Consider the following 56191-nt stretch of genomic DNA (forward strand, 5'->3'; position numbering starts at 1 on the left):
TTATGAGTATTAGCCCGGATATTGCATGATAGAAATGAACCAATTGTGCTAGCCCTTGTCTCATGAGGGCTACAGGCTAAAATATATAAAATTTTAAATATACAATTTGTATTTTTGTGCAATTCTTCCAAACTCCTTATATTACAAGGGGTTCAGAGATAAATATTGATACCTTCATGCAATATCCGGGCTAGCCTAGGTTAAAACGATACTCTCAACTTCAGCGAACCTTGATGACTGGAATATTTATTACTAGAAGCTAAATAATCATATACTGCCATAATTTCTGTCATTCCACGTTTTAGAGTAATAGTTCCGCCAATTTTGTAGTTGTATTTAGCCGGTTTTTCAAGTAGCAATATTTCCTCTCTTCTGTTGGAATCTGACACTATCTGCATACGAAGCTTCTGTTGCTTATTATGCAAAAATCTCTCACACTCTATATGCAATCCAGGAATCACTTGGGTAGTATCACTAATCTTCATTGGTATAATTGTTTCAAACCCTATAATCCCAGAAGCTCTTTTGTCATTAGTAGCAGCAACCGATAGACTTTGTGTTTCAAAGCTTTCATTGTATCCAGCAATATTATATCCTCCATACTTTAGCCCAATATTTGGCGTAATTAATATTTTACCAATCTGTGACTTATGAGCTACTACTATCTTAGTACTATACGAAGTATTAGCAAATTTAGTCTTAGCCAACTGGTTTTGTACTGGTATTTTTGCTGAAACATTACCAAGAGCAAGGGAAAGAACACCTTGTAGTATTAATTTATCCGACAAATTAGTTTGACCATATATAGATATTACGTGGGCGTGGGCAGCAACTTTATCAGCACGATCCTTGTATTTAAAGTTAGAGAGAACATAGTTATAAGCTCCTCCTATAATGCTACCACCTTGCAACTCTATATCACCTCCAATAGTTAAAGCACTAGTTCTGCCGGTATATCTACTTAACACTTTGCGACCATTATACTTAGATGTCCCAATCGTGCCACTAACCCAGACATTTTTAGACACAACATTATCTTCATCACCAGAAGCAAGCACTGCAAGATCAAGTTGATGGAATCTTGATTGAACAGACTGTTCTATAAAATCAAAAACTGACGCTACTGAATTTATTGTTGCTGAAGTTACTTGTTTTTGTACTTCTATTGTTTGTTGCTCTAATGCTTTTACTTGTTCTTGCAATATTAATTCATCATTGTTGTTACAGGAAGTAATATCATTGTCATCTGATATGTTTGACTTTAATGTTGGACTTGGTGGCAGTTCTGATTTTGAATCTAAGTCTGAGCTTTCTGATTTTGAATCTGACTGTACTGATTGTTTTGGTTGTGCCTGTACTACTTGTTCTGATTGTTTTGGTTGTGCCTGTACTACTTGTTCTGATTGTTCTGGTTGTGCCTGTACTTCTTGTTCTGATTGTTTTGGTTGTGCCTGTACTACTTGTTCTGATTGTTCTGGTTGTGCCTGTACTTCTTGTTCTGATTGTTTTGGTTGTGCCTGTACTTCTTGTTCTGATTGTTCTAGTTGTGCCTGTACTTCTTGTTCTGATTGTTTTGGTTGTGCCTGTACTACTTGTTCTGATTGTTCTGGTTGTGCCTGTACTTCTTGTTCTGATTGTTCTGGTTGTGCCTGTACTTCTTGTTCTAGTTGTGTCTGTACTGCTTGTTTTGGGTGTGTCTGTACTTCTTGTTCTGCAATACTCCTCTTGTTGCGTTTTTTCCGCTTTTTACGTACCATTTCCTGTTGCTCACCTTGAACTGGCACTATGCTTTCGACTACTAATTTTTCCTGTAATTTTGTTTGTTTGGCAATATCTTTCCTAAATCTTTTCTGGGATTTACTTTCTGCTTTAATCCAGCCCTCTTCATCTGACACTATACTTGATTCCATATTGTTTTGAGTAAATGTAACATCAGGAATTTTATTAGTTGCAGGAGTTAATAGTTGTTGAGCTGTCGGCTGAGCAGCGGGTTGTTGATTAATTACTCCATGATTCTGTTCCACTACTAACTTTTCTTGTAATTTTGTTTGTTCTGCACTATTCCTCTTGTTGCGTTTTTCCCGCTTTTTATGTACCATGTCCTGTTGCTCACCTTGAACTGGCGCTATGCTTTCGACTACTAATTTTTCCTGTAATTTTGCTTGTTTGGCAATATTCTTATTGACCCTCTTCTGCTGTCTACTGAATACTTCATTCCAGTCCTCTTTATCTGACACTATGTTTGGTTCAACATTGTTCTGAGCAAATGCAACATTTGGAGTTTTATTAGTTGTAGGAGCTAATAGTTGTTGATCTGTCGGCTGAGCAGCGGGTTGTTGATTAATTGCTCCATGATTCTGTTCCACTACTAACTTCTCTTGTAATTTTGCTTGTTCTGCAATACTCCTCTTGTTGCGTTTTTTCCGCTTTTTATGTACCATTTCCTGTTGTTCACCTTGAACTGACACTATGCTTGATCTCGTATTATTTTGAACAAATGTAGTATCAGGAGCATTAATGATGGGAGCTAATAGTTGTTGAATAACTAGCTTAGAAACAATAGGCTGCTGCTCAATTGCTCCATGATTCTGTTCTACTACTAACTTTTCCTGTACTTTCCTAGCTCTTCTTTGGGCTTTATTTTCTACTTTACTCCACCCCCCCTCATCCAACACTGTACTTGATTCAATATTGTTTTTAGCCAATGCAACATCTGGAGTTTTATTAGTTGCAGGAGCTAATAGTTGCTGAGCAACAATAGGGTGCTGCTCAATTGCTCTATTATTCTGCTCAGCTTGTGTTCGCTGTCTCTGCTTCTTATTCACTTGTTCTTGTCTTTTTACTGCCTGTGTTAACTCATTATCTTTACGCTTTTGTTTTAATTCTTTCAATTGACCCCGGTGATGGATGATGGTATTAGACGTCGTTGATGTTGTTGGCAATATCAGCGGTTCTGCTCCGCTGCTTGATGTTTCTAAGTCAGGAGAATCAGTAATACTAGAACCCTCAAGTTTAGAAACCAAATATTGTACTTCATTACCTTGAGAATTTGCTCCTGAAAGTTGAGAATCTGTATTCCATAAAGTTCTAATATTGAATATTGGGCTAAATGCTTTACGAAATACTCTACTTAATGTTCCCATTATATTATATGAATTATTTTCTTTATGAGGAATACTCATTATCTCCTTAATAGGAGAGATAGGATCGCAACTATCTCTGAACATATCTGATTGGGAATTATTAGTAGGCGATAATACAAGATTTGATGAAATCTTAGTGGGTGTTGATGTAGTGGGTTTAGTAGGGATGGTAGTTGGAGAACCAGCAAGAGTAGCGCCACTATTTTGGCATGATAGTGTATATATTGATTGCATATTTTCTAATTTTGCTAATAGGTTTTCCAATGTTATTTTTTGATCTAATTGAGGGATTTGCTTTTTCGTCTTATAGTAAAGATGGTAATACAAATCTTTATTCAGTGTTTGTTGATTAGAACTATTATTAATAGAGGATGGCGATAATTGATTCGATTCTTGAAGTGGAAGCTTTGCTTTATGTGCTTGTTGAACAACTACAGGCAATTTTAGCGTTGATAATGATGGTTTTCTATTTTCATCTTCCCCAAAATATGAAGCATTACTAGATTGATTTTGACTAAAAGTATCCAGTGGAATGTTTTCTGAGTCAATTGCTCTATCAGACAATGTATTACTACTAGTAGGAACTTTCGGTGATAATCTAGATTCACCAAGTTTGGCACGTGGTGAGCTGCTACTCTCAGCTTTACATGCACTGATTAATACTAGTTGCGCTAACCCAATATTGAATAACATGCTTATTTTTGAATTCATATGTAACCCCTGTATTGTTCTGACTTTGTTTGGAATGGTATAATTTGCCCTAATTTTGACTGAATTACTCTATTTGCATAAAAACACCCTCCAAATGAATGACACTGATTAATAATATTTTAAATAATTACAGTGAAACCTATTATATTAGGTGGCAAAAAGATAGGAATAGAGCCGGGTAATTTGCTAGTTTTTGTCACCTAATTTAATGTGTTTCACGATATCTTTTCTCATTTTTAAGGTTTATTTTTTACGTAAAAAGAGCAGAATTGACGCATTTTTTAACTGCAATTTCATATTAAAAAACATATATAGGTTGATTGCACGGTGCTGACTAGCATTAACATACAGTTTATAGTAATTACCCAATTCTGGTTTACTATATATTTTACGCACAGCAATCTAGTTAATTTATATAAAACCTTTAAGTTATTATTAAGACTATAACAGTAATTTATAATTGTCTATATTAATTTTTTAATAAATTAATATATTTTTTATTATTTGAATTTAAAGCTTAGCAAGATTCTATGACAATTAACATTAAGCACTTCTGCGACTTTTCAGGTTAATCGGGTATATATCTCAAGAAAATTAGTGTCTAAACTGATGAGTAAAGAATTGGTTGATAAAGCCTACCATAATCTACATGAAGTAGAATCGAATTTTAGCAGTATGAAGACGGGATTGCTGGAAGTAAGGCCGATTTTTTTAAGGAAAAGCAATAGAACAAAGGGACATGTATTTGTCTGTATGTTGGCATTAAAAATATGACACTATATGAAAAATAAGTTGAAATATGGTTGTGGAGTAACTAGGTTCTGTGAAGTTTTGTAAAAAAATAAATTAAAAAGAAGGAGAGGTAGTGTATTTTCTATTTTAGACAATCAAAAACACTACCGGAATGAATTATCATATAAAAATCAGAGAATGGCAACAAATTATTGAAATATTAAGAAAAAGAAAAGATATAAAAACAAGAAATGAGGATAAGCTTAGACGATTTATTGAAGCAATATGGTACATAACACGTTCAGGATGCCAATGGCGGTTGTTACCGAGTGTTTATGGTTCATGGCGAGCAGTGCATATGAGGTTTAAAACTTGGTCTAATAAAGGAATATGGACCGATTTGTTTGAGCAAGTACAAGCTAATCCTGACATGGAATCAACAATGATTGACGCTACTATAGTTCGTGCCCATGCATGCTCAGCAGGTTATAAAAAAGATAGCCAAGATCAAGAAGCTTTAGGGCGTAGTAAAGGAGGTTTTACTACTAAAATCCATGCCTTAGTTGACGCTCTTGGTAATCCTTTAAAGTTTATTTTAACTGCAGGTCAAAGACATGACATTACACAAGCCAACTCATTGGTTAAAGATATTAAAAATACTATGCTCCTTGCCGATAAGGCATATGATAGCAATGCTTTTATTGAGCAGCTTGAAGAGCAAAATTGTATAGCTGTTATTCCATCAAAAAAGAACCGAAAACAGCAAAGGGAGTACGATAAACATATCTATAAAGAACGTCATTCGATCGAATGTTTTTTTGGTAAAATTAAACATTTTAGACGAATTTTTTCGAGATTTGATAAAACTGCTACTGATTTCTTGTCTTTTTTGCAATTTGTTGGAGCTTTTATATGGCTTCGTTAGAAAACTTCACAGAACCTAAGGATGGTAAATATAATGTGACCATTGAGGAAGCATTAAGAGAGTTGGATAAAATATGTTTTTTGTATTATACTATCAAAGGTTGTAAAGTAGCAAGATTATCAAAATTAAGCGAGTTTCAACAAAATTTGTTGAATTTATTTGATTTAACTATGCCCCAAATGATAAAATCTGTAAAATGATAATGTATAGCCAGTAACTAAAATGTAAACTTTTGTCCTACACACCGCATAGCAACCCTACTTTGAAGCATAATCCTTGCTCATATTTATCTCGAAGACAAGTCGCGATGACGGTTGTTTGTTCTTATAACCCTAGGCTGTGTGAACATTTCTCACCTCAACCAAATAAGAGTTGAAACGAAGTGAAGAAATGCTAAAAAAGAGTTGGCAGTTTTATCAAGTCTCGAGAAGATTCGTCTAAAATGTTTGATTTTGCCAAAAAAACATTCGATCAAATGACGTTCTTTATAGATATGTTTATCATATTCCCTTTGCTGCTTTCGGTTCTGTTTTAATGTAATAATTCATCTGTGATAGTGCTTTTTTTGTTCATAAATTACACTATCACATTTTTCAATTTTTCTCTCCTACTTAGAAATGTTCACACAGCCTAGCACTACTACACAGCCTAGCACTACTACAGTTGTAGACTGAATAAATTATGGAAAATTTGAGAGCTTTCTTTATAATATGGTTTCTAGTTTTTGAAATCTACAACTGTAGTGTTAGGTATTTCTCGCAATAATTCTTAGAGTTCAGTTTTTTTCCTTAAATCAACACATATACCAAATTACACTTTCACGATAGAATAAAAAATGTATGGTTGCTGCTATGGGCTGTTTTCCTTATAACTTTTAAAGGCGATGTGTAAGGAGGTGAGTAACTAAAAATAGACAACTTACTTTTTGACAAATAGAGGTACTTATAGTACCTCTATTGTAGAGTTATAACATAAATAAGCTACACGTTCTGTGTTACTCCAACTCAAAGAACCCCCGAGAGATCAATAGAATGATACATTTTGATTGGTCAATGAATGATGCGTTTTTCTTTATGTAATATTTTCGGTAGCACATGTTGCATCACCTCCAGCACTACTAGCTACAATCTTTATAATATCAGGAGCCTTAAACAATATTATAATACCAGTCACAATAACCAATGCAATTTCCCATTTTAATTGTCCCCTGAGAGTTTGAATCCCTAGAACAATTATACTAACAATAGCTATACCGCGAGCCGTATTGCCACTAAATACTAGAATTACGTTACACAACACTTTACCTACTGGATCAGAAGCAGTGGCATAAGCATCCGATGTAATGATTAGAGCAATGCTGCAAATAGTAAACAACAAACGCCAAATAAAGTTACTATCAAATTTCTCAGAATAGGGTCTATAAATATTCATGTTTTACCTCATTAACGAATTATTAGACATGCAGCTGATTCTATATGGTAGCTTTTTATAATTCAAGAATATAATCTAAGAGTGGTAGCAATATAGTTAAATAATTGACGAGTAGTAAAGGCCTGCGTGGTGTTTTAGTCACAATTTTTACAAACCAGTTAATTTCTAGAACTTATTTTCCAAGAACATATATGAACGTGAATAAAAACAACCATACTACATCGACAAAATGCCAGTACCAAGCAGCAAATTCAAAACCTAAATGACCATTGCCTTTAACAAAATCACCTCTCCGTACTCTATAATAACAAACGGTTAAAAATATAGTACCAATTATCACGTGAACACCGTGAAAACCGGTTGCTAAATAAAAATTAGAAGAATAGATACCATCTTTAAATTTAAAAGTTGCATGATGATATTCGTAAGCTTGCATTAAACTAAAAAACACCCCCAATATTATGGTAAAGCCAAGAGCGGTTACACAATCTTTCTGGTTATTTTCCTCAAGAGCATAATGTGCCCATGTTACTGTTGTACCGGACAATAAAAGAATCAACGTATTAATGAAAGGAATATCAAATGGATCAAATGTTTGAATAGATGGTGGAGGCCATATACCAGGTTTTACCACCCATACACCATCTAACATTCCGACAGGAAAAAGACTTGCTTTAAAAAACGAGCCAAAAAATGCAGCAAAAAACATTATCTCTGATAAGATAAATAGTGCCATACCTATTCTCAAACCAATTTTTACTGGCTCAGTATGGCACTTTTCAATTAGCCCCTCTTTAATTACATCACTCCACCATGAATATAAACAAAAAATCACCGAAAAAATACCAGCCCCAAAAACATACGCACCAAACCGATATTTATGCATAAACATTATGCCACCACTGGCTAATAGCAATAAGGCAAATGAAGTTAGAATTGGCCAAGGACTTGGATCAACAAGATGAAACGGATGTTGCTTTTCTCCTAAAGAAGCAAATTTGTTATTTTTAATGGTTTCATGTAACATAATAAACTCATAAACAATTTATTGTTTGATTATTCTATGCTATCTTCTGTAAATATCAAGAACAGTCTTCTAACTACCCAACTCTTGAAATCATAGCAGTGTAATAGTATAGTTTGGCTATCATGGCTATATTAACACTCTTTGCTGTGAATCAAACTGAGGTTAGATAACATATCCCTTATCATATCTGGTAATTTTTCTACTTTACTTACATCCGTGCCACCAGCCTGGGCTATATTAGCCTGGCCACCACCGCCACTACCGCCAAGGAATATAGAAATTTCTTTAGCCAAATTACCAGCATGAACCTTATTACTGATTTTTTTACTAACCGCAACTGTAATCGATAATTTGCTAGAATTATGCCCTGCACTACCGCCAACCTCTTTAGATTTTTCCGGTATAGCTATATATATAATCACAAGACTATCAGATTTATCAGCTATTCGTTCAGCAGATAAGCGTAATATTTTACTGTCCAAATTATGTACTACCTTACAGATGAATTGTATATCAGAGATACTGACTGATTCTTTGGCAATCTGCTCAATATTCAAGTCAAGCATCGAAACCTGAAGGTCTACTAACTTATCTTCTAATTGTTTTTTACTAGCAATTAGACTATTAACTTTATCAATAATTTCATTCTTACCTATTTTTAAGGTTGAAGATATGTTTTCAATTACCGTATCATTCTGCCTGATTAATTTTAAGACAAATTCACCGCAAACAGCTTCTATTCTTCGAACGCCAGCTGCAATAGCGTTTTCGCTGGTAATTTTAAACATACCAATGTCGCCAGTTCTAGTAACGTGGGTACCACCACAGAGTTCAAGCGAATTTAGCTCAAGCGGATTTCCCATTGCTACCACCCTTACTTCAGAATCATACTTTTCGCCAAATAAAGCCATAGCCCCTGCCTTAATAGCTTCATCTGTTGACATTAATGTTGTGGTAACTTTCGAATTGTCCGTAATAATCTGATTTACTTTATCTTCTATCAAAATAATTTCTTCTGTCGTCAATGCTGCCATATGGCTAATATCAAAACGTAGACGATCATATGCTACGAGCGATCCTTTCTGCGTTACGTGTTTACCCAGTACTTGATGTAATACTGCATGTAATATATGAGTTGCAGAATGATGAATTCTTAAATTATTACGATATTTGACATCAATAGCAAAATCGGCACTATCTCCAACCTTGATGCTAGTTCCTTCCTGCAAAATGCATATATGAGCAATTATTGAACCAAGATATTTTACAGTATCTACTACTCTAATTTTACTGTTGGTAGATTTGATATAACCTATATCCCCCATCTGTCCACCAGACTCTCCATAAAAAGGAGTTTGATTACTAATTACAATAAATTTTTCTTCACTAGTTTCTATAATATCAACTAATTTATTATCTTTAATTAGAGCTAATATCTTACCTTCCGCCTCATTCAAATAATAACCCAAAAATTCGGTACTACCAAATTCTGCTTTAAGATCAAACCATATCTTATCTGTTTTAGACTCATTCGAACCTAACCAAGATTTTCTTGCCCTTTCTTTCTGCTCTCGCATCTTATCATTAAAGCCATCAAGATCAATGGAGATTTGTTTAGCTTTTAATATATCTTCAGTTAAATCAACAGGAAAACCATATGTATCATATAATTTAAATACTATTTCTCCTGATAGTTCTGAGTGTTTACTAAGATGCTGTGTTTCATCATCCAGCAGTTTCAGACCTCGTTCAAGCGTTGCTTTAAATCTTATTTCCTCCTGTTCTAGAATATTACTGGTAAAATCCTCAGCCCTCCTTAATTCAGGATAAGTTGTTCCCATAAGTTCTACTAATTTGGGAAGTAATCTATACATCAAAGGTTCACTACTACCAAGTATATGGGCATGCCTCATACTCCGACGCATAATACGCCTAAGTACATAGCCTCTGCCTTCATTTGATGGCATGATACCATCGCTAATTAAAAAAGCACAAGCACGTAAATGATCGGCAATAACTCGGTAAGAAAACTTAGCCTCTCCTTCAACTTTAACTTTTACTATATTCTTGGTATAGGCGATTATTTCCTTAAATAAATCTGTATCGTAATTATTATACACGTTTTGCATCACAGCACTAATACGCTCTAACCCCATTCCTGTATCAATAGATTTTTTAGGCAATTCAATCCTAGTATCATTATCCAATTGTTCAAATTGCATAAAGACCATGTTCCAAATCTCAATGAAGCGATCCCCATCTTGATCCTTCGTTCCTGGCAACCCACCTTTTATCTGCTCTCCATGATCATAAAAAACTTCTGAACATGGTCCACAAGGTCCAGTATCTCCCATTGACCAAAAATTATCAGTGGTTTTTATTTTAATAATTCGGTCATCGTTTAAATTAGCAATTTTTTTCCAATATGCAGCTGCTTCTTGATCAGTATGGTAAACTGTGACATATAGTTTTTCTTTAGCTATAGCAAATTCCTTGGTTAAAAGATTCCAAGCATGATATATTGCTTCTTCCTTAAAATAATCACCAAAAGAAAAATTGCCCAACATTTCAAAGAATGTATGATGTCTTGCGGTATAGCCAACATTCTCAAGATCATTATGCTTACCACCAGCCCGTAGTGATTTCTGGCTAGTAACCGCTCTTTGATAATCTCTATTTTCCTGACCAGTAAAAACATTTTTAAATTGTACCATCCCGGAATTAACAAACATTAAACTAGGATCATTATGAGGAATAAGAGAGCTAGCTGGAACATGCAGATGATTATTGGCAACAAAATAACTTATAAATTTATTTCTAATTTCTTCAGTGGTAAGTTTAGTCATAAGTAAATAATCCTTGGAAAAATATTCTGTTTTATTTTATATCACATTAATATATCTACACTAAGTGTATTAACTCATTTAATTTGCAATAAGTGTATTTTTTTTATTTTGCGTATATAGTTAACCTGATTAGCCCGGATATTGCATGATAGAAATGAACCAATTGTGCTAGCCCTTGTCTCATGAGGGCTACAGACTAAAATATATAAAATTTTAAATATACAATTTGTATTTTTGTGCAATTCTTCCAAACTCCTTATATTACAAGGGGTTCAGAGATAAATATTGATACCTTCATGCAATATCCGGGTTAGTATTAAACTAATCTATTAGACACTTATATCATAATTTAAAGATATTAAGTGTCTAATATGCCTATCGTAATTACTTAATATCACTCCTCTTTAACTTGCACACTGCGTTATTTTATATAATAATAGCATTTTTTTACTTAGTGGCAGAAATAATTTGATGTATACTTAATTTAGGTTAAATTGGATGCCCCCTGTAGATATAAGGTGTCAGCTTAAAGACAAAATGGTGTGAAAAGATGAGGAATTTAGTCGTGGTAAAGTTATGAGTAATATAGCTGAAACAGCAATGAGATTTGAAAAATTTCTAAGCAATATAAGAGAAGGTTCTAATATTAAAGAATTATTAACAAAGCATAATGATAATCTTTTAGAATTTATTGAACGACCCGATTCTATTGAGAAGATAAGTGAACTTTCTTTGGTTAAGTCTGTTATTGACGGTAAACATACCGAGCATATACAAAAAATTAATCGAATATTAGAAAGCAAAGATAAATCATTTCGAGTAAGGTCTAATGGTCAAATTATTGGTTTTGGTAAATATGAAGTACTTGATATTGGATGGGCAGAATCCCTAATTACTTTTCTAGAGAATATGAGTGATCCCGTTCCTTTTAGAGAGTCGACGACAATAATACCAATGTCAGAAAAAGCTAGAATAAGCATTTTTGGTGATTTTGGTACAGGAGATTGGGATGGTAGTATGGTCGCTTCAACTATTTCTAAAAATATTAAAAATCTTGAACCATGTTACTCTATCCATTTAGGAGATGTTTATTACACAGGAGATGCTATAGAATCAAGAAACAAATTACTATCACTATGGCCAACTGCCACGAAAGGTAATTTCACACTTAATTCTAATCATGAAATGTTTGATGGAGCAAGAGGATATTTTAATACTACTTTGGCTGATAAAATTTTTGCACAACAACAAAGTAGTTATTTTGCTTTAGAAAATAACTATTGGGTTATTGTTGGCCTTGATTCTGCATATTTCTCTGACGTAAAGGATTTGTATATGGATGGAAGATTAAATGACAGTCAAATATCATTTTTAAAGCAGATTGCTCTCAAAAATAAGAAGACCATCGTTTTAACTCATCACTGTGTTTTTGATTATGTCAATAATAATAAAATGCCTATTTGGGATCAAGTTAAGGGTGCTTTAGGTAACAATCTAAAATATTGGTATTATGGTAATCTGCATTGTGCTGCAGTTTATCAAGATATTGACAATGTAAAAGTACGCCTGTCAGGGCATGCGGCAATCCCCTATGGTAATGCTTCAGCTTTTGCTGGTAATAGTGAAGTAATTTGGCATGAAAATACTCCGGCACAGAATGATGATATAAGAGTACAAAATGGCTTTTGTCTTTTGACGTTAGATAATGAAAATATTATTGAAGAATTTTATGGAGAGGATGGAAAAGTTCATTATTCATCAATAGAGTGAATACAGGATAGCTTTAGTTATCCTGTCGTGTATTAAACTTAAAAATTTGAGAAATTGATGTATCCAACAGTAAGATTACGAAGAAATAGAAAAACTCGGTGGCTACGAGAATTAGTGGCAGAGAATAGTCTTAGCGTCAACGATTTGGTGTTAGCATTATTTGTTGTTGAAGGTGAGAATCAGCGTCAGGAGATTGCCACCATGCCTGGTATATATAGGCTGTCTATTGACCAAGTGGTATTGAAGGCTAGGCAGGCTTATGAAAATGGTATAAATGCAATAATACTATTTCCGTGTATAGACGCAAAATTAAAAAGTGAAAATGCGGATGAAGCATATAATCTAGATAATTTAATATGTAGGACTATACGAAGTATAAAAAAGGCTAACATCGATATTGGTATAATATGTGATGTTGCACTGGATCCTTATACTACGCATGCACATGATGGTATTTTACATAATGGTGATGTAGATAATGATAAAACGGTTAAAGCTTTGTGTGACCAAGCTTTAGTTTTAGCAAAAGCTGGAGTTGATATTGTAGCCCCATCTGATATGATGGATGGTAGGATTATGGCAATACGTCAAATGCTAGATTCAGAAGGATTTATTAACGTTAATATCCTATCTTATGCCGCAAAATATGCTTCAAATTTTTATTCGCCATTCAGAGATGCGGTAAGTAGTAACAAGGCCGGTTATTTAGATAAAGCGACCTATCAGATGGATGTACGAAATGCCAGAGAGGCTATGTTAGAGATAGAACATGATCTAGCTGAAGGGGCAGATATGATTATGATTAAACCTGGTATGATGTTTTTGGACATCATAGCACAGGCGGCAAGTAGCTTTAATACTAATATATTTGCCTATCAGGTAAGTGGTGAATATGCTATGTTAAGACTTGCGGCAGATGCTAATGCATTAAATTGGCAGGCGGCTTTGATAGAATCATTATTATGTTTTAAGCGTGCTGGGGCTAGTAGCATTGTTACTTATGCGGCACTGGAAGTAGCTCAGATACTAAATAAACAGTCTATCGATATTGTAAAATAAATAACTTAAAGAAGAATACAATGCAAGAGAAACGTCAAGCTAATATTATAGTGGGGATTATTATAGCAGTGGGGCTATTGATAACTATTACGTCACTTTATCTTTGGTTATCCTTTGACACACCACAAAAACCTCTTGCCGGTAAGGGGGGAGGATATAATGATGATGTGCAAATTGGTGGAAAGTTTGAGCTAACTGATCAAGATGATAAGATTTTCAATAGCGATAATTTAAAAGGAAAGTTGAGTTTAATTTATTTTGGTTTCACTTATTGCCCTGATATTTGTCCTACTTCTTTGCAAAAAATAACGGAGGTCATTAACACTCTTGATAAATATAAAATTGATGTTGAATTTGTTTTTGTTACTGTCGATCCCAAACGTGATAGTTCGGATATTCTTAAGGAATATTTAAAGCATTTTAACCCTAAATTTATTGGTTTAACAGGTAGTGAGCAACAGATTAAAGAAGTAGCTGATAAGTTTAAAGTATATTATGCCAAAATAGACAATAATAGTGAAGATTATATGTTAGATCACTCTTCTTTTGTTTATTTAATGGATAGACAGGGAAAGTACGTAAAGCATTTCTACTTAGATAATTCAGCTCAAGAGATTGTAGAATTTATTAGAATAATGGAACAAAACCCAAAAAAATATTAAGATGAATTATTTATTAGTTGTGTATCTATTTGCCTTTTTAGCTCTTGGTTTATTATTGGCAACAAGTTGGTTAGGTTATAATAAGGTTAAAGTTAGGTTAATTAATGCAAAAAAGGGTAAGAAATAGATTAAAAATTATATTATTTTACCTATTATGCAGTACCGGGGGAATATATATGATATTATATAATCTTGAGGATAATATAGTATTTTTTTATCCTCCATCAAAAATTAACGAGTTAAAACTTGGCAAAGAATTTAGGGTAGGGGGGTTAGTTAAAATAGGTTCAATTAAAAAAATTACTGCCGATAAGGTGAATTTTGTCATTACTGATGATATTAAAGACCTGGAGATATCTTACCAAGGAGTTTTACCGGCTTTGTTTCGTGAGAAGCAAGGAATAGTAGCGGTGGGGAAGATATCAGGTAGCCTATTCATAGCTCGTGAGTTATTGACTAAACATGATGAGAATTATTCTCCAGCTAACTAGTCTTTCCGTCAAAAAAGCTAAGAATTAATAATAAATTAACAAAAATTTCTGTATAAAATTTAGCAGTTTAGGATTTTTGATGTAAATTTTTGGTATAAAAAGATGATTTTTAGAGAATTTTCGCATAAAGATTTGTTAACGATTTTGTAATCGTTTTGTCAACTATCTTTATTTGCTAGCCTGAATATTGCATGAGAAGAGATTTAAGGTATGGTTGTATGAATTTTTAATTTTCAAAATTCATACAACCATACCTTAAATCTCTTCTCATGCAATATTCAGGCTAGAGGGGTTTTGGGCTTAATGAGGTCAAATAAAACAATATTGCAGCAGTATTTGAAACATTTAGGCTTTCTACCTTACTGGAAATTGGTATTTTAACTAGGTAATCGCATGTTTCTTTAACTAGTCGTCTGATTCCTTTATCTTCAGAGCCAAGTATTATTGCCATTTTATCTGAAAATATTTTGGTATTTAAGGATTGCGTTGCGTTACCATCAAGACCTATAATCCAAAATCCATGTTTTTTTAGATATTCTATTGACCATCTTAAATTAGTGACCTTAACCATTTGTACTAGTTCTAAAGCTCCAGAAGCTGTTTTTGCTATAGTAGCATTTTCATCTGGGGCATTATCAGTAGGTAATATTATGGCTGTGATACCAAAAGAAGCCGCGCTACGAATAATAGCACCAATATTTTGTGGATCGGTTACTTGATCTAAAATAGCAACTTTACAATTAGCAGTAGTTATGTCAATATCTTCAATACGATTAGAGAAAATGTTTTTAACGTTAGCGGCTATTCCTTGATGATTATGACTTGAGCCAAGAAGACGTGTTAAGGAGTCTGTATTGGTAATCTCATATGGATAATTAGATATTAAATTTTTGTTCAAATTAAAAATATCTTTTGTACATAAAACTCTTTGAATATGACGTTTGGGGTTACTTAGTGCTGCAAATACTGGATGTTTGCCATATATGTAGTAGAAATCTTTGGAAATCTTAGATTTATTTCTCATCTTATTAGAACCTATAGTAATTTATTCTTGACACAAACTACTATTTATTATAGAAAGTTACAACTAGATAAACGTTCTAAATTGTTGTAAATATTTAATAGAAATTATTTGTATAGTGTTTAGCTATACTTTTGTTATTTATTGATTTGCGTCAAGTATATATAAGTTTAAGTATTAGCTTATTTAGAGCACTCAAGGAAAGAGCGAAGAAGATTTATTGGCACTTACACTAATTTATATTGCGTTTTACGTTTGATTAGATTATTTAATACTTGCGTAAATTCTTTGGAGGAGTGGCCGAGTGGTCAATGGCAGCAGACTGTAAATCTGCCCGCGTGAGCGTACGAAGGTTCGAATCCTTCTTCCTCCACCACAAATTGGTTAGGCGAAATACGCGGGTGTAGCTCAATGGTAGAGCTCCAGCCTTCCAAGCTGGCCACGTGGGTTCGATTCCCATCACCCGCTCCAAAACTATTGGTGATAATTGGAAATGGGATAAATTTGTTATTTTTATTGTTAAATTTGTATTAAATCTTAAATTGTGGAGAATGAATTATGGCAAAGGTAAAATTTGAGAGAGATCTGCCCCATTGTAATGTGGGTACCATAGGACACGTAGATCATGGAAAAACTTCTTTAACAGCTGCGATAACTTTAGTATTGTCAAAAGAAGGTGGTGCGAAGGCTACTAACTATGATGAAATTGATGCTGCTCCTGAGGAAAAGGAAAGGGGTATAACTATTGCTACTGCTCACGTTGAATATAGAACTAAAAGAAGGCATTATGCTCACATTGATTGTCCTGGTCACGCAGATTATATAAAGAATATGATAAGTGGTGCAGCTCAAATGGATGCTGGAATATTGGTAGTATCTGCTTGTGATGGTCCAATGCCTCAAACAAGGGAGCATATACTGTTGGCTAAGCAAGTTGGTGTGCCAACAATGGTTGTCTTTTTGAACAAAGTTGATATGGTTGATGATCCAGAGTTAGTCGACTTAGTGGAAATGGAAGTCAGAGAGCTTCTTTCAATGTACGGTTTTCCTGGAGATGAGATACCAGTGATTAGGGGTTCTGCTTTGCAGGCTTTAGAAGGAAAGCCTGAAGGAGAAGCTGCAGTTAGAAAATTAATGGATGCTATTGATGAATATGTACCGCAACCTGAGAGACATACAGATAAACCATTCTTAATGTCAATAGAAGATGTATTTTCTATTTCTGGAAGAGGTACGGTTGTTACTGGTAAGATTGAGAAAGGGATAATAAAAGTTGGTGAAGAGGTGGAAATTGTCGGTATAAGAGATACCCAAAAAACTACTTGTACTGGTGTAGAAATGTTTAAGAAGCTATTGGATCAAGGTGAAGCTGGTGACAATGTCGGTATATTGCTACGTGGAACTAAAAGAGAAGATGTGTGCAGAGGGCAAGTATTAGCTAAGCCTGGGAGTATAACTCCGCATACTGAATTTGAAGCTGAGGTTTACGTGCGTACCACCAAAGAAGGGGGGCGTCATACAGCGTTTACAGATAAATATCGTCCACAGTTTTATTTTAGAACTACTGACGTGACTGGAGAAATTACTTTGAAAGATGGTAAAACAATGATTATGCCTGGTGATAATGCGAATCTGAATATTGCATTGATTTCTCCGATAGCTATGGAAGAAGGTATGCGTTTTGCTATACGTGAGGGTGGTAAAACAGTAGGGGCTGGTGTAGTATCAAAGATTATAAAATAACATAGAAATAATCATCCTGAAATAGTTTAGGATGATTATGGCTAGGCAAAGTACTTTTAATTAGGATTATTCAAATTGTTCTTATAAAGAATCTAAGTAAATCTGTTAAAAGTGTTTTGGGTAGTCGGGCTGTTTATAAAAAGGTTTAGTTAATGAAAAATAATCAAAAAATTAAAATTCGTCTAAAGTCATTTGATCACCGTTCTCTTGAACAAGGTACTAGAGAGATAGTGGGTGCTGTTAAAAGAACTGGTGCCGATATAATTGGTCCAATTCCGCTTCCAAGGACAATTGAAAGATTTACTGTTAATAGGTCTCCACATGTCAATAAAAAATCAAGGGAGCAATTTGAGATTAGAATTCAGAAAAGGCTTTTAATAATAAGTTATCCAACTCCTCAGACTGTCGATGCTTTAAAGAAAGTTGATTTGCCTGCTGGTGTTGATGTTGAGATTAAGTTAGAGAGTATTGAGTGATGAGAACCGGTTTAATCGCTAAAAAAATTGGTATGAGTTCGATTTTTAATGAAAAGGGAGAGAGAACTACCGTTACTTTTCTACAAGTTGAAGATTGTCAAGTAGTTGGACAAAAGACCCAAGAAAAGGATGGTTATAATGCTTTGGTTGTTGGGGTGAAGGATAAGAAATTATCTAAAGTAACAAAGCCAATGAGGCAAGTATTTGCTAATGCTAATGTTGCACCAAAGGAGAAATTGAAGGAATTTAGAATTTCGGTTTCTTCTTTCCTTGATGTAGGTTATGCGTTACATGTCGATCATTTTATTGTTGGGCAGTTTATAGATGTTGTAGGTACTACTATTGGTAAAGGTTTTGCTGGTAGTATGAAGAGGCATAATTTTAGAGGGCTTGAGGCTTCGCATGGTGTGTCTGTGTCGCACCGTTCGCATGGTTCTACTGGTGGTAGACAAGATCCTGGTAAAGTATTTAAGAATAAGAAAATGGCTGGTCATATGGGGAGTACAAGAGTTACTATTCAGAACTTGAAAATAGTCGATACTGATATAGAAAAAGGTATAATCATGGTTAGTGGTAATGTTCCAGGCTCGAAAGGAGCTTATGTCTATATTAAAGATGCCATTAAGAAAACCATTACAGCTGCAGGATGAACTATATGAAAGCTAAACTATTAAATCTTGAAAATGAAGTTGTTGGTGAGGTTGATTTAGATAATGAAATATTTGCCATAGACTTTGTTAGACAAGATATTATCAAGCTTGTTGTTGATTGGCAAAGAGCAAAAGCTATGGCTGGTACACATCAAACGAAGACAGTGTCGCAAGTATCTGGTACTACAAAGAAACCTTTTAAGCAAAAAGGTACTGGTAATGCAAGGCAAGGGTCCTTAAGGTCTGTCCAAATGAGGGGGGGTGGGGTTTCTCACGGTCCAGTACCAAGGAGTCATGCTACGAAATTACCAAAAAAAGTTAGAAAACTTGGTTTAAAACATGCATTGTCAGAAAAATTGATTGAAGGAAAATTGTTAATAGTAGATTCTTTAAAATTAGATGAGTCAAAAACTTCTAATCTTGCAAAATTATTAAATAATTTTCATGGTAAGAGTTATTTTATTGTTAGTGGTAATGAAGTTGATACTAATTTTTCTTTGGCAGTACAAAATATTCCTAACACTATTTCGATGCCGCAAATTGGTACAAATGTTTATGATATAATACGCCATGATTATGTTTTGTTATCAAGAGAAGCTGTAGATGCTTTAGAAAAGAGGTTGAAGTGAAATCTTATAAACATTATGATCTTATTAGGAATCCTGTGATTACTGAGAAGAGCAATATTTTATCCGAACAAAATAAGTTTACTTTTCATGTTGCTGATGGTGCTGAGAAAAATTCTATCAAGATGGCTATTGAGAAAATTTTTGAGATTAAGGTTAAGAAAGTTAACATTATGAATGTAAAAGGTAAGAAAAAAAGATTTAAGGGTATCAATGGTAGGCAATCAGATAAAAAGAAAGCTATTGTGACGCTAGAGAAAGATTATACTATTGATTTTACTGGGGGGATAAAATAAGATGGCTTTAAAAAAGTTTAATCCAGTTACTCCGTCTCTTAGAGAATTAATACAGGTTGATAAATCTGATCTTTGGAAGGGCAAACCTCATAAACCTTTAACTAAAGGTTTATGTAAGACTGGTGGTAGAAATAATCTTGGTAGAACCACTTCTTGGCATAGAGGAGGGGGACATAAAAGGCTTTATCGTATAATTGATTTTAAAAGAAGTAAACAGGAGATATTTGCTACTGTTGAAAGAATAGAGTATGATCCTAATAGAACTTCCTTCATTGCTTTGATTAAGTTTGATGATGGTGAGTACTCTTATATTATAGCACCACAAAAGCTTGTTGTGGGAGATAGAATAGTGTCAAGTGATAGTGCTGACATAAAAGTTGGAAATTGTTTATCTTTGAAGTCCATCCCTATTGGTACTAATTTGCATAATGTAGAAATGAAAATTGGCAAAGGTGGTCAGATTGCAAGATCTGCTGGGACTTCGGTTAATTTAGTAGGTAAGGATTCGGGGTATGCACAAATCAAGCTTCGATCTGGAGAATTTAGGCTGGTGCCGTTAGATTGTAAAGCTACGGTAGGTGTTGTCTCAAATCCTGATCAAAAAAATACAAATTTAGGTAAGGCGGGAAGAAATAGATGGTTAGGTTGGAGACCGCATGTTCGTGGTGTTGCAATGAACCCAGTTGATCACCCACATGGTGGTGGAGAAGGTAAAACTTCTGGTGGTCGTCATCCTGTGACTCCATGGGGCTTCCCAACTAAGGGTAAGAAAACCCGTAAGAATAAGTCTACATCAAAGTTTATTATTAAGAGAAGAAAATAATTAGGTAGTAATTATGGCACGTTCAGTTTGGAAAGGACCTTTTGTAGATGGTTATCTGATAAAAAAAGTACAAAAATTGATTGAGTCAGGTAAATCAGAAATGATCCAGACTTGGTCTAGAAGGTCAACAATTTTACCATTTTTTGTTGGAGTAACATTTGCTGTACATAATGGAAATAAATTTATACCTGTTACTGTGAGTGAAGAAATGGTTGGTAAAAAATTAGGTGAATTTTCTCCGACTAGAACTTTCCATGGTCATGGTGCAGATAAAAAAGTTAAGAGAAAATAAATATGGTAAAGGTGAATAAAGGTTCGACTACAGCAATTGCTAAGTCTCTTAGAGTGAGTCCAAGGAAATTGAATTTGGTCGCAACTTCTATTAGGAATATGAAAGTATCGGAGGCTATGGTTCAGCTTACCTTTTCCCCGAAAAGAATTGCTGAAGATGTAAAAAAATGTTTACAGTCTGCTGTTGCTAATGCTGAGAACAACTTTGGTTTAGATATTGATACGTTGTTTGTTACTTCTGCAACGGTAGGTAAGGCATTGGTGATGAAAAGAATTATGCCAAGAGCTAAAGGAAGAGCAACAAGGATTAACAAATTTTTTAGTAATTTATATATTACAGTTACTGAAGTTGAGGGGAAGTAAAATATGGGGCAAAAAGTTAATCCGCATGGCTTTAGAGTTGGACCAACATTAATTAAAGGTTGGGACTCGGTGTTATATGCTGAAAAACACTATAAAGTTCTTTTTATCCAAGATTTAGAGGTTAGAAATCTGATTAATAGAAACTATGTGCAAGCACAAGTTAGTAGAGTGTTAATAGAGAGACCTTCTAATAAAAATGTTATAATTAATATTTTTGCTAAAAAGCCTGGAGTTATTATAGGTAAAAGTGGTAACGACATTGATAAATTAAAAAAACATGTCCAGAAAATTACCGGCTTAGAAGAAATATATATTAACATACATGAAGTAAAGAAACCTAATATAGACGCTACTATTATTGCTCAAACGATTGCCGTACAGCTTGAAAAAAGAGTATCTTTTAGAAAAGCCATGAAAACTGCTATCCAAGCTTGCTTTAAGCAAGGAGGTTTAGGTATAAAAGTGGCTTGTTCTGGACGTTTGGCTGGAGCTGAAATAGCAAGAACAGAGTGGTATAGAGAAGGTAGAGTGCCTTTGCATACTTTAAGGGCTAATATTGACTATGCGACTGCTGAAGCTATGACAACTTATGGAGTTATAGGTATAAAGATTTGGGTCTATAGGGGTGATCATGTGGAAAATAGAAAGAAACATAATTAATTTTGAAGTAAGATAATGTTAGCTCCAAAAAAACAAAAATTTAGAAAAGCACATAAGGGGCGAGTCTCCTCAAAGGCGAAATCTGGTACTATGCTGGCTTTTGGTTCCTTTGGCTTGAAATCGTTAGATGGTTTAAGGGTTACTGCAAGGCAAATAGAGGCAGCAAGAAAGGCGGCTGTTCGTTGTATGAAAAGGCAGGGTAGACTATGGATTAAGATTTTTCCTGATTTGCCTGTATCAAAAAAGCCTGCGGAAGTTAGAATGGGTAAGGGGAAAGGATCTACTGAATTTTTTGCAGTAAGGGTATCACCTGGCAGAATTATGTTTGAAATTGAAGGGGTTACAGATGATGTAGCTACTAGGGCTCTTGAACTTGCTAGTGCAAAGTTGCCTGTAAGAACAAAGATAGTGAGGCGTTATGAATAATTTGAGGTTATCTACAAAGGAATTAGTTGGACAGACTGTGGAAGAACTTCACAAAAAGAGAATTTTGTTTAAAAAAGAACTTTTTAATTTAAGATTTCAAAGAACGTTAGGTGAATTAGAAAATACTAGTAGGTTTTCTTTTGTAAAAAAAACAATAGCTCGTATTAATACAGAGTTAACCATAAGATCAAAAACTGGAGAATAGAGAAATGCCGAGAAGAGTGTTACAGGGCGTTGTTGTAAGTTCAAAAACTGATAAGACTATTACAGTTAAAGTAGAACGTAGGTTTAAGCACCCTATGTATAAAAAAATTGTGAAAGTTTCTAAAAAATACGCCGCTCATGATCCAGAGAATACATATAAAGATGGTGATAAGGTTAGTATAGTTGAAAGTCGTCCTATATCTAAGACTAAGTCGTGGGTAGTATTAGGGAATATGAAGGTATCGATTCAATGATAGATTTACCGTGCAGCTTTTTTGTGTGTTTCGGTTCTTTCTTAGTGGAAATGTTGCATTTACTTATTAAAAAAGTATACTCAAGTATAAGCTGGAGAATAGTGAGTTTTATTCTTTGACTTTGTTGTTTAGATTGTTTATTTTGTTGCGTTATTAAATTCTTAAGTGGAAGTATAGTTATGATTCAGATGCAGAGCATCTTAAATGTTGCAGATAATTCTGGTGCTAAAAAGGTTATGTGTATTAAAGTGCTTGGTGGTTCCCATCACATGATAGCAAATCTTGCGGATGTAATTGTGGTATCTATAAAAGAAGCGTTGCCAAATGGTAAAGTAAAAAAGGGTGATGTGCATAGAGCTCTACTTGTCAGAACAAAAAAAGGTGTTAGAAGAGCGGATGGTAGTACAATTAAGTTTGATTCCAATGCGGTGGTACTTTTAAACAAGCAGGGAGAGCCAATAGGTACAAGGGTTTTTGGTCCTGTAACTAGAGAATTAAGGACAAAAAGATTCGTTAAGATTATGTCGCTGGCAGAAGAGGTATTGTAATGATTAAGTTAAAGATCAAGAAAGGTGATGAAGTTATTGTTATTACCGGAAAAAATAAGGGAAAAAGGGGTAAAGTATTAAAAGTTTTCCCAGAGCAGAATAGAGCTATTGTCTCAGGTGTGAATATTGCTCGCAAGCATGTTAAGCCAAGTAAAACAAGTGAAGGTGGCATAGTGTCAAAGGAATTATCAATAGATATTTCCAATGTTGCTCATATAGATCCTAAGACAGGTAACCCTACAAAAATTGCTTTTAAATTTTTAGAAGATGGTTCTAAAGTAAGAGTAGCTAAAAAATCTGGTGAAATTATCAGTAAGGAAGGTAAATAATGTTGTTCAGGTTTAAAGATTTATATGGTAAAGAGATTGTACCAAGTTTACAGAAAAAGTTTGCCTATGATAATAAACATCAGATACCTAAGGTTATAAAAATTGTTGTTAATATGGGAGTTGGTGAAACGGTTGCTGATTCTAAGATAATTAATAATGCTGTCAATGATCTAACTTTAATTTCAGGGCAAAAGCCTTTAATAACTGAGGCCAAGAAGTCTATTGCTACTTTTAAACTTCGTGAAGGTATGAAAGTTGGTTGTAAAGTTACTTTGCGTAAAGATAGAATGTATGATTTTCTTGAGAGGTTAGTGCTTGTTGCTCTACCGCGTATAAAAGAGTTTAGAGGTTTCTCAAGTAAAAGTTTTGATGGTAGGGGTAATTTTACTTTTGGTGTAAAAGAACAGATTGTTTTCCCAGAAATTAATTACGACAAGATAGATGTAATTCGTGGTATGGATATCACGATTGTTACAAGTGCTACAAATAATGAAGAAGGTAAATTACTACTTTCAGGCTTTAATTTGCCTTTTTATAATTAATTTTAGAAGAAAAAAGATGGCTAAAGTAAGTTCTATAAAAAAGAATAATAGAAGAAGAAAGATGGCACAAAGTTTGTATAATAAGCGTGCTAAGTTAAGAGATAAGATTTATGATAAAACTTTATCTTTAGAAGAGAGGTTTTCGCTAGTTATGGTTCTAGCTAAGTTACCTAGGAATTCGGCTATGAATAGAGTTCGAAATAGGTGTGAACTGACTGGACGTTCAAGAGGGGTGTACAGTAAATTTGGTTTATCAAGAAATAAGTTGAGAGAGCTTGGTAGTAAGGGATTGGTTCCTGGTTTAATTAAAGCAAGTTGGTAAAAAGTAGGTTTATCGTATGTCAATGACAGATAATATAGCAGATATGCTGACTAGAATTAGAAATGGTCAAAATAGTAAATTGATGAGTATATCTTTACCTTCTTCAAAAATAAAATGTGCCATTTTGGATGTTTTAAAAAAGGAAGGTTATATTAAAGAATATACAGTTGTTAAGAATGGTAATATAAGTCACATTGAGGTAGATTTAAAATATTCCGTTAATGGGAAACCTGCTATATGCGAAATAAATAGGGTTTCAAAACCAGGTAAGAGGATTTATTCTTCCATTGATAAACTAAAAGGATATTATAACAATATGGGGATTTATATTCTTTCTACTTCTAGAGGAGTGTTATCTGATAGAGAAGCACATAGCCAAAAGATTGGCGGTGAAGTAATTTGTAAAGTGTTTTAAGGTATAAAAATGTCACGTGTTGGAAAATTGCCAGTCCCTGTACCTGAAGGGGTAAAAGTTGAGCTTGATGGTTTGAAAGTTAATGTTGTCGGTCCTAAGGGAGAAATGACAAAGACTTTTGCAGGGAGTATAGCAATTTCATTGCAAGATAATCAGCTTTTTGTCAAGCCATTAGCAGAGACTAAAGGTGCTAGATCCATGTGGGGTACAGCACGGAGTATAATAAATGGTATGATAAAAGGTGTTAATGAAGGTTTTACAGAAGAGCTGGAAGTTAATGGTGTTGGTTATAAGGCTTTGGTGAAAGATAAATACTTAAACTTGATGCTTGCTAAAAGTCATAATACTAAAATAGAAATACCTCAAAATATAAAAGTTACCGCTCCTAAACAAAATCAGATTATATTGCAAAGTGTTGACAAAGAAAAATTAGGTCAGTTTATATCAATTATTATAAAACAGAGACCACCTGAGCCATATAATGGCAAAGGTATTAAACGCAAAGGTCAATATGTTCAAAGAAAAGAAGGGAAGAAAAACTAAAATTTAAGAGTTAAATATGCGTAGTTCAAAGTTAAAATTTGAGACAAGAAAGGTTAGAGTAAGGTCTAAGATATCAAAGGTATCAAACAGAATAAGATTATCTGTTTTTAAGTCTGGAAAGCATATATATGCACAAGTTATAGATGATAAACAATCAATAACTATTGCTTCTGCTTCAACCTTGGATAAAGAAATTAGACAGTTAAAAAAATCCAACTGTAATGTTGGTACAGCCACAAAAGTAGGCGAGTTAATAGGGGAGAGAGCCTCGCTTAAAGGAGTACAAGAAGTTGTATTCGATAAGGGGGGGTATAAATATCATGGTGTTGTTAAGGCATTGGCTGATGCAGCAAGAAAGAAAATGAATTTTTAATCTTAGGTTTAAGAAATGGCTAAAGCTAAAAAAAATATGGGTGAAGCATTAACCGAAACTTTGGTGGATGTAAACAGAGTTACTAAAGTAGTAAAAGGTGGCAGAAAATTCTCTTTTTCTGCTTGTATTGTGGCGGGTGATAAAGCTGGTAAGGTTGGCTATGGTCATGGTAAAGCGAAAGAGGTAACAGAAGCTAGAGCTAAGGCTACCCAAGAAGCAAGGAAAGATATGATTAGAGTCCCTCTTTATCAGAGTAGGACCATTCACCATGACGTTATTGGTAAAAGCGGAGCAGCAAAAGTCATTTTGAGAAGAGCTAAGGCGGGTACTGGGGTTATTGCTGGTGGTGCTATGAGGGCTATTTTTGATTCTTTAGGAGTTCATGATATTGTGGCTAAATCTTTAGGTTCTAGTAATGTATATGCAATGATTGCTGCGACTTTTGATGCGTTATCTCAGCTTTCTTCTCCAAAGAATATTGCTGAAAGGAGAGGAAAGAACATAAATGAGATATCGACTCAATCTATAAAAGGGCAACAAGAAGTAATATCAGAATAATTTGAGTATATTCTTAGTGGTGTGATAAAAAGATGTTATAATTGTGAAAGCTTATTAGTGTTTGGAATTAGGGGTATCACACAACGTCATTGCGAGAAACCATTTTAGTAATGACGAAACAATCCAAGAGGTTAGGTGTAGGCGTCAGCAATGTTTTGGATTGATGTTGTCGCCTTTGGTTTCTCGCAATGACATTGGCTATTTTCCTGTGACTTTTAAATTGACCTGTTGTGTGGGAATGACATTGATGGTTGTAGAAGGGTTTTTTGTTAAAGTAATGTTATAAGTAATAATTGGGTTGGTAAAAATCTATGAATAGTGATAAAGAAAAAATGAATGATGCAAAGGTTAAAGTTACCCAAATTGGTAGTACTATAGGCCGTAAATATGATCAGGAAGAAACCTTGATAGGCTTAGGTTTAAATAAGATGCATAAATCTGTTATTTTAAAAGATACCAGCTCTATTAGAGGGATGATCAAGAAGGTACAACATTTGTTAAAAGTAGAAAATATAAATTAGAGTTTAGAAAATGAAGTTAAATGAGTTATCTAACAATTTTGGTGCCAAGAGAGATAAAAAAAGGGTAGGGCGCGGTATTGGTAGCGGTAAAGGTAAAACATGTGGTAGAGGTGTTAAGGGGCAAAAATCTAGATCTGGTGTAGCTATCAAAGGTTTTGAAGGTGGGCAGATGCCAATGATTAAAAGGTTACCAAAGAGAGGGTTTAATTGTCCTAATTCTAAGAAATATAATGTAGTGAATATTGCTGATATAGAGTTTTTAATATCAGAAAGTCGTTTGAGTTCAACGGAAGTTATAACAAAAGAGAAATTAGTTGAAGTAGGGTTAATTAAGAATAGTAATTTATTGGTTAAGTTATTATCTGTTAGCAGCGGTGAATTTAATAGTCCCTTATCGTTTCAGTTAGATGCTTATTCGGCATCTGCTAAAAAGATAATTGAACAGGTTGGTGGTCAAATATTGTAATTTATGAGCTTAAATTCCACACAAAAATCTAATAAAGACCTAGCTAATAGAGTTATTTTTACTATCCTAGTTCTTATAGTATGTAGATTTGGTTCATTTATCCCTATAGCGGGCATTGATTCGGTTGCGTTAAGCAGTGTAGCTGAACAAAATCAGTCTGGTATACTTGGTATGTTTAACATGTTATCTGGAGGGTCTCTAGGTAGGATGTCTATTTTTGCTTTAGCAATTATGCCATACATAACTGCATCAATTATTATTCAATTGATGTCAATAGCCTATAAACCCTTAGAAAATTTAAAAAAAGAAGGTGAGATTGGTAAAAGAAAAATCAATCAATTATCTAGGTATTTAACTGTTTTATTAGCTTCTTTTCAGGCGTATGGTGTTGCAATAAGTTTGGAACATGTTGTAACTAATGTAGGGCCTGTAGTGATTATACCTGGGATTTTTTTCAAGGTTACTACAGTTATCACTTTAGTTGTAGGTACTATGTTCTTGATGTGGCTTGGTGAGCAGATCACTGGTAGAGGTATTGGCAATGGTTCCTCATTGATTATATTTATAGGTATAGTATCTGGAGTACCAAGTGCTATTATAAGTATGTTTGAGTTATCAAGAAATGGAGGTTTGTCTCCCATAGTGGTGATGGCTATTTGTTTAGGAGTTATTTTAATTATAGCCATGATAATTTTCTTTGAGAAAGCACAAAGGAAAGTTTTGGTGCAATACCCAAAGAGGCAGGTTGGTAATAAAATTTATGGTGGTGATTCAACTCATATGCCCCTTAAACTCAATACTTCTGGGGTAATACCACCAATATTTGCTAGTTCAATTTTATTGTTTCCTGTAACAATAGCTAATTTTTCTGGCAATAATTCGGAAATTATGAGTTTATTAACTTTCCATTTAGGGCATGGAAAACCTCTGTATATTTTGTTGTATGTTGCGTTAATAATGTTTTTCAGCTTTTTTTATACAGCAATAGTCTTTAATTCAGAAGAAACAGCAAATAACTTAAGAAAATATGGGGCATATATTCCTGGAAAAAGACCTGGTAAAAATACCTCGGAATATTTTGATTATTTGTTAACTAGATTAACTGTCATAGGTGGTATATATCTTAGTTTTATATGTGTAGTTCCTGAAATGTTAATGAATAAATATGCCGTATCTTTTGCTCTAGGGGGAACAAGTTTTTTAATTGTTGTCAATGTTGTTCTAGATACATTTGCACAAATTCAAACTCATTTATTTAGTAGTAGATATGAGGGGCTAATAAAAAAAATGAAGTTAAAAAACTAGTTTGCTGTTATTAGTTGACACAAATAGGTTATTGATGTTGTTATAAGTTCCTAAATGTTATTGCGAGGAGGGTGTAATCCGATGAAGCAATTGTAAGTTATCATTTCTGTGTAAGGCGGAAATCTGATATCCTCTACGTATCACAGGGATGATACAAAACAGGATTGCTTCGTTGCTACTACAGTAGCTCCTCGCAATGACAGAGAGAGGCTATCTAGAACCTTAACGGGTTAGCATATTAGCTATAAATGATTGAGTGGGGTAATAAATAAGGGGAGAACAATGTTATATTTAGGTGAGTAGATGAATATCCTGAAATATTTTGCAGCTAATTTTAAAATAATGTATTTTATAGCTTAGTGGAAAGTATATATTATGTTATATATCTAAAGATGGGTTTAAAGTGATTATAGTGCTTATAGGAACTCCTGGCTCAGGTAAGGGAACTCAAGGGCAGTTATTGGCAAAAAAGTTAAAATTACCTCATGTGTCTACTGGTGATATATTTAGACAAATGGTAAAGGTCAATAACGAAGAGGGGTTGTTAATTCAAGAATATATGGCACAAGGAAAGCTTGTACCTTATAAATTGGTAAATAATGTAGTTAAAAAGTTTTTAACTCAAGATATGTATAAAAATGGTTATGTTCTAGATGGTTACCCCCGTAATTTAGAGCAAGCTAGTTTTCTTAGAGAATTTGCTAACCAAAAGATTAAAGTGGTATTTTTTGACATAGATGATCAAGTAATTATCAAGAGGGTTTTAGGTAGATTTAGTTGTGCAGATTGTAAACAAATTTATAATAGTTACTTTATTAAACCTAAGATTGATAATATCTGTGATGTTTGTGGATCAGATAGGTTCATTCATCGACAAGATGATGATGAACAGACTATTAGACATAGAATAGAAGAATATAAGATAGAAACTTATCCGTTGCTTAGCTATTATAGGGATAATAGTGAGTTCTATGTTGTTGATGCAAATAAGGGTAAGCAAGAAGTAGAATGTGTTTTAGATAAAATGTTAGAAATTATTTGACTTTAAGGGATATTTTTATATTATTCCCTTTTGGTTGTTATCAAAATTTTGGAGATTATTTGTGGCAAGAATAGCGAGTGTTAACATTCCAGCAAACAAAAGATTAGTAGTGAGTTTAACATATATTTATGGACTTGGTTCTTCTGCTGCAGGAAAGATTTGTCAGAAAAGTGGAATATCTGAGAGTAAAAGGGTTAAAGACTTAAATGATCAAGAACTTATTGTTTTACGTAATATTATTGAAAAAGAATATAAAGTAGAAGGTGATTTAAGAAGAGAAGTAACTCTTAACATCAAGAAGAAAAAGGATATTAGAAGTTACCAAGGTCTTAGACATATAAGAAAATTGCCTGTGCGAGGACAAAATACTCATTCTAATGCTAGAACAAGAAAAGGCAAAGCTGTTGCGATTGCCGGTAAGAAAAAAGTTACAAAGTAATATGGTATAATGATGAGTCAGACTAATACTAAGATCAAGAAAAAAAGAAAAAATATAACTCTTGGTGTTGTTCATATAAAAACAACTTTTAATAATACTATTGTTACTTTTACAGACGTGCAAGGTAATGCTATAGCGTTCTCAACAGCCGGTACACATGGTTTTAAGGGGGCTAGAAAAGCTACTCCTTATGCTGCTCAAATAACTGTTGATAAAGCTTCAGAAGCAGCAAAAGAGCATGGTCTTAAAACTGTTTCAATTAGAGTGCAAGGGGCAGGGGTACAAAGGGAATCGGCTATGCGTGCAGTGTTTAGTCAAAATTTTATCGTTACATCAATTTTGGATGTTTCAGCTGTTGCCCATAACGGTGTTAGGGCACCAAAGAGAAGAAGAGTATAGAGACATAGGTAGTAAATAATGTTATCATTAAATAAAAACTGGAACTCGTTGATCAAGCCTTCTAAGATAGTTTATGACAGTCCTGATAAAAATACTAATATAGTAAAAATTGTAGTTGAACCTTTAGAGAGGGGCTTTGGTTTAACGTTGGGTAATGCTATGAGGAGAATTCTACTTTCATCTCTTCAGGGTGCTGCTATAACCTCGATAAAGATACCAGGGGTAGTGCATGAATTTTCTGCTATAACTGGTGTTAAGGAAGATTTAGTTGATGTAGTTTTAAATCTTAAGTCTGTAGTCATTAAGATGCATTCTTCAGAAAGAAAGGTTGTAAGATTGAGTGCTACTGGTCCTTGCGTTGTAACTGCCGGTATGATTGGCACAGGTCATGACGTGGAGATACTAACTCCTAATCATGTAATTTGTACCTTGGCAAAAGGAGCGCAGCTTGAAATGGAATTAGTGTGTGAGGTAGGAAAAGGTTATGTTTCTGCGGTGAGTAATGTTGAGTCGGAATCAGCTATTGGAGTAATCCCAATAGACGCATTATTCAGTCCTGTAAGGAAGGTTACCTATAAAGTTGATAATACACGTGTTGGTCAGGTTACAGATTATGACAAATTAGTTATGACTGTTGAAACTAATGGTAGTCTCTCACCTGAGATGTCTATAGCACTTGCTGCTAGGATATTGCAAGATCAGTTACAATTATTTATTACATTTGAAGATCAAGTAGAAGATAAGCAGGATAAATTGGAAGAATTATCATTTAATCCGGCATTATTGAAGAAGGTTGAGGAATTAGAGCTATCTGTTAGGTCTCAAAATTGTTTGAAAAATGATAATATAATTTATATAGGAGATCTTGTCATCAAGACAGAAGGGGAAATGCTGAGAACTCAGAATTTTGGTAGAAAATCTCTTAATGAGATTAAGGATATATTAGCCAGTTTTGGCTTGAAATTTGGTATGGACGTAGCAGGGTGGCCTCCTGAGAATATTCAGGATCTATCTAAGCGTTACGAAGATCCATATTAATTTAAGGTAAAATAATATGCGACATAAAATTAAGGGTAGAAAACTCAATAGGACGAGTAGTCATAGACAAGCAATGTTTGCTAATATGGCTGTGGCGCTTGTAATGAATGAGCAAATAAAAACTACTTTACCTAAAGCTAAAGAGCTTAGACCTTATATTGAGGTGTTAGTAACTAAAGCTAAGAAATCTGATTTAGCGGCTAGAAGAATGGTGCTTGCTAAAATTAAAGATAAAGTGGCAACTGAAAAACTTATTAGCGTTTTAGGCAAAAGATATAGTGAGCGTTCAGGTGGATATACTAGAATAATAAAGGCTGGATATCGTCATGGGGATATGGCATCAGTGGCTTATATTGAGTTCGTTGATAGAGATGTAAATAGTAAGGGCTGTATGACCCCAAAAGTAGAAAGTCATGAGCATGAAGAACAAAATTAATGAATCTGTAGGAAAATAATAAATATGGCTAATCATTCATCAGCAAAAAAGGCAATAAGACAAACAGTCAAAAAAACTTTAATAAATAAGAATAGATCGAGTAGAATTAAAACATATTTAAAAAAAGTTTTGGAAGAAGTTACTAGTGGTTCAAAAGAATCAGCCAGATTAGCTTTGATTGTTGCACAATCTGAAATAATGAAAGGTGTAACAAAAAATATTATCAAATTAAATACAGCCTCACGTAAGATCAGTAGATTATCTCAGAAAATTAAAAACATGAATTAGTCTCTCCGTCAGAAGTCTTACTTTTACCCACAAATATAAAATTAAGTACAAAATAATATTGAATTATATAGTCGCGACTTGTCTTCGAGATAAATATGAGCAAGGATTATGCTTCAAAGTAGGGTTGCTATGCGGTGTGTAGGACAAAAGTTTACATTTTAGTTACTGGCTATACATTATCATTTTACAGATTTTATCATTTGGGGCATAGTTAAATCAAATAAATTCAACAAATTTTGTTGAAACTCGCTTAATTTTGATAATCTTGCTACTTTACAACCTTTGATAGTATAATACAAAAAACATATTTTATCCAACTCTCTTAATGCTTCCTCAATGGTCACATTATATTTACCATCCTTAGTTACTCCACAACCATGTTTCAACTTATTTTTCATATAGTGTCATATTTTTAATGCCAACATACAGACAAATACATGTCCCTTTGTTCTATTGCTTTTCCTTAAAAAAATCGGCCTTACTTCCAGCAATCCCGTCTTCATACTGCTAAAATTCGATTCTACTTCATGTAGATTATGGTAGGCTTTATCAACCAATTCTTTACTCATCAGTTTAGACACTGTTAACAAAGCTTATTCAATTGGTGAATAAGCTTTGTTAACAGTGTCGCAGGTGGTATGGATATTGGCTTTGAGCTGGGTTCAAGACAATTTGGGCAAACGAATATGACAAAACAATTGCTCCTTCTTATCAAAACTACTTTCCTGAATCAAAGTTTGATGGGCGTTCTATTCTGGATATTCCAGATAAAGATATTCCATTTGCGCAACAGGTGTTGTAGTACCTGCCTTATTCAATCAATTCTACTATAGAATCTTTTTATTCTGTAGAGCTTTACTGGCTACATCGAAGTCACTAAATGGTAGTTTTGCATTACCGATTATCTGATAATTTTCGTGACCTTTGCCGGCAATCAGCAAAATATCATCTTTTTGTAAATTATTTATCGTCTTGGTAATTGCTATTTTTCTATTTTTTATTTCTATAAAACTATTAGTGATCGCTATAATAGCTTGTATAATGTGCTGCCGTATTGATTTTGGATCTTCGTTTCTCGGATTATCATCAGTGATAATAAACTCATCGGCAATTTTCGCTGCAATTTCTCCCATTAACGGTCTTTTACTACTATCTCTATTCCCGCCACAACCAAAAACTACTTTCAATAACCCTTTATCTGATTTTATTTTTCTCAGCTCTAGTAAACTTTTTTCTAAGGCATCTGGGGTATGAGCATAGTCAATAAAAATATTACTATTACCCACTCTCTCTAAACGTCCTTTAACCGCTTTAACTTGTGGTAATTTTAGTATCACTTGTTCCAAAGGAAAGCCAGTCAAATGCACCATCATAACGGCAATCAGCAAGTTGGTTGCTTGAAAACTACCAACTATATCGGTAGTAAAATTATATTTCTGCCCGTTATAAGTACAAATTGTACTGTCGATAACTTTCAGATCACCATTCATACCAACAGTTAAAAATTTTATATTACGTTCCTGTAAATAACTTTTGATATAATCTAATTGTTCTATTTCCGAGTTTAGTACAGCAACTCCTGTTTGCGATAAATTATCTGTAAATAATTTTAGTTTGGCTAAAAGATAATTATCCATATTTTGATGATAGTCAAGATGATCTTGACTAAAGCTAGTAAAGCAGGCAGCATTTACTTTTATACCACATAATCTTTGTTGATCTAGACCATGGCTAGAAGCCTCAAAAGCTACATATCTTGTGTTAATCTCCGCTAACTTATGTAAAATATGCCTAAAAGTTACAGGGTCAAGAGTAGTAAGAGCCGGGGATTTGTCTAAAATTTCTTGGATGTTTGTTAAATCCAAACCACCCGAACATTCTACGCCAATGGTCCCGATAGAACAGCTGGGTACTCCTAGTAATGTGTATAGTTGCCTACAATAGGATACTACCGAGGTTTTACCGTTAGTACCAGTAGCAGCTACCATATATTGTGGTAATAAAGGGTAGAGAATATCAGCAGCTTGGCTCAATGCCAGCCGTGCATCACTCACAAGAGTTACATGTATATCATTGGCAATAATGCTAGGGTTGCTTAAACTCTTAGCATCATCTGTAATAATGAATTTCACTCCTTTATTTATTGCATCATCAATAAATTTATTACCATCAAAATCTACTCCTTTAATCGCAAAGAATATGTCACCAGCTTTAGCTAATCTAGAGTCAAAACATAAACTACGAGAATTCATTTGAGAGATAATTTTGTTATCAAATAATTTTTGCATACATGTATACAATTTAAATATATAGCTAATCCGTTAGAGTTCTAGATAATCTCCGTCATTGCAAGACCACGTGAGTGTAGTGGCAATCCATTTCTACTCACTTTTTGGATTGCTTCATCGCTACTAGTAAGTAGCTTCTTGCAATGACCAAGGAATTATCTAAAACTTATTCTGGTTAGCTATAACAAACAAGTAAAGAATTTACTTGTAAAACTCTTACTAGTCAATCAATCAGTGCATTAGGAATCAATAAATTTTTTACAAGCCACTCCTGTTAATAATGATTGACTCGCTGGCAAGTTGGTATAATATAAATTAAAACTTATAAAGGATATTGTTATGTTAAAAAATTACTCCTGCTTAAGAGGCATTGTATCAGAGGATTTAGAAGATCGGACAAAATACACAAGGACTCATCACAACCTTATAGTACAAGCTGATGGAGACTATCAAGTAAATATAGATACCCAGTCCGCTCCTACAGCTAATGTTAAAATATATTATGTCGAACAATTGAGCAACAATGAATTATTAACTAACTTAGATAAATTAGGAAGTGATGGATTATTCTGCTTAGACAAGCTAACTCACGCCTGTAGGCTTGATTATCTTCGTGGTGGAATCTTTCAAATAGATTATTTAAGGAACGCACCAGCAAAACCATGGCAAGAGATTTCATCTTTGTTAGACACACATATTACACGTGGTACAAAAATATGTATCTTAGGTGAGTCTTATAATAATAATGAAACAAGGTCAGTAATGCCTTATGGTTTACAACTAAGACAAAAACATAGCAATTTACCTCCTAAAGGTATACATAATATACATCTGAATCAGGGAGATGCTCCACCATACAGTCAAGATAATGGTATTTATCAAGATGGGGCTATATTTATAGAAACCCCTAATAATATAATCAAAGCTTTTTTCTTCATGTTTGCTGAACAAACCTTGCTCACTGATGATTCAGGTAATTCTATTGATAAAGATTAAGTGAACTAATATAGCTAGCCTGATTAGTCATAGCAAATTTACGTCATTGCGAAGAGGCGTAAGCCTGCGGCAATCCATTTCTGATCGCTTTTCTGGGTTGCTTTGTCGCTACCAAAGTGGCTCTTTACAATGACAATATTAGTCAAGTTATCTATATAAATACAACAAAGTTGAAAAAGAAAAACTTATATGAGTAATTATAGAATTGAAACCGATTCATTTGGAGAAATCAAAGTAGATGATCATTTTTACTGGGGAGCAGGAACTCAAAGGTCTATTGAGAATTTTAAGATAGGCAATCAAAAAATGCCTATTCAGTTGATTAAGGCACTAGCGATTTTAAAAAAATGTGCAGCAAAAGTTAATAAAGAGTTAGGTGATCTTAAGCCTGAAATAGCAGAAGCAATAGACCAAGCCACTACTAGAATATTAAATGGGGAATTTGATGATCAATTTCCTTTAGTAGTGTGGCAGACTGGTTCTGGTACTCAAACTAATATGAATATCAATGAGATAATAGCTTCTATTGGTAATGAGCAATTAGTAGGCAAGAAGGGTGGTAAGTCACCAATTCACCCAAATGACCATGTAAATATGGCTCAATCATCCAACGACTCATTCCCAACTGCTATGCATATAGCAACTGTGCTGGCTAGTAAACAACAATTAATTCCAGCATTAACCAGTCTGCATTCAGCATTAAATACCAAAGCTACAGCTTGGAATAACATAGTTAAGATAGGGCGTACTCATTTGCAGGATGCTACACCAATAACGCTCGGGCAAGAATTCTCTGGTTATGTAACGCAAATAGCATATGCCATAGAACGAGTTGAAGAATCACTCAAAAGAGTATATTTTTTGGCACAAGGTGGAACTGCAGTAGGTACTGGTATTAATTGCCGTAAGGAATTTGCGGTAAAATTCTCTGATCAAGTTGCTGCATATACTAATCATCCTTTCAAAAGTGCTACTAATAAATTTGAGGCATTAGCTACTCATGATGCATTAGTAGAATTTTCTGGTACCCTAAATACTATAGCAGGGAGTTTAATGAAAATTGCCAATGACATTAGATTGTTGGGATCAGGACCAAGATGTGGTTTTGGTGAATTACATCTACCGGAAAACGAGCCTGGTTCTTCAATTATGCCAGGTAAGGTCAATCCAACACAAATTGAGGCATTGACTATGGTTTGTGTACAGGTTATGGGAAATAATCTTACAGTAACTATAGCCGGATCAAATGGTCATCTTGAACTCAATACCTTTAAGCCAGTGATAATCTATAATATTTTGCAGTCAATAGAGTTAATTTCTTCTAGCATCAATAGTTTTGTTACGCATTGTATAGAAGGGTTAGAGCCAAATATAGAGCGTATTAATAAGCTGAGAGAGCAATCATTGATGTTAGTAACGGCATTAAATCCACATATAGGTTATGATAATGCGGCAAAAGTTGCAAAAAAAGCTTATCGAGAGGGAATAACTTTAAGAGAAGCAGCTATAAAATTAAATTTTTTATCAGGCGATGAGTTTGATAGCTTAGTGGTAGCAAAAAATATGGTATAATTAGACTGATGTCCTTTATGAAATCTATTTTATGGTAGAAATTTCTAGATTCTTCATTATACTAAAAACATATTTATATTTAACAGGTAAAATATTATTATGGCTTTACATCTCAAAGCACCAGAAAATATAATTCTTAAACCAATTATCACAGTATTTGGTGTCGGAGGAGCTGGTGGTAATGCAATAAATAATATGCTACTTGCCAAACTACAAGGAGCAAACTTCGTTGTTGCCAACACCGATGCACAATCACTCGAGCATTCTTTATGTGACAATAAAATACAGCTAGGGGAAAATACTGCCCAAGGTCTTGGGGCTGGTGCAGCTCCGGAAGTCGGAGCTTTAGCAGCTGAAGAATCAGCTGACGAGATTAGAAGGTATTTAGAGGGTAGCAATATGGTGTTTATCACTGCTGGTATGGGTGGAGGAACGGGTACAGGTGCTTCTCCAGTTGTGGCAAAGATCGCTAAGGAGCTGGGAATTCTTACTGTCGGTGTGGTTACTAAACCTTTTCATTTTGAAGGAAAACACAGGATTAAAACTGCCGAACAAGGTATACTAGAACTACAAAAATTTGTTGATACTTTGATAGTAATACCTAATCAAAATCTATTTCGTATAGCCAATGAGAGTACTACCTTTGCCGATGCATTTAAAATGGCTGATGATGTGCTACATGCTGGAGTTAGAGGAGTTACTGATTTGATGATCATGCCGGGTCTTATTAATCTGGATTTTGCTGACATTAGAACAGTGATGAGTGAAATGGGTAAAGCTATGATGGGTACAGGAGAAGCATCTGGGGAAGATAGAGCGGTGAAGGCAGCTGAAGCTGCTATCTCTAATCCACTACTAGATCATAACTCAATGCGTGGTGCTAGAGGGGTGTTGATTAACATTACTGGTGGTGCGGATATGACCTTGTTTGAGGTTGATAGTGCCGCTAATAGAATTAGAGAAGAAGTGGGAGATGGAGATAACGAAGCTAATATTATTTTTGGTTCAACGTTTAATCAAGAGTTGAATGGTATTATTCGGGTATCGGTGGTTGCTACTGGTATTGATGCTGATCAAGTAATAAGCAACAAGTCCCAACCTATTGAATCAGTAACGAGTAGCCCTACAAGTTGTGAGCAGGTAGCCAATACCCCTAATTTAACAGAAACAACAATTTTAGAAGAGATTCCAGATTTTGCTCAATATATCGCTGAGAAGGCTAATTTAGTAGATTCTGAAGTGCAACCTTTAAATTTAAGCATTCAAGCAACCTCAGTTAATATACCAAATCAGCCAACGATAAGTAGCAAGGATGCCAAATCATCTTTACTAAGTAGAATGTGGAATTCACTAAAATCCAATACTAATCAGAATCAGGAACAAATCAAAAACCATACTCCTACAATTCCTCAGAAAAATGATACAGAAGTTGATATCCATGACATCCCAGCTTTCCTAAGGAAACCAAAATAGACTTCCTGCAATAAAGGACTTTATTCACCAATTGAATAAGCTTTGTTAAGTGTCTAGGTTGCTATGAGCCAAACCAATCTATTAAAGTAAAAGTAATAGCATAATGCATAACTGAAGCAAAGATTGCTGCAGCAATATCATCTACCATAATACCAATAGCACCTTTAATATTGGCATCAAGCCAATTTATTGGCCATGGCTTGATGATATCAAAGAATCTGAATAGGGCAAAAGGTAAAGCCAATAAAAAGATAAAATTTAGTACAGATGAACTTAAATATTTTGTAACCCCTGAATAATTTATAAAAAAAACGGAAGGAAAGATTAATATTATTGTTAGCATTTGACCGACCACCTCATCAATCACCACCTCTCTTGGATCCTCCCGTTTACTATAGTGTATGTATATTGAGGAAAAATATGTGCCTAATATAAATAGTAATAGGCAAATTAAAAAAGCGATAATAAAGATACTAATAAGTTCTGCTTGCATGGAAAGATATAATATCCAATAGCACAAAGGGAAAGCAACCAAAGAGCCAAATGTACCAGGACAATATTTTATTTTACCTACATAGAAAAAAGTTACAATAAGTTCTGCAAATTTGTGTTTATAAAACATAATAACCCTACTTGATTAATTATTATAGCTAACCCGTTAAGGCTCTATATGGCTTCTCTGTCATTGCGAGAAACAGCTAAGCGGTGACGAAGCAATCCAAATCTAATCATTTCCTTTTTTCTTGATTGTTTCGTTGCAGCAAAGCTACCTCCTCGTAATAACATAGTAATGTTAGACCTAAAACTATTTATCTAACTCAAATAGTTGATGCAAACAACGTATAGTTTTTTCAGTGTCAAGGTCTTTTATTAGGATAGAAATTTTAATTTCTGAAATTTGTATCATTTTTACTGATATATTTTCTTTTTCCAGTTCAGTTAATACTATATCAAGTAAGTTATGATCATTTTTAATACCGTAACCAATAATCGATACTATGGAAATTTGACTGTCGATAATAAAATTATTTATCTGATTAGCATTTTTTAGTTCATCTAGTAAATGCTGTAGTTTATTTTTATCAGATAGCTGGATAATAAAACTATATTGTCTATTTTCTTCAATATTTTCCATTAATTCTAGGTGAATATTATGGTTAGCGATGAGGTTACATATCTTAGAAAAACTTAACTGAATAGAATTTATTACTAACTTTAATAAATTCTTGTTGGAAGTAATGCCGGTAATTTTTCTATGTTCCATAATCTTTTCTCTAGATGTTATTAGTGTGCCATTATTTTTATGATATAATGGTAGTGAGAACGACGATAAAACGCGTATGGGTACGTTATACCTAATAGCCGCTTCTAAGGAGCGTGGATGTAACACTTTCGCCCCACAAGATGCAAATTCCAGCATTTCCTCAAAACTAATCTGTAATAATTTCTTTGCCCCAGGGACAATACGTGGATCGGCTGTAAAAACTCCTTCTACATCTGTGTATATATCACATCTATCAGCTTGCATAGCAGCTGCAATTAACGAGGCGGTAGTATCCGATCCACCTCGACCAAGCGTCGCTAATCTATTATTATTGCTGATACCCTGAAATCCAGCAACTACCGGGATGATGTTTTGTTTAAGACATTCTGTTAATAAACTAGTAGAGATTTGCTCAACCAAAGCTTTGCTATGATTATCATTGGTTAGGATGGGTAACTGCCATGCTAGCACAGATCTTGCATCTATGCCTTGTTGTTGCAGCTCAAGGGCTAGCAAGGATGCTGTTACCATCTCTCCACTACAAAGAGCGGTATCATATTCTGCAAGCTCCAAATTAGTCTTAAGACTAGAAACTTCATTACATAAAGTAACAAGCTGATTGGTAACACCAGCCATAGCTGAAACTATGATTATTAATTGATTACCAAGTTGTTTCTCAAGTTTAATAATTGGAATGATTTCTTTTATTCTTGCAATGCTAGCAACGGAAGTCCCACCAAATTTCTGAACTATTATTGACATAAATCTGAAGAGATGTTGTTAAAAATGTTTTAGACTTCCTACATATGTTAGCAATTCCTACACTTTCTTGTCATTCCCGCGTATCGTAGGCGCTAATCTAGAACCCACGGCTGTCGAAAGTTAGAAGAGGAAGTTGATTTAGAGGTCATTAGAGCAACTTAAAAATTGTAAAAAAATAACCGAGATCATTGCGAAGAGGCATAAGCCGACGAAGTAATCCATTTTTAGTTGCTTTTGTGGATTGCTTCGTCGACCTAAGGTCTTCCTCGCAATGACATTGCCCTGCCTAAAGCCGCTCCCTCTTATAACTTTTGACACCTTTAATCTATAACCTGCACCGCAGTAGGGATAACACTCAAGTTGAGGGATGGCATTTAAGTTAGGCAGGGGCAGCACTAATAGTTAATCACACCACATTGACTATTTTATGGGTTCTCCTATTAGAGAATTCTACTTTACCTGTAATCAAGGCAAATAACGTATGATCTTTTCCAAGCCCGACATTTTTGCCTGGATAAAATTTAGTACCACGTTGTCTAACAATTATATTACCTGATATAACATATTGTCCATCATATTTTTTAATACCTAATCTACGACCGGCTGAGTCTCTACCATTTCTAGAACTACCACCAGCTTTTTTGGTTGCCATCTATAATATCCTTATAAATTCTGTTACTAATTATGTTACTATTTGTTTAGTAATGTCCAATATTTTCAGTTCAGTTAATTCCTGTCTATGACCATTCTTCCGACGATAATTCTGGCGACGTTTTTTCTTAAAGACTATAATCTTATTATCTTTAAACTGGTTAGTAATTTCAGCAGTAACAAGAGCTCCTTGAACCATTGGCGTACCGATAAAAGATGGCTTTGAATCTTCACCAATCATCAACACCTGATCAAGCTTAATCTTCGCCCCTTTTTCACCATCAATTTTTTCTACTTTGATGACAGTGTTTTTACCGACTTTATACTGTTTCCCGCCTGCTTTGACGATTGCGAACATGAAAAATATCCTATACTCAAAAAATTTAAACAAACTCAAGTCGGCATTATATTACCACCATCTATTTTAGTCAATGGGAAATCTCAAATAATTCAATAATAGCTTTTATAGCTGTAATGTTAATCGAGTTAGCTATTAAAATAAATCAGGGCGATTTAAAAGTCACAGGGAAAACAGTCCGGCATCATTGCGAGAAGCCACTTTAGTGGCGACGCAACAATCCATTTTTAATGAATAGCGGATTGCCACAACCACTACGTGGTTTCGCAATGACGCAGGTTGTTTTCCTGTGACTTTTAAACTGCCCTGAATTTAGTTCCTGAAATCAATTCAGGATGACTGTGAATAAACTACATCTTATTCAGAGGTGTTACCCCTATAACATCAAAACCAACTTTTATAATTTTTTGAATAGATTTTGCTAAAGCAAGGCGGGCAACAGTTAGCTCTATATTATCTTCAATTAAAAATCGATAATCATTATTTTCTTTGCCAAAATTCCATAAAGTATGGAATTTTGAAGATAAATTAATCAAATAAAAAGCTATTCTGTGTGGTTCAAAATATTTCGCTGATACTTCCAAAATTTTTGACCATGAAGCAAGCAGTTTAATTATTTCAATTTCCTCTTCAGTAGAAAGTAAAGACAAATCATACTCTTTTTCTAAGAATTTATTATATGCTTTTGGTATAGATTCTTTAGATTTTTCCAGTATAGACATAGTTCTAACATAAGCATATTGCACATAAAATACTGGATTATCTTTTGATTGTTCTTTTACTTTTGCTAGGTCAAAGTCAAGAGTAATATCATTCTTACGGGTTAACATTATAAATCTTATTATGTCCTTACCTACCTCATTTGTTACATCTCGCACGCTAGTAAAATTACCGCTACGTTTCGACATTTTTACAGCAATACCATTCTCAACGAAATTTACTAATTGGCAAATTTTAACATCAACTTTAACTTTTTCTCCACCAAGTGCTTTAACTATCGCCTCAATTCTTTTGACATAACCACAATGATCTGCTCCTAAAACATAAACTAGATGATTAAATCCGCGATCTATTTTATCCTTAGCATAAGCTAAATCAGAGGCAAAATATGACCAACTACCATCAGATTTTTCTATTGGTCTATCTTGATTATCGCCAAAGGCAGTAGATTTAAACAATCTCTGAGTTCTTGAGTCCCAAATTTCATCTACATTACTTTTAGGAGGGGGCAACTGTCCCTCATATATTAGCCCCATTTTAGTAAGAGATTGAACAACTTCCTCAATCTTACCACTATCATGCAGTGATTTTTCCGAGAAAAACACCTCATGTTCAATATCTAGTTCCTTTAAATCATGCCTAATCATCGCTAACATTTCTGCTATTGTAAAATCCTTAACAAGTTCATGACGCTCACTATCCGCCATCGTTAATAATTTATCTCCAAATTTCTCTGCCAACTTTTGCCCAACATCTGCTAAATACTCTCCAGGATAAAGCCCTTCTGGTATTACGATTTCTTCTTTTGTTAATGCTTGCTTATAGCGTAAAATAACTGAATTAGCTAAGTCATCCACTTGAGAACCGGCATCATTAAGGTAATATTCTTTGGTAACAATATAGCCGGTACTATCTAGAATTTTGGCTAAGGCATCACCATAAACAGCCCCTCTAGCATGACCAATATGCAAAGGACCTGTTGGATTTGCAGAGACATATTCAATATTGACCTTTTGATTATTACCAAAATTAATCTTAAAAAACTCTTCTTTATCTAGTAATATGTCATTAATAGAGTTCTGCCACATATCTGCTTTAATAGTAAAATTAATAAATCCTGGACCAGCAACTTCTATAGAGGCGATATATGGTAGAGGTGTTAATATTTCCTTAAATCTAATGGCCAAATCTTTAGGTTTAACATTTTGTTTTGCCGCAATAATCATGGCTATATTGCTTGAAAGGTCACCATTGAACTTATCTTTAGGGATTTCAATAGCTGCCAATTGTAACATATCATCATTATCGCATATTTGTCTGCCTGCACTAATGATATCGTTACGTAATTTATTAAATATATTCATAAATCAAATATTATTAGAATTGAAAGAATAAAGTTCTTGATGCTCCTGAATAGCAAAGCGGTCAGTCATGCCAGCTATATAATCTGCTACTATACTAGCTTTAGATTTTACATTCCCTGGTATAATTAATTCTTTCCAACTAAATGGTAATAAATCAATATTATCCATATATACTTTAAATAATTCTTCTACTATCCTTTGGCATTTTAAAACCATCGAAGTCAATTTATTATACTTATATACTTTATCATATAGGAATTGTTTGATTTCCATTATACGATCTTTTGCCTCATCAGTAAAATCAACAAGCTGATAATCAAGATTACGTATATCATCGGTTGTGATTATTTTTTGTTTCTGTAAATTATTATTTGTTTGTAGTAATAAATCGGCAATTAAATCGCTGATCAATTTACGTACTACTTCATAAATAAGTCGAGATGTTGTTATATTTTCAAACTGAGACTTAATTTCAAAAGCATATTGGTCAATAAATTTAATTTCCGTCAGATGATTAAAGTCAATAATCTTGGCACCAACACTATCCTCTAAATCATGGGAAATATAACTAATATCGTCAGCTAACGAGGCAATTTGGGCTTCAGCTGAAGAATAACGAGTTAAATCAAGATTATGCTGTAAATCATACTCTACTATATATTCAGGTATATTATTTATTAAAGGCCCATTATGCTTGACAACACCTTCTAGCACTTCCCATGTTAAATTTAATCCATCATAAGCCACATATCTTTTCTCTACTTTAGTAAGAATCTTTAATGAATGAGCATTATGGGAGAAGCCACCATAATCTTGCATACATTTATTCAAAGTTCTCTCTCCTGCATGCCCGAAAGGAGTATGTCCAAGATCATGAGCAAGCCCTATAGTTTCTGCTAAATCACTTGATAAATTAAGAGTTCTAGCAATAGAACGTGCTACCATAGAAACTTCAATCGAATGAGTAAGACGATTTCGATAATGATCTCCCTCATGATTAATAAAAACTTGGGTTTTATATTGCAAACGTCTGAAAGCCTTTGAATGAATTACACGATCATGATCTCGTTCAAATTCATTTCTATATGCTGTAGGATATTCGTTAAATAATCTTCCCTTACTATTGGTGGGATCTACTGCATATGAAGCAAGCATATATTAACTCCTCTGTATTTACCGCAAATTAGGGGTAGTATAGAATCACCTACCGAGCTTTTCAAGGTTTTTAAATGAAGCTCTTGCAAAATTAGGTTTTTAAGATTATTTTAAGAATATTTAACAATACAAGATCATGTCAATAACAGTTACTGATAATGCTTTCAAAAGAGTGAGTGAGTTAATCAAGCTGGAAAATAGTCCTAATTTAGTTCTTAGAGTAGTTGTTGATGGAGGGGGATGTTCTGGGTTTGTTTATAATTACGCCCTGGTTTCAAGTGATGACATAACAAAGGATGATTGTGTTATAGAACAAGATAATACTAAAGTAGTTATCGATTCGATATCACAGTCATTCATGGTTGATTGTATAATAGATTTTATCGAAGAGTTAGGCAAGTCCTATTTTGAAATTAGCAATCCTAATGCAAAAACTAAGTGTGGGTGTGGCAATTCCTTCTCTGTGTAATCATATAGCTAAATACTATTCAGGTTAGCTATAGATTATTATCCATTTTTCTATAGTTTAATGCTTCGGCAATATGTATCTTATAGACATTGCGAGAACCTTCTAAATCAGCTATAGTTCTTGCAACTCGTAAGATTCTATTATATGCCCGCATTGATATACGAAATTTGGTAGCAGCTTCATTAAGTAAATCTTTTCCATCATCTACTGGTAGTGCGTATTCGATTAGCAACTGTCCGTCCAAACGATTATTTGTTTTGATATTATACCCTTCATATCTAGTTTGTTGAATATTGCGAGCTATTTCGACCCTATTGGCTATTTGTTCAGATCCTTCTTCTGTATCATCTCCTATTAAACTATAATTATATGAATCGATAGAACCGACATTTATGTGTAGATCAAATCGATCCATGATCGGACCGGAAATACGCATCTGATAATCACTGCCACATTTTGGAGCTTTTGAACATGCTTTGTGCGGATCACTTAAATAACCGCATTTACAAGGATTCATTGCTGCTATTAACTGAAAGTTAGCCGGATATTTAATGTGCGAATTTGATCTAGCAATCAATATTTCCCCAGTTTCAATCGGTTGCCTTAAAGACTCAATAACATTGGGTGGAAATTCTGGTAATTCGTCTAAAAACAACACCCCATTATGGGCTAATGAAATCTCACCAGGTTTTACTCTTTTACCAACCCCACCACCAACCATAGCTGCTATCGAGCATGAATGATGGGGAGCGCGAAAAGGTCTGACCCTTGACAATCTGCCATTGGCTAACTTGCCTGCAACACTTGCTATAGTACTGCACTCCAATATCTCCTCGGGTCGCATCTTGGGTAATATGCCAGGTATACATTGTGCCAACATCGATTTACCAGTACCAGGTGGACCAAACATTAATAGATTATGGCCACCTGAAGCGGCTATTTCTAAAGCTCGTTTGGCTGTTTTTTGCCCTTTAATCTCTTTAAAGTCAGGATAATTTATTATGCTAGTATCAATTTCTAATTCTGGTGATGATAATATTTGCAATCCTTTAAAATGGTTAACTAACTCTATTAAATTACCTGCCACCAAAATATTATTATTACCAGACCAAGCAGCTTCCTGACCATTCTGCTTTGAACAAATTAGCCCTTTATTTCTAGCTGCAGCACCAATAGCAGCAGGCAATGCTCCACTGACTGGTAAAATAGAACCATCTAAAGATAATTCTCCTATTACCAAATATTCTTGCATTTCCTCAGCTGGTAAAATCTTCATACTGCTAAGTATGGCACAAGCAATAGCAAGATCAAAATGACTACCCTCTTTTACCAAATCAGCCGGAGCTAAATTTATCAGTATTTTCTTGGCAGGTAGAGCAAGCCCTATGGAAGACAGAGCCGCTCTAACTCTCTCTTTAGATTCGCCAATGGTTTTATCAGCTAACCCTACTATAGTAAAATTAGGTATACCTGGCGATATCTGTACTTGCACATCGACATCAATAATGTCTATACCACTAAAGGTTAAACTACCAAGATGAACTATCATTTACAAAATAAATTTTACTAAATCCAGATTTTTGATAATTTTTGATAATTGCTGGTCGACAAAATGCTCATCCATAACTACCTTCTTTTCTTTCATGTCACTTGCATTGAAACTTATCTCCTCTAATAAATTTTCTAAAATAGTATGCAATCTTCTTGCTCCAATATCTTCAATTTCTAAGTTAACTTTTGCTGCATAAGTAGCGATCTTATCTATTGCATTATCGGTAAATTTTAATTCTACCCCTTCGGTACCAATTAAGGCTGAATATTGTTTTATTAAACTTGATTCTGGTTCAACCAAGATTTTTACCATATCTTCCTTAGTGAGTGAGCTTAACTCTACTCTAATAGCCAACCTTCCCTGCAACTCAGGTAATAAATCGGATGGTTTTGATAAATGAAAAGCACCTGATGCTATAAATAATATATGGGCAGTTTCTACAGGACCATATTTGGTATTAACTGTTGTACCCTCGATGATAGGTAGCAGATCTCTTTGTACTCCCTCTCTACTAATCTCTGAACTTCTTCCCTCAGGTCTTGAAGCGATTTTATCAATCTCATCCAAAAATACTATACCATCATTTTGTACTAGCACTAATGCATCTTGAGTAATTTTTTCTTGATCAATCAATTTATCTGATTCTTCAGCTAAGATAGTTAACATAGCATCTTTAACCAGCATTTTCTTATTTTTGGTTTTACTAGTACCGATAGCTTTGCTGATCATATCAGAAACATTTAACACACCCATAGCAGTTCCCGGCATACCAGGAATTTCAAAATTACCACCAAATATGCCGCCTGAATCTGTTATACTGATCTCAATTTCACTCTCATCAAGCTCGCCTTTTTCAAGTTTAAGGCGGAATTTCTCTCTTGTTTCAACTGATGCTGACTTGCCAACTAAAGCATCCAATATTCTTTCTACAGTTTTTAAAGTTGCATTAGCAATAACTTCTTTTTTAGCATTAGCTTTTTGGGTATTAACAGCTATTTCCACTAAATCTCGTATTATCGATTCAACGTCTCGTCCAACATATCCCACTTCAGTAAATTTGGTGGCTTCTACTTTAAGAAAAGGTGAGCCGCTAAGCTTAGCAAGCCGCCTAGCTATTTCAGTTTTACCTACACCAGTTGGCCCAATCATTAAAATATTTTTTGGTACGATCTCTTGACGAAGTGGTTCGGCTACATTTCTACGCCTACAGCGATTCCGCAAAGCGATCGCAACAGCTTTTTTAGCCTTATATTGCCCAACAATGAATCTATCAAGTTCAGCTACGATTTTAGAGGGAGTTAATCCCATAGATTTAGCGGAGGTTAATCCTGCAGATTTAGAGGGAGTTACTCCCACAGATTTTTTCTTAATACTAGTACTCATATAACTTTTTCTAAAATAATATTATGATTAGAGAAAACACAGATGTCAGCTGCAATATGCATTGATTTTAAAGCAATTTCTTCAGCAGTTAAGTTATTATCAAAAGACATTAAACCCCGGCTACTCGCCAGTGCATATAATCCACCAGAACCAATGGCAGCAGCGTGACCATCAGGTTCAACCACATCGCCATTACCAGTTAAAATTAATATATTTTTTTGATCTGCAACAATCATCATTGCTTCAAGCTTACGTAAATATTTATCACTACGCCACTCTTTTGCCAATTCTACTGCACTTCTTACTAACTGGTATGAATGTTTTTCTAGTTTTAATTCCAGTTTTTCAAATAAAGTTAGAGCATCTGCCGTAGATCCAGCGAAACCAGCAACAATGCTATTATTATGCATGGTTCTTAGTTTTTTTGCTGTGGATTTTAAAATCGTATTACCAAGGGAGACCTGACCATCAGCGGCAATTACAACCTCTCCGCCCTTTCTTAAGCACAGTATAGTAGTCCCGTGTAATGAGTTATCTGACATAAATAATCTTTTAAATATTGATGTTTAGCTGTTTATTTATTATTATGGTGTTTAAGTAATCATTCAGTATCATAATTACAAGATTCCCTTATGAATATTTATTCAATATATGTTAATCCTCAAAAAAAAGATAATGATTTTATTATTATCAAACAGGGTTTTTCATTATTTGCTGCATTGTTTAATATGTTTTGGGCATTATATCACAGAATGTGGATAGCACTAATAATTACTTTAATAATAAGTATAGCTATGTCAAATTTAGGTTTTGCTCATTTTACTTTTGCCAGTCGAATAGCTATTATGTTAATATTTGGTTTTTTTGCTGCTGATATGAGAGAATATGATTTGCAACGAAAGAAATATCAGCTTACAGAAATAATATTAGCAAAATCTGAGATAGAAGCTGAATTAAAATTCCTAAAACACTTAGTGGTCGATAAGAATTAGAGTATAGTGTTATTTATAGCTATACTTCCGTCATTACGAAACCACGTGAGTGTAGCGACAATCTCCTAGACTACTCCTTTTTATTCATCCTTTTTCTTATCATCTTTCATTCCTTCCTTAAAAGCTTTAAGACCTTTAGCAATATCTGACATTACTTGAGGCAATTTACCAGCACCAAAAAGTACTAAGATGATTAATAAAATCACTAACAAGTGGCTGAAGCTCATTCCCATAATATCAATTTTATAAGTTTTAAGTTAAAGATAATAATCTACTAATCATCAAGGCGATTTAAAAATTACAACTAATGATAGAAGGCGCTAAATTACAGAAACGAATGATTGTTATCGCGAGCCACGAAGTGGCATGGCGAACCAAATAAACAGCTGGCTATTTATTTTTTGTCGCTGCAACTTCTAGATTGCCGCGTCGTCGTTTTGCGACTCCTCGCAATGACGTTTATGCATTTTCTAAAACAAATTTTTCTACCATTAATTGCGACTTTTAAATCGCCCTGACTAATCACCTTAATTTTTATTATAGCAAATATTGTTAATTTGTTCTACTATGAAAAACGCAAATCTATCAATATGAAAACATTTAAAACTAACATCATTAATATCTATGGTAATCAAGGTAAAGTTTGGTTAGATAATTTACCAAGAATTATCGATGAATTGGCTGAAGAGTATGGTTTGTCTAACTTAAAGTTAGTTGATAATTTGAGCTACCACTATGTTCTAGAAGGTTTTCAAGGTGAACAACCGATTATTTTAAAGTTGGGGCTAGATATTGATGGGCTTAAGAGAGAACTATTAGCTTTGAAAGTTTTTCTGGGATTTGGCAGTGTGAAAGTTTTGGCTGAAAGCCAAGGCTTACTACTACTTGCAAGGGCTGTTTCTGGTATATCATTAAAATCCTATTTTTTTACCAAAGATTATGAGGCTATTCAAATAGCATGCGATGTAATGACAAGATTACACCAAGATTCTTTGTTACCCATAGAATGTTTTCCTTATGTCAAAGATTGGCTGACAGTGTTAGATAAAGAATGGGATATACCAACTTATTATTTAGAAAAAGCTCGGAAATTGCGAGATAAACTACTTAACACATCGTCACGGTTAGTTTTACTGCATGGTGACTTACATCATGATAATATTCTGCAAGACGGTGATGACTGGGTGATTATTGATCCTAAAGGGGTTATTGGTGAACAATCCTATGAAGTAGCAGCATTTATTCGCAACCCTTTTCCTGAACTTCTTGGCGTAAAAAATGTTGACACTATTATTGCCAATCGCATTACTAAATTTGCAACTCTCTTGGGTTTAGATACTCAACGAATTAGCGATTGGTGTTTTGTTCAAGTTATACTCTCATGGATTTGGGCTTTGGAAGATGGTTGTGACGTGCTTATTTGGGCAGAACTTACAAAAATCTTTGATGAGTTGCTAGGGAGAAACTATAGCTAAAATAAGGAATGCACTAGCCCGGATATTGCATGAAGGTATCAATATTTATCTCTGAATCCCTTGTAATATAAGGAGTTTGGAAGAATTGCACAAAAATACAAATTGTATATTTAAAATTTTATATATTTTAGCCTGTAGCCCTCATGAGACAAGGGCTAGCACAATTGGTTCATTTCTATCATGCAATATCCGGGCTAGGCTCTTATAACTAGGAGACTGTCAGAGATGATTAACTACTCACCTTGTGCATAATTCACATGGCAATTTAAAAATTGCAGAAAAGTACAAAGCGTCATGTATGGATAAATATACTAGTCGGGTTATAACTGCTCCACATTGTTAGAAGTAGAGATTTCTTGCTGCTCAAGACCATCAATGGGGCTAGTAACCTCTTGCTTATTGATTCTTGCATAATCTTGTGCTTCAGATTCTGATCTTGCCACAATTACCGTTATATTGGTGTTAAGATCAGCGTGCAACCTTACCTCTACCACGAATGCACCTGTTGACTTTATCGGCTTCTTAAGAATGATATTTAAATGTGATATTGACTGTGAAGAACCATTAGATAAACTTTCGGCGATTTCTTTATTATTCACTGAACCAAACAATCGACCATCATCAGCAGATTGTCTAATAAATACCAATTCTTTATTACTTATAATATTATTAATAGCTTCTGCCTCAGATCTTATTTTTAGATCCTTTGCTTCAAGCTCATGTTTTTGAGCTTCTATGAACTGTTTATTAGGTTCTGTTGCCCTAATTGCTAGTTTCTTGGGGATAAGATAATTACGAGCGAATCCCCTTTTTACTTTAAGAATTTCTGCAATTTTTCCGAGCTTTCTTACGGGTTTAATTAAAATAACTTCCATTTTATTCCTCTGCTCAAACTTGAAACACAAAAGGCAATAATGCTAGAATTCTAGCAATTTTTATAGCATTTTTTAGTTTTCTTTGTTTTTTAGCACATACATTAGTGATCCTACTAGGCAACATTCTACCACCTTCCGATACAAATTTTATTAATAAGTCAGGATTCTTATAATCAATTATTGGAGCATTTTCAATAGAAAGGGGACAGCCCTTACGTTTCCTAAAAAACACCCTTTTATTAGTTCTATCAGCCATTCTAGTCATTGACTTGGAGTCAGTAGTGTCATTTTCAAACATTTTAATCTTTTCCCATTTTATTACATTGAGTCTTTATTAATTGTTACATCAACTATTTTTTCATGGTCTAAACTTTTACTTCTTAGAATCGGTGAAGGTTCAGCACTTATTGAATCAACATTTATATTAATGAACCTAATAATATTTTCACTTAGCTTCATTTTCCTTTCCATTTCAGTTATTACTGAAAAATCAGTTTTAAGTCCCATGAAAACATAATGTCCTTTTTTGTTATTACCAATCCTATAGGCTAAGCTTCTTAAACCCCAATATTCAGTTTTAATAACCTCACCATCACTATTCTCAACAATTTTAGTAAAATCATCGGTAATTTTATCTACATCAGCAGATGAAATATCTTGCCGTATGATGAAAACTGATTCGTAAAAAGCCATATATAAGAATCTCCAGCTACAAAATAAAGTCATTTATAACAATAAAAAACATTTAATTCAAGTGTTATATTTATTAATTAATAAATTACTAATAACCTTTGATTGCAGATCGGAACCGTTTTGCACGGATTGTAAACAAATAATTAAATTAATAGACTTATATTAATAAATTTAGTAGAAATTTATTAATTAATTCGATAATATTGCATTTTAAAAAGTTAAGTTAATATCACTACAATAATTTACAATAATGTAACATTAGACTCTTGCATAATTAAAGGATACTCTTTGTGCTTTTAAAAACTTCGGAGATTGGTACGCACGTTACTTACGTTTACGCTTTAATTCTTCAAATTTGGGTATACAAGAGAAGACTTTAGTCATGCCTAAAGTCTTTATTTAATTAGATATTTAAAATGTTGGATAAATTACCCCCTAGAATTCTTATTATAGAATCAACTAAAAGCATTAACGTTTCTTTATCTAATGTTATAGAGAGAGCGTGGTTTAATCTTGTTAAGGCTACTACGGTAGAAAAAGCAATAGTTTCTTCTATTGCAAATCACCCTGATATAATTATCTTAGAGTCGATGGTACAAGATAAAGTGGCTACAGAGGTAGCAACTAGAATAAGAGAAATTAACGGTTTAGCGAAAGTACCAATAATCTTTTTGTTAAATTCTGGAGAATCTCCGTCTAACTACACTTTAGAAGACAACAACTTTGTTGCTGCTCTTATTAAACCATTCACGTCAGATCAACTAATGATCTTAATAAGATCTTTATTAAGACGTTCTAATTTGATTCTACAAGATAAAGTTATAAAATATAAGGGAGTAAGCATGGACCTTACCACCTATAAAGTAACTAATAACGGTAGGGTGGTTCGTTTAGGACCAACAGAATTTAAGATTTTACAACTTTTTATAAAATCACCTAAGGTAATATTTTCTCGTCAAAATATTGTAGACAAAGTGTGGGGTAAGGATACGACTATTGACCTACGTACTATTGATGTACATATAAATAGAATAAGAGCGTCTATAAGAAATAAAGAATCTGAAGTATTTATAAGAACGGTTCGTTCCACAGGATATTGCCTTGATTTACCGGATATTCATGATTAAAGTAAAAAATTACCTATTATTAATATACCTTACGCATGGTGTTTAAAAGTCATAGAAAAAACAGCTTGGCATTATTAGCGAGGAATCACTTTAGTGGCGACGAAACAATCCTGTTTTGTGTCATCCCTACGAAATTAGTACTACAACTTTTATTTTGTAATAAAAGTGTAGGGTATGAAGAAAATATCATGCAAGGCATTATTCCTACATTGGGATCAAAAACTGTGAAAGTCAGGACAAGAGGATATTTAGCTATACAGTATAAAGTTTTTTAGGTGGATAATTCCCAGAATCTTTTGCCAATTTTTCAAAATGTAATAGCCCATAGGCAAAACCAATAATTGTAGGGATCATAACAAACCATAATCCCCAATTGCCAAAATATTCAATAAGATAGACGAAACCAAAAGAGGTAATAACAAACATTAAAGCACGAGATAAAGCAAATGTCATAGTAGCACAGGTAAAACGTTTAAATATAGGAAAGCTTTTATAACAAATGGGCATAGCAGGACCTAAACATTCATGCAATAACGCCATAACAAATTGCATCAAAAATAACTGATAAGGAGCATTAATATTATTCAATAAATATGGGCAAAATATGGTAAAAATAGAAGATATTAATAGTACGATTTTCAGGATTAATAATGGATGCACTTTTAAACTTAAATAACAAAATACTAGTATGGTTAGCAGCTCTATCATACAGATAATAAAATTATGATGAATAACCTCCGAAGTTGTATAACCAAAATTAGTTTTTAAAATATTACCACAATGTACATATATAAAATAAAAACATACCGGTGCAGCACATTGTAATAAAAAGAAAGCTATTAGTGTTTTTTTGTTAACTTTTGCTTGCCAAAGGGGATTATCTTTTAAGATAGCTGGATCTGTATTAATTCTTTCAAAAACTCTTTTTATTCGATATTTGGCATCAGCAAATTCTGGCACTTCTCTAAGTTTGGTTCTTGCAACAAAACCAAACAATGTAATTGTTGTACCAATCCAAAATGCTAGACGCCAATTAAAACCATGAGAAGTAACAAGTGTTGCAATGCCTAAAGCACCTAACCCTCCCAGGGCACATGCGCCCCACATTAATCCTGTACTTGCATATTGGATTGGAGGGTTAATCGTTTCCGTTAAATAAAGCTCCACCCCTGTCACCTCTCCTATGGCAGAGATACCTTGAACAATACGACAGGTTGTTGCTATCCATGCTGCCATGCTTCCTATCTGAGCATAAGTAGGGAGATTAGACATAATAAAACATGATGTAGCCATTAAAAAAGTTGTAATGATTACTGTTGATTTACGCCCTATATTATCACCCAACCAACCAAATATTAAGGCACCAACAGGGCGAAAAACAAATGTAGAACAAAAAACCAAAGCTTTCACTAAAGAGGCAGTATGAGGATCGGTAGGTTTAAAAAATAACTCATTAAAAAGCTCTCCCATATGGACATATAACATTAAGTCAAAATATTCTAGGAATGTGCCAACTGAAAATAATCCTACAGCTGCTTTTTGTTCTCTAGTTAGTCTTCTTTGTTCTTGTTGATGTCCCATCACCTATTCACCTTATATTTAAATTACCTCATACTTATTTTGTCTATGACTTTTCTGCTTTGAATAATTGACTCCAACATTTTCCTAGACACTAATGGGTTAGCTATAACTTGCAGGGAGATTTTTAAGGAATTAACATCCTTCAAGTAATTATTTGATGTAATATATAACTCTACAACCACATAGGAGAAAGAATTTTTGACAAAAATTCTTTATGTTTTTGCAATTCTTCCTTAGTTGGTTTGATAACTATAATATCATTTTTGTTTGCCATAGTAGTTCTAACCAATAACTTACCTGTATTTTGCACCTTTTTACTATTAATATTAAAGCTTATCTGCCTACCACCAGTAAGCTCAACATAAACTTCTGCCAGTAATGCCGCATCTTTAAGGGCTCCATGCAACTTACGCGAAGAATTGTCAATTTTATATCTTTTACATAATGAGTCAAGATTAGCCTTCATTCCAGGAAACAGTTTTCGAGCCAAAGCAAGAGTATCAATAGTATTGGAAAGCTCTAAAAATTCTGTATAAGGTCTTTTGAGCAAAGATAATTCGTAATTAATAAATTTAATATCGAATGTTGCATTATGTATAACAAGTTGGCTGCTACTAATAAACGCTAAGAACTCTTCAGCAATTTCTGCAAAGAGCGGTTTATCTTTTAAGAACTCCCCTGATATACCATGTATTCTATAAGCTTCTGTCGGCATATCTCGTTGTGGATTGATATAAAAATGGAACTGCTTACCGGTTAGAACTTTATTAACCATCTCAATAGCCCCAATCTCAACAATCCTATGACCACTTTTGGGATCTAAGCCAGTTGTCTCAGTATCTAGAATTACTTCTCTTAATTGCTGCATTTTAATTTTTGTATTAGTTGAGTTATTTATCCATCTAAATCTACTATATTAACATCAGTATTAATAACAAAATTTGCTTTTGCTATTTTAATCTGTTGTGACAATTGAATTTGTGCGATCTTGTTATAAGTTGTTAAACTAAATCCTTCTCTAGACATTGCACGTTTTAATCTAGATTTTTCTGAGCAGAATGTTGTAACATAAAAATCAAAATATTTATCAAATTCAGCTTCAAAAAGTAATGGAATTTCAGCAAATGTAATTTCTGAATCATTATTTTGTCGTTTAAAAAGAGACAAGCCTTCCACTACAAATGGATGAATAAAATTTTGCAGATCGTTTCTTGATGAATCATCAGCATAGATTAGCTCTGCAATTT

General features: G+C 33.9%; 64 protein-coding genes, 2 tRNA genes and 3 pseudogenes (1 of these 69 cut by a window edge). 45 read left to right on the forward strand and 24 right to left on the reverse strand.

Features of this window, described 5'->3' with window-relative positions; translation table 11 throughout:
* Window positions 1–200 precede the first annotated feature (200 nt).
* A complete protein-coding gene (locus AAGD39_RS04335) occupies window positions 201–3854 on the reverse strand; it encodes an autotransporter domain-containing protein (protein WP_341756182.1) in 3654 nt (1217 codons plus the stop codon).
* 904 nt (window positions 3855–4758) lie between these two features.
* On the opposite strand from AAGD39_RS04335, the gene AAGD39_RS04340 reads away from it, so the two are divergent.
* Window positions 4759–5511, forward strand: coding sequence for an IS5 family transposase (locus AAGD39_RS04340; protein WP_341756183.1), 753 nt, complete (start codon window positions 4759–4761; stop codon window positions 5509–5511).
* Window positions 5499–5711 carry a hypothetical protein gene (locus tag AAGD39_RS04345; protein WP_341756184.1) on the forward strand — a complete coding sequence of 71 codons (213 nt, stop codon included), beginning with the start codon at window positions 5499–5501 and terminating at the stop codon, window positions 5709–5711. Before AAGD39_RS04340 ends, AAGD39_RS04345 begins: the two co-directional genes overlap by 13 nt.
* A 152-nt stretch (window positions 5712–5863) precedes the next feature.
* Here AAGD39_RS04345 and AAGD39_RS04350 read toward each other — a convergent pair.
* The 4 genes and pseudogenes from AAGD39_RS04350 to alaS form a co-directional block, all read right to left on the reverse strand.
* Window positions 5864–6055, reverse strand: a pseudogene (locus AAGD39_RS04350) (IS5/IS1182 family transposase); the annotation flags it as partial.
* A gap of 527 nt (window positions 6056–6582) precedes the next feature.
* Entirely contained in the window at window positions 6583–6942 is a 360-nt protein-coding gene (locus AAGD39_RS04355) for a TrbC/VirB2 family protein (protein WP_341756185.1), read from the reverse strand.
* A gap of 172 nt (window positions 6943–7114) precedes the next feature.
* Complete coding sequence (locus tag AAGD39_RS04360) at window positions 7115–7969, reverse strand: cytochrome c oxidase subunit 3 (protein WP_341756186.1); 855 nt, start codon at window positions 7967–7969, stop codon at window positions 7115–7117.
* A 131-nt stretch (window positions 7970–8100) separates the two neighbouring features.
* Complete coding sequence (gene alaS / locus AAGD39_RS04365) at window positions 8101–10815, reverse strand: alanine--tRNA ligase (RefSeq protein WP_341756187.1); 2715 nt, start codon at window positions 10813–10815, stop codon at window positions 8101–8103.
* A gap of 576 nt (window positions 10816–11391) precedes the next feature.
* On the opposite strand from alaS, the gene AAGD39_RS04370 reads away from it, so the two are divergent.
* The 5 genes from AAGD39_RS04370 to ccmE are packed head-to-tail and all read left to right on the forward strand — an operon-like array spanning window position 11392 to window position 14797.
* Window positions 11392–12585: a hypothetical protein gene (locus AAGD39_RS04370; protein ID WP_341756188.1), complete on the forward strand. Its 1194-nt coding sequence runs from the start codon at window positions 11392–11394 to the stop codon at window positions 12583–12585.
* A gap of 57 nt (window positions 12586–12642) precedes the next feature.
* On the forward strand, window positions 12643–13644 hold the full coding sequence (gene hemB / locus AAGD39_RS04375; RefSeq protein WP_341756189.1) for a porphobilinogen synthase: 1002 nt from the start codon (window positions 12643–12645) through the stop codon (window positions 13642–13644).
* 20 nt (window positions 13645–13664) lie between these two features.
* Window positions 13665–14306 carry an SCO family protein gene (locus tag AAGD39_RS04380; protein ID WP_341756190.1) on the forward strand — a complete coding sequence of 214 codons (642 nt, stop codon included), beginning with the start codon at window positions 13665–13667 and terminating at the stop codon, window positions 14304–14306.
* Between the two features lies 1 nt (window position 14307).
* Window positions 14308–14433: a hypothetical protein gene (locus tag AAGD39_RS04385; protein WP_341756191.1), complete on the forward strand. Its 126-nt coding sequence runs from the start codon at window positions 14308–14310 to the stop codon at window positions 14431–14433.
* A complete protein-coding gene (gene ccmE / locus AAGD39_RS04390; RefSeq protein WP_341756192.1) occupies window positions 14411–14797 on the forward strand; it encodes a cytochrome c maturation protein CcmE in 387 nt (128 codons plus the stop codon). The genes AAGD39_RS04385 and ccmE overlap by 23 nt, the downstream gene beginning before the upstream one ends.
* A gap of 283 nt (window positions 14798–15080) precedes the next feature.
* Here ccmE and rlmB read toward each other — a convergent pair whose 3' ends face one another.
* Window positions 15081–15821, reverse strand: a complete 741-nt coding sequence (rlmB, locus tag AAGD39_RS04395; protein WP_341756193.1) for a 23S rRNA (guanosine(2251)-2'-O)-methyltransferase RlmB — start codon at window positions 15819–15821, stop codon at window positions 15081–15083.
* 287 nt (window positions 15822–16108) lie between these two features.
* Between rlmB and AAGD39_RS04400 the strand changes: the two genes are divergently transcribed.
* From AAGD39_RS04400 to rpsT, 31 genes are all read left to right on the forward strand, one after another.
* Window positions 16109–16194, forward strand: a tRNA-Tyr gene (locus AAGD39_RS04400).
* A 21-nt stretch (window positions 16195–16215) separates the two neighbouring features.
* Window positions 16216–16289 (forward strand) — tRNA-Gly (locus AAGD39_RS04405).
* Window positions 16290–16376: 87 nt separating this feature from the next.
* Complete coding sequence (tuf, locus tag AAGD39_RS04410) at window positions 16377–17561, forward strand: elongation factor Tu (protein WP_341756194.1); 1185 nt, start codon at window positions 16377–16379, stop codon at window positions 17559–17561.
* A gap of 152 nt (window positions 17562–17713) precedes the next feature.
* Window positions 17714–18037, forward strand: coding sequence for a 30S ribosomal protein S10 (rpsJ, locus tag AAGD39_RS04415; RefSeq protein WP_094648885.1), 324 nt, complete (start codon window positions 17714–17716; stop codon window positions 18035–18037).
* Window positions 18037–18687, forward strand: coding sequence for a 50S ribosomal protein L3 (gene rplC, locus AAGD39_RS04420; protein ID WP_341756195.1), 651 nt, complete (start codon window positions 18037–18039; stop codon window positions 18685–18687). Before rpsJ ends, rplC begins: the two co-directional genes overlap by 1 nt.
* A gap of 5 nt (window positions 18688–18692) precedes the next feature.
* Window positions 18693–19316: a 50S ribosomal protein L4 gene (gene rplD / locus AAGD39_RS04425; RefSeq protein WP_341756196.1), complete on the forward strand. Its 624-nt coding sequence runs from the start codon at window positions 18693–18695 to the stop codon at window positions 19314–19316.
* Window positions 19313–19609 carry a 50S ribosomal protein L23 gene (locus AAGD39_RS04430; RefSeq protein WP_341756197.1) on the forward strand — a complete coding sequence of 99 codons (297 nt, stop codon included), beginning with the start codon at window positions 19313–19315 and terminating at the stop codon, window positions 19607–19609. Before rplD ends, AAGD39_RS04430 begins: the two co-directional genes overlap by 4 nt.
* Before the next feature lies 1 nt (window position 19610).
* Window positions 19611–20432 carry a 50S ribosomal protein L2 gene (gene rplB, locus AAGD39_RS04435; RefSeq protein WP_341756198.1) on the forward strand — a complete coding sequence of 274 codons (822 nt, stop codon included), beginning with the start codon at window positions 19611–19613 and terminating at the stop codon, window positions 20430–20432.
* Window positions 20433–20445: 13 nt separating this feature from the next.
* Window positions 20446–20724 (forward strand): 30S ribosomal protein S19, encoded by a 279-nt coding sequence (rpsS, locus tag AAGD39_RS04440; protein WP_094648890.1) that lies wholly within the window; start codon window positions 20446–20448, stop codon window positions 20722–20724.
* Between the two features lie 2 nt (window positions 20725–20726).
* Window positions 20727–21086: a 50S ribosomal protein L22 gene (gene rplV / locus AAGD39_RS04445; protein WP_341756199.1), complete on the forward strand. Its 360-nt coding sequence runs from the start codon at window positions 20727–20729 to the stop codon at window positions 21084–21086.
* Between the two features lie 3 nt (window positions 21087–21089).
* Window positions 21090–21746, forward strand: coding sequence for a 30S ribosomal protein S3 (gene rpsC / locus AAGD39_RS04450; RefSeq protein ID WP_341756200.1), 657 nt, complete (start codon window positions 21090–21092; stop codon window positions 21744–21746).
* Window positions 21747–21761: 15 nt separating this feature from the next.
* Complete coding sequence (gene rplP, locus AAGD39_RS04455) at window positions 21762–22172, forward strand: 50S ribosomal protein L16 (RefSeq protein WP_341756201.1); 411 nt, start codon at window positions 21762–21764, stop codon at window positions 22170–22172.
* Window positions 22165–22377, forward strand: a complete 213-nt coding sequence (rpmC, locus tag AAGD39_RS04460) for a 50S ribosomal protein L29 (RefSeq protein WP_341756202.1) — start codon at window positions 22165–22167, stop codon at window positions 22375–22377. The genes rplP and rpmC overlap by 8 nt, the downstream gene beginning before the upstream one ends.
* Before the next feature lie 4 nt (window positions 22378–22381).
* Window positions 22382–22630, forward strand: coding sequence for a 30S ribosomal protein S17 (gene rpsQ, locus AAGD39_RS04465; protein ID WP_341756203.1), 249 nt, complete (start codon window positions 22382–22384; stop codon window positions 22628–22630).
* A 179-nt stretch (window positions 22631–22809) separates the two neighbouring features.
* On the forward strand, window positions 22810–23178 hold the full coding sequence (rplN, locus tag AAGD39_RS04470) for a 50S ribosomal protein L14 (RefSeq protein WP_341756204.1): 369 nt from the start codon (window positions 22810–22812) through the stop codon (window positions 23176–23178).
* Window positions 23178–23507 (forward strand): 50S ribosomal protein L24, encoded by a 330-nt coding sequence (gene rplX, locus AAGD39_RS04475; RefSeq protein ID WP_341756205.1) that lies wholly within the window; start codon window positions 23178–23180, stop codon window positions 23505–23507. The genes rplN and rplX overlap by 1 nt, the downstream gene beginning before the upstream one ends.
* A gap of 2 nt (window positions 23508–23509) precedes the next feature.
* A complete protein-coding gene (gene rplE, locus AAGD39_RS04480) occupies window positions 23510–24049 on the forward strand; it encodes a 50S ribosomal protein L5 (RefSeq protein ID WP_375319540.1) in 540 nt (179 codons plus the stop codon).
* Between the two features lie 16 nt (window positions 24050–24065).
* On the forward strand, window positions 24066–24371 hold the full coding sequence (gene rpsN, locus AAGD39_RS04485; RefSeq protein WP_341756207.1) for a 30S ribosomal protein S14: 306 nt from the start codon (window positions 24066–24068) through the stop codon (window positions 24369–24371).
* 16 nt (window positions 24372–24387) lie between these two features.
* Window positions 24388–24786: a 30S ribosomal protein S8 gene (gene rpsH, locus AAGD39_RS04490; protein ID WP_341756208.1), complete on the forward strand. Its 399-nt coding sequence runs from the start codon at window positions 24388–24390 to the stop codon at window positions 24784–24786.
* A 9-nt stretch (window positions 24787–24795) separates the two neighbouring features.
* The gene (gene rplF / locus AAGD39_RS04495; RefSeq protein ID WP_341756209.1) at window positions 24796–25329 is read left to right on the forward strand and encodes a 50S ribosomal protein L6; all 534 of its coding nucleotides are present in this window, start codon (window positions 24796–24798) and stop codon (window positions 25327–25329) included.
* Between the two features lie 16 nt (window positions 25330–25345).
* The gene (gene rplR, locus AAGD39_RS04500) at window positions 25346–25702 is read left to right on the forward strand and encodes a 50S ribosomal protein L18 (RefSeq protein ID WP_341756210.1); all 357 of its coding nucleotides are present in this window, start codon (window positions 25346–25348) and stop codon (window positions 25700–25702) included.
* 15 nt (window positions 25703–25717) lie between these two features.
* Complete coding sequence (rpsE, locus tag AAGD39_RS04505; protein ID WP_341756211.1) at window positions 25718–26260, forward strand: 30S ribosomal protein S5; 543 nt, start codon at window positions 25718–25720, stop codon at window positions 26258–26260.
* Between the two features lie 332 nt (window positions 26261–26592).
* Entirely contained in the window at window positions 26593–26781 is a 189-nt protein-coding gene (rpmD, locus tag AAGD39_RS04510) for a 50S ribosomal protein L30 (RefSeq protein WP_375319539.1), read from the forward strand.
* Window positions 26782–26791: 10 nt separating this feature from the next.
* Window positions 26792–27247: a 50S ribosomal protein L15 gene (rplO, locus tag AAGD39_RS04515; RefSeq protein ID WP_341756213.1), complete on the forward strand. Its 456-nt coding sequence runs from the start codon at window positions 26792–26794 to the stop codon at window positions 27245–27247.
* Window positions 27248–27250: 3 nt separating this feature from the next.
* A complete protein-coding gene (gene secY, locus AAGD39_RS04520) occupies window positions 27251–28552 on the forward strand; it encodes a preprotein translocase subunit SecY (RefSeq protein ID WP_341756214.1) in 1302 nt (433 codons plus the stop codon).
* A gap of 403 nt (window positions 28553–28955) precedes the next feature.
* The gene (locus AAGD39_RS04525; protein ID WP_341756215.1) at window positions 28956–29594 is read left to right on the forward strand and encodes an adenylate kinase; all 639 of its coding nucleotides are present in this window, start codon (window positions 28956–28958) and stop codon (window positions 29592–29594) included.
* 61 nt (window positions 29595–29655) lie between these two features.
* Window positions 29656–30033 carry a 30S ribosomal protein S13 gene (rpsM, locus tag AAGD39_RS04530; RefSeq protein WP_341756216.1) on the forward strand — a complete coding sequence of 126 codons (378 nt, stop codon included), beginning with the start codon at window positions 29656–29658 and terminating at the stop codon, window positions 30031–30033.
* A 12-nt stretch (window positions 30034–30045) separates the two neighbouring features.
* On the forward strand, window positions 30046–30432 hold the full coding sequence (rpsK, locus tag AAGD39_RS04535; RefSeq protein ID WP_341757232.1) for a 30S ribosomal protein S11: 387 nt from the start codon (window positions 30046–30048) through the stop codon (window positions 30430–30432).
* 18 nt (window positions 30433–30450) lie between these two features.
* Window positions 30451–31470, forward strand: coding sequence for a DNA-directed RNA polymerase subunit alpha (locus tag AAGD39_RS04540; RefSeq protein WP_341756217.1), 1020 nt, complete (start codon window positions 30451–30453; stop codon window positions 31468–31470).
* Between the two features lie 16 nt (window positions 31471–31486).
* Window positions 31487–31906, forward strand: coding sequence for a 50S ribosomal protein L17 (gene rplQ / locus AAGD39_RS04545; RefSeq protein ID WP_341756218.1), 420 nt, complete (start codon window positions 31487–31489; stop codon window positions 31904–31906).
* 24 nt (window positions 31907–31930) lie between these two features.
* Window positions 31931–32194 (forward strand): 30S ribosomal protein S20, encoded by a 264-nt coding sequence (gene rpsT, locus AAGD39_RS04550; RefSeq protein ID WP_341756219.1) that lies wholly within the window; start codon window positions 31931–31933, stop codon window positions 32192–32194.
* A gap of 179 nt (window positions 32195–32373) precedes the next feature.
* Here the strand turns inward: rpsT and AAGD39_RS04555 are convergent, their stop codons facing one another.
* Window positions 32374–32592: a hypothetical protein gene (locus AAGD39_RS04555; protein ID WP_341756220.1), complete on the reverse strand. Its 219-nt coding sequence runs from the start codon at window positions 32590–32592 to the stop codon at window positions 32374–32376.
* 429 nt (window positions 32593–33021) lie between these two features.
* Window positions 33022–34482, reverse strand: coding sequence for a UDP-N-acetylmuramoyl-L-alanyl-D-glutamate--2,6-diaminopimelate ligase (locus tag AAGD39_RS04560; protein ID WP_375359761.1), 1461 nt, complete (start codon window positions 34480–34482; stop codon window positions 33022–33024).
* 339 nt (window positions 34483–34821) lie between these two features.
* Between AAGD39_RS04560 and AAGD39_RS04565 the strand changes: the two genes are divergently transcribed.
* From AAGD39_RS04565 to ftsZ, 3 genes and pseudogenes are all read left to right on the forward strand, one after another.
* The gene (locus AAGD39_RS04565; RefSeq protein ID WP_341756221.1) at window positions 34822–35478 is read left to right on the forward strand and encodes a DUF2278 family protein; all 657 of its coding nucleotides are present in this window, start codon (window positions 34822–34824) and stop codon (window positions 35476–35478) included.
* 189 nt (window positions 35479–35667) lie between these two features.
* Complete coding sequence (gene fumC, locus AAGD39_RS04570; RefSeq protein WP_341756222.1) at window positions 35668–37050, forward strand: class II fumarate hydratase; 1383 nt, start codon at window positions 35668–35670, stop codon at window positions 37048–37050.
* A 99-nt stretch (window positions 37051–37149) separates the two neighbouring features.
* A pseudogene (ftsZ, locus tag AAGD39_RS04575) lies at window positions 37150–38134 on the forward strand (cell division protein FtsZ); the annotation flags it as partial.
* 450 nt (window positions 38135–38584) lie between these two features.
* Here the strand turns inward: ftsZ and AAGD39_RS04580 are convergent.
* The 6 genes from AAGD39_RS04580 to AAGD39_RS04605 form a co-directional block, all read right to left on the reverse strand.
* Entirely contained in the window at window positions 38585–39145 is a 561-nt protein-coding gene (locus AAGD39_RS04580; RefSeq protein WP_341756224.1) for a phosphatidylglycerophosphatase A, read from the reverse strand.
* Between the two features lie 183 nt (window positions 39146–39328).
* Window positions 39329–40549 (reverse strand): aspartate kinase, encoded by a 1221-nt coding sequence (locus tag AAGD39_RS04585; protein WP_341756225.1) that lies wholly within the window; start codon window positions 40547–40549, stop codon window positions 39329–39331.
* A gap of 406 nt (window positions 40550–40955) precedes the next feature.
* Window positions 40956–41201, reverse strand: coding sequence for a 50S ribosomal protein L27 (gene rpmA / locus AAGD39_RS04590; RefSeq protein WP_341756226.1), 246 nt, complete (start codon window positions 41199–41201; stop codon window positions 40956–40958).
* Between the two features lie 30 nt (window positions 41202–41231).
* Complete coding sequence (gene rplU, locus AAGD39_RS04595) at window positions 41232–41558, reverse strand: 50S ribosomal protein L21 (RefSeq protein WP_341757234.1); 327 nt, start codon at window positions 41556–41558, stop codon at window positions 41232–41234.
* A 350-nt stretch (window positions 41559–41908) separates the two neighbouring features.
* On the reverse strand, window positions 41909–43642 hold the full coding sequence (gene argS / locus AAGD39_RS04600; RefSeq protein WP_341756227.1) for an arginine--tRNA ligase: 1734 nt from the start codon (window positions 43640–43642) through the stop codon (window positions 41909–41911).
* A gap of 3 nt (window positions 43643–43645) precedes the next feature.
* The gene (locus AAGD39_RS04605) at window positions 43646–44797 is read right to left on the reverse strand and encodes a deoxyguanosinetriphosphate triphosphohydrolase (protein ID WP_341756228.1); all 1152 of its coding nucleotides are present in this window, start codon (window positions 44795–44797) and stop codon (window positions 43646–43648) included.
* Between the two features lie 136 nt (window positions 44798–44933).
* Between AAGD39_RS04605 and erpA the strand changes: the two genes are divergently transcribed.
* Entirely contained in the window at window positions 44934–45266 is a 333-nt protein-coding gene (erpA, locus tag AAGD39_RS04610) for an iron-sulfur cluster insertion protein ErpA (RefSeq protein ID WP_341756229.1), read from the forward strand.
* A gap of 28 nt (window positions 45267–45294) precedes the next feature.
* Here the strand turns inward: erpA and AAGD39_RS04615 are convergent, their stop codons facing one another.
* From AAGD39_RS04615 to hslV, 3 genes are all read right to left on the reverse strand, one after another.
* On the reverse strand, window positions 45295–46815 hold the full coding sequence (locus AAGD39_RS04615) for a YifB family Mg chelatase-like AAA ATPase (RefSeq protein ID WP_341756230.1): 1521 nt from the start codon (window positions 46813–46815) through the stop codon (window positions 45295–45297).
* Window positions 46816–48126: an ATP-dependent protease ATPase subunit HslU gene (gene hslU / locus AAGD39_RS04620; protein ID WP_341757235.1), complete on the reverse strand. Its 1311-nt coding sequence runs from the start codon at window positions 48124–48126 to the stop codon at window positions 46816–46818. It lies immediately after the preceding gene.
* Between the two features lie 71 nt (window positions 48127–48197).
* Complete coding sequence (gene hslV / locus AAGD39_RS04625; protein ID WP_341756231.1) at window positions 48198–48743, reverse strand: ATP-dependent protease subunit HslV; 546 nt, start codon at window positions 48741–48743, stop codon at window positions 48198–48200.
* Between the two features lie 90 nt (window positions 48744–48833).
* On the opposite strand from hslV, the gene AAGD39_RS04630 reads away from it, so the two are divergent.
* The gene (locus AAGD39_RS04630; RefSeq protein WP_341756232.1) at window positions 48834–49193 is read left to right on the forward strand and encodes a DUF2628 domain-containing protein; all 360 of its coding nucleotides are present in this window, start codon (window positions 48834–48836) and stop codon (window positions 49191–49193) included.
* A gap of 80 nt (window positions 49194–49273) precedes the next feature.
* Here AAGD39_RS04630 and AAGD39_RS04635 read toward each other — a convergent pair whose 3' ends face one another.
* Window positions 49274–49426: a Sec-independent protein translocase subunit TatA gene (locus AAGD39_RS04635; RefSeq protein ID WP_341756233.1), complete on the reverse strand. Its 153-nt coding sequence runs from the start codon at window positions 49424–49426 to the stop codon at window positions 49274–49276.
* A gap of 357 nt (window positions 49427–49783) precedes the next feature.
* On the opposite strand from AAGD39_RS04635, the gene AAGD39_RS04640 reads away from it, so the two are divergent.
* A complete protein-coding gene (locus AAGD39_RS04640; protein ID WP_341756234.1) occupies window positions 49784–50668 on the forward strand; it encodes an aminoglycoside phosphotransferase family protein in 885 nt (294 codons plus the stop codon).
* Between the two features lie 320 nt (window positions 50669–50988).
* Here the strand turns inward: AAGD39_RS04640 and rplI are convergent, their stop codons facing one another.
* Genes rplI through rpsF form a run of 3 tightly spaced genes read right to left on the reverse strand, consistent with a single transcriptional unit; the run spans window position 50989 to window position 52236 of the window.
* A complete protein-coding gene (rplI, locus tag AAGD39_RS04645) occupies window positions 50989–51543 on the reverse strand; it encodes a 50S ribosomal protein L9 (protein WP_341756235.1) in 555 nt (184 codons plus the stop codon).
* Window positions 51544–51556: 13 nt separating this feature from the next.
* Entirely contained in the window at window positions 51557–51841 is a 285-nt protein-coding gene (gene rpsR, locus AAGD39_RS04650) for a 30S ribosomal protein S18 (RefSeq protein ID WP_341756236.1), read from the reverse strand.
* A 20-nt stretch (window positions 51842–51861) separates the two neighbouring features.
* Window positions 51862–52236 (reverse strand): 30S ribosomal protein S6, encoded by a 375-nt coding sequence (gene rpsF / locus AAGD39_RS04655; protein ID WP_341756237.1) that lies wholly within the window; start codon window positions 52234–52236, stop codon window positions 51862–51864.
* A 416-nt stretch (window positions 52237–52652) separates the two neighbouring features.
* Here rpsF and AAGD39_RS04660 point away from each other — a divergent pair, with 416 nt between their 5' ends.
* On the forward strand, window positions 52653–53363 hold the full coding sequence (locus AAGD39_RS04660; protein ID WP_341756238.1) for a winged helix-turn-helix domain-containing protein: 711 nt from the start codon (window positions 52653–52655) through the stop codon (window positions 53361–53363).
* Between the two features lie 252 nt (window positions 53364–53615).
* Here the strand turns inward: AAGD39_RS04660 and AAGD39_RS04665 are convergent, their stop codons facing one another.
* The 3 genes and pseudogenes from AAGD39_RS04665 to coaE form a co-directional block, all read right to left on the reverse strand.
* A complete protein-coding gene (locus AAGD39_RS04665; protein WP_341756239.1) occupies window positions 53616–54944 on the reverse strand; it encodes an MFS transporter in 1329 nt (442 codons plus the stop codon).
* 172 nt (window positions 54945–55116) lie between these two features.
* The gene (gene dnaQ, locus AAGD39_RS04670; RefSeq protein ID WP_341756240.1) at window positions 55117–55812 is read right to left on the reverse strand and encodes a DNA polymerase III subunit epsilon; all 696 of its coding nucleotides are present in this window, start codon (window positions 55810–55812) and stop codon (window positions 55117–55119) included.
* A gap of 26 nt (window positions 55813–55838) precedes the next feature.
* Window positions 55839–56191, reverse strand: a pseudogene (gene coaE / locus AAGD39_RS04675) (dephospho-CoA kinase); it runs 184 nt beyond the window's last position.

Origin of the sequence: Candidatus Tisiphia endosymbiont of Nemotelus nigrinus (assembly GCF_964026475.1) — a bacterium.
Lineage (GTDB): Bacteria > Pseudomonadota > Alphaproteobacteria > Rickettsiales > Rickettsiaceae > Tisiphia.

What these genes read in the sequence shown, in the direction of transcription:
- AAGD39_RS04605 (WP_341756228.1), bottom strand. Translation starts at nt 44,797, where the DNA reads ATGCTTGCTTCATATGCAGTAGATCCCACCAATAGTAAGGGAAGATTA.
- AAGD39_RS04560 (WP_375359761.1), bottom strand. Translation starts at nt 34,482, where the DNA reads ATGCAAAAATTATTTGATAACAAAATTATCTCTCAAATGAATTCTCGT.
- rpsS (WP_094648890.1), top strand. Translation starts at nt 20,446, where the DNA reads ATGGCACGTTCAGTTTGGAAAGGACCTTTTGTAGATGGTTATCTGATA.
- AAGD39_RS04665 (WP_341756239.1), bottom strand. Translation starts at nt 54,944, where the DNA reads ATGGGACATCAACAAGAACAAAGAAGACTAACTAGAGAACAAAAAGCA.
- rpsT (WP_341756219.1), top strand. Translation starts at nt 31,931, where the DNA reads ATGGCTAATCATTCATCAGCAAAAAAGGCAATAAGACAAACAGTCAAA.
- rpsC (WP_341756200.1), top strand. Translation starts at nt 21,090, where the DNA reads ATGGGGCAAAAAGTTAATCCGCATGGCTTTAGAGTTGGACCAACATTA.
- rplB (WP_341756198.1), top strand. Translation starts at nt 19,611, where the DNA reads ATGGCTTTAAAAAAGTTTAATCCAGTTACTCCGTCTCTTAGAGAATTA.
- rpsN (WP_341756207.1), top strand. Translation starts at nt 24,066, where the DNA reads ATGGCTAAAGTAAGTTCTATAAAAAAGAATAATAGAAGAAGAAAGATG.
- rpmD (WP_375319539.1), top strand. Translation starts at nt 26,593, where the DNA reads ATGAATGATGCAAAGGTTAAAGTTACCCAAATTGGTAGTACTATAGGC.
- rpsQ (WP_341756203.1), top strand. Translation starts at nt 22,382, where the DNA reads ATGCCGAGAAGAGTGTTACAGGGCGTTGTTGTAAGTTCAAAAACTGAT.
- rplQ (WP_341756218.1), top strand. Translation starts at nt 31,487, where the DNA reads ATGCGACATAAAATTAAGGGTAGAAAACTCAATAGGACGAGTAGTCAT.
- AAGD39_RS04345 (WP_341756184.1), top strand. Translation starts at nt 5,499, where the DNA reads ATGGCTTCGTTAGAAAACTTCACAGAACCTAAGGATGGTAAATATAAT.
- tuf (WP_341756194.1), top strand. Translation starts at nt 16,377, where the DNA reads ATGGCAAAGGTAAAATTTGAGAGAGATCTGCCCCATTGTAATGTGGGT.
- AAGD39_RS04635 (WP_341756233.1), bottom strand. Translation starts at nt 49,426, where the DNA reads ATGGGAATGAGCTTCAGCCACTTGTTAGTGATTTTATTAATCATCTTA.
- rplF (WP_341756209.1), top strand. Translation starts at nt 24,796, where the DNA reads ATGTCACGTGTTGGAAAATTGCCAGTCCCTGTACCTGAAGGGGTAAAA.
- AAGD39_RS04660 (WP_341756238.1), top strand. Translation starts at nt 52,653, where the DNA reads ATGTTGGATAAATTACCCCCTAGAATTCTTATTATAGAATCAACTAAA.
- AAGD39_RS04370 (WP_341756188.1), top strand. Translation starts at nt 11,392, where the DNA reads ATGAGTAATATAGCTGAAACAGCAATGAGATTTGAAAAATTTCTAAGC.
- hslV (WP_341756231.1), bottom strand. Translation starts at nt 48,743, where the DNA reads ATGTCAGATAACTCATTACACGGGACTACTATACTGTGCTTAAGAAAG.
- rpsK (WP_341757232.1), top strand. Translation starts at nt 30,046, where the DNA reads ATGAGTCAGACTAATACTAAGATCAAGAAAAAAAGAAAAAATATAACT.
- rpsE (WP_341756211.1), top strand. Translation starts at nt 25,718, where the DNA reads ATGGCTAAAGCTAAAAAAAATATGGGTGAAGCATTAACCGAAACTTTG.
- AAGD39_RS04540 (WP_341756217.1), top strand. Translation starts at nt 30,451, where the DNA reads ATGTTATCATTAAATAAAAACTGGAACTCGTTGATCAAGCCTTCTAAG.
- AAGD39_RS04565 (WP_341756221.1), top strand. Translation starts at nt 34,822, where the DNA reads ATGTTAAAAAATTACTCCTGCTTAAGAGGCATTGTATCAGAGGATTTA.
- hslU (WP_341757235.1), bottom strand. Translation starts at nt 48,126, where the DNA reads ATGGGATTAACTCCCTCTAAAATCGTAGCTGAACTTGATAGATTCATT.
- rplO (WP_341756213.1), top strand. Translation starts at nt 26,792, where the DNA reads ATGAAGTTAAATGAGTTATCTAACAATTTTGGTGCCAAGAGAGATAAA.
- rplV (WP_341756199.1), top strand. Translation starts at nt 20,727, where the DNA reads ATGGTAAAGGTGAATAAAGGTTCGACTACAGCAATTGCTAAGTCTCTT.
- rplX (WP_341756205.1), top strand. Translation starts at nt 23,178, where the DNA reads ATGATTAAGTTAAAGATCAAGAAAGGTGATGAAGTTATTGTTATTACC.
- alaS (WP_341756187.1), bottom strand. Translation starts at nt 10,815, where the DNA reads ATGACTAAACTTACCACTGAAGAAATTAGAAATAAATTTATAAGTTAT.
- rpmA (WP_341756226.1), bottom strand. Translation starts at nt 41,201, where the DNA reads ATGGCAACCAAAAAAGCTGGTGGTAGTTCTAGAAATGGTAGAGACTCA.
- AAGD39_RS04340 (WP_341756183.1), top strand. Translation starts at nt 4,759, where the DNA reads ATGAATTATCATATAAAAATCAGAGAATGGCAACAAATTATTGAAATA.
- rplC (WP_341756195.1), top strand. Translation starts at nt 18,037, where the DNA reads ATGAGAACCGGTTTAATCGCTAAAAAAATTGGTATGAGTTCGATTTTT.
- rplI (WP_341756235.1), bottom strand. Translation starts at nt 51,543, where the DNA reads ATGGAAGTTATTTTAATTAAACCCGTAAGAAAGCTCGGAAAAATTGCA.
- AAGD39_RS04360 (WP_341756186.1), bottom strand. Translation starts at nt 7,969, where the DNA reads ATGTTACATGAAACCATTAAAAATAACAAATTTGCTTCTTTAGGAGAA.
- rpsR (WP_341756236.1), bottom strand. Translation starts at nt 51,841, where the DNA reads ATGTTTGAAAATGACACTACTGACTCCAAGTCAATGACTAGAATGGCT.
- AAGD39_RS04380 (WP_341756190.1), top strand. Translation starts at nt 13,665, where the DNA reads ATGCAAGAGAAACGTCAAGCTAATATTATAGTGGGGATTATTATAGCA.
- erpA (WP_341756229.1), top strand. Translation starts at nt 44,934, where the DNA reads ATGTCAATAACAGTTACTGATAATGCTTTCAAAAGAGTGAGTGAGTTA.
- AAGD39_RS04615 (WP_341756230.1), bottom strand. Translation starts at nt 46,815, where the DNA reads ATGATAGTTCATCTTGGTAGTTTAACCTTTAGTGGTATAGACATTATT.
- AAGD39_RS04385 (WP_341756191.1), top strand. Translation starts at nt 14,308, where the DNA reads ATGAATTATTTATTAGTTGTGTATCTATTTGCCTTTTTAGCTCTTGGT.
- rpmC (WP_341756202.1), top strand. Translation starts at nt 22,165, where the DNA reads ATGAATAATTTGAGGTTATCTACAAAGGAATTAGTTGGACAGACTGTG.
- rplP (WP_341756201.1), top strand. Translation starts at nt 21,762, where the DNA reads ATGTTAGCTCCAAAAAAACAAAAATTTAGAAAAGCACATAAGGGGCGA.
- AAGD39_RS04585 (WP_341756225.1), bottom strand. Translation starts at nt 40,549, where the DNA reads ATGTCAATAATAGTTCAGAAATTTGGTGGGACTTCCGTTGCTAGCATT.
- rpsF (WP_341756237.1), bottom strand. Translation starts at nt 52,236, where the DNA reads ATGGCTTTTTACGAATCAGTTTTCATCATACGGCAAGATATTTCATCT.
- AAGD39_RS04555 (WP_341756220.1), bottom strand. Translation starts at nt 32,592, where the DNA reads ATGAAAAATAAGTTGAAACATGGTTGTGGAGTAACTAAGGATGGTAAA.
- AAGD39_RS04640 (WP_341756234.1), top strand. Translation starts at nt 49,784, where the DNA reads ATGAAAACATTTAAAACTAACATCATTAATATCTATGGTAATCAAGGT.
- argS (WP_341756227.1), bottom strand. Translation starts at nt 43,642, where the DNA reads ATGAATATATTTAATAAATTACGTAACGATATCATTAGTGCAGGCAGA.
- AAGD39_RS04355 (WP_341756185.1), bottom strand. Translation starts at nt 6,942, where the DNA reads ATGAATATTTATAGACCCTATTCTGAGAAATTTGATAGTAACTTTATT.
- AAGD39_RS04335 (WP_341756182.1), bottom strand. Translation starts at nt 3,854, where the DNA reads ATGAATTCAAAAATAAGCATGTTATTCAATATTGGGTTAGCGCAACTA.
- rplN (WP_341756204.1), top strand. Translation starts at nt 22,810, where the DNA reads ATGATTCAGATGCAGAGCATCTTAAATGTTGCAGATAATTCTGGTGCT.
- AAGD39_RS04580 (WP_341756224.1), bottom strand. Translation starts at nt 39,145, where the DNA reads ATGTTTTATAAACACAAATTTGCAGAACTTATTGTAACTTTTTTCTAT.
- rplU (WP_341757234.1), bottom strand. Translation starts at nt 41,558, where the DNA reads ATGTTCGCAATCGTCAAAGCAGGCGGGAAACAGTATAAAGTCGGTAAA.
- rlmB (WP_341756193.1), bottom strand. Translation starts at nt 15,821, where the DNA reads ATGAGAAATAAATCTAAGATTTCCAAAGATTTCTACTACATATATGGC.
- dnaQ (WP_341756240.1), bottom strand. Translation starts at nt 55,812, where the DNA reads ATGCAGCAATTAAGAGAAGTAATTCTAGATACTGAGACAACTGGCTTA.
- AAGD39_RS04630 (WP_341756232.1), top strand. Translation starts at nt 48,834, where the DNA reads ATGAATATTTATTCAATATATGTTAATCCTCAAAAAAAAGATAATGAT.
- rpsJ (WP_094648885.1), top strand. Translation starts at nt 17,714, where the DNA reads ATGAAAAATAATCAAAAAATTAAAATTCGTCTAAAGTCATTTGATCAC.
- rplR (WP_341756210.1), top strand. Translation starts at nt 25,346, where the DNA reads ATGCGTAGTTCAAAGTTAAAATTTGAGACAAGAAAGGTTAGAGTAAGG.
- rplD (WP_341756196.1), top strand. Translation starts at nt 18,693, where the DNA reads ATGAAAGCTAAACTATTAAATCTTGAAAATGAAGTTGTTGGTGAGGTT.
- ccmE (WP_341756192.1), top strand. Translation starts at nt 14,411, where the DNA reads ATGCAAAAAAGGGTAAGAAATAGATTAAAAATTATATTATTTTACCTA.
- fumC (WP_341756222.1), top strand. Translation starts at nt 35,668, where the DNA reads ATGAGTAATTATAGAATTGAAACCGATTCATTTGGAGAAATCAAAGTA.
- rpsH (WP_341756208.1), top strand. Translation starts at nt 24,388, where the DNA reads ATGTCAATGACAGATAATATAGCAGATATGCTGACTAGAATTAGAAAT.
- secY (WP_341756214.1), top strand. Translation starts at nt 27,251, where the DNA reads ATGAGCTTAAATTCCACACAAAAATCTAATAAAGACCTAGCTAATAGA.
- hemB (WP_341756189.1), top strand. Translation starts at nt 12,643, where the DNA reads ATGTATCCAACAGTAAGATTACGAAGAAATAGAAAAACTCGGTGGCTA.